Origin of the sequence: Mesorhizobium sp. LSJC280B00, from assembly GCF_000502835.1 — a bacterium.
Taxonomy (GTDB): domain Bacteria; phylum Pseudomonadota; class Alphaproteobacteria; order Rhizobiales; family Rhizobiaceae; genus Mesorhizobium.
The window spans coordinates 54156-109402 of sequence record NZ_AYVL01000014.1; the positions used below are offsets into that span (position 1 = coordinate 54156).

Here is a 55247-nt window from a genome sequence, read left to right on the forward strand (position 1 = left end):
GGAGAGTTCGCCGTCGTCGCTCTCTGTCAGAAAGGCTGTCACCAGCAGGCCTGCATAGAGGACGGCGACCAGCACGACGATGGCGCCACCAGGAACGGGACCCAGGGCAGCACTGGCGACGGCCTCACGCATCGACCCGACGAAGCCGATGCGGACGCCTTCGGCCAGAAGACTGGGGGTCGACAGTTTGAGGATCCAGGCCAGCAGCAGAATCAGCAGCATGTAAATGTAATTGCGACGCAGGCGGCGCGCCAAAGCCACGCGTTGCGAAATCAGGAATTTCGGCGCGCGCAGGCTCTCGCCGACGATCAACAGCCAATCGGACGCGAAGTCCGGCTGCGGCGAGAATATCTGCGCGAAATAGTGCCGTTCGAACTGGCGCACGCGAGCCCGATAGAAGTCGAAGAAGCGATATCGGCGGGCCTCTATCCACAGCAGCAGCAGAACAAGCAGCATGGCAAACAGCAACACGCCATGGTGAGCGCTGGCTGTCGAAAGCGAAACGGACAGCATGGCTGCGACAACGGTTATCGCCCAGTTGCTCGTCCGGTCCAGGCGGTCACGCCACCCAGCCATGCGCGCAATCTCGGCGCGATGAAAGTGGGACATCGTGGTCACGAGTTCGCCGGACGACAGTGTCCTTCCGATGGGTTCCGGCGCCGGCAACACTTCTGCCATGACAATGCCTCCACCCGCCACGCGAAAACGGCCGGATGGAGATATCGTTCCGACGCTCAATCCGCCGGGCGCAGCCAGACCTTGTTGTCGTGGAAGGCGGCGCCGCCATAGGGCGCCGGCGCATCGGCGCCGGTCAGCACGTTGATGCCCTCGCCGCGCTCATGGGCGCTGTTCGGCCAGATGCCTTCGGCGACGACGACGCCGCGCTTGATGCCGTCGAACAGTTTTGCGTGCAGCACCACTTCGCCACGCTGGTTGCCGACCTCGATACGGCCACCGTCGGCGACGCCGAGTGCTGCCGCATCATCGGGATGCACGAGCAGCTCCGGCCGGCGCTCTTTTGCCTGCGACACCGGCGTTTCGGCAAAGGTCGAATTGAGGAAATTGCGCGCCGGCGAGGTGGTCAGCCGGAACGGGTGCGCCGCGTCCGCCACCTCGATCAGGTCGACGTGATCGGGCAATTCCGGCAGGCGCGCCACCGGCCCGAACAGGCCCATGCTTTTCGGTGGCCGGTTGGGCGACGCCTGGCCCGTCCAGTCGGCGCGAAAATGGAACTTCTTGTCGGCATGGCCGAAGCCGTCGAGGAAATGCGCCGCCTCGAAATCCGGCTGCAAATCGACCCATTTCTGCTCTTTCAGGCTCGAAAAGCTGCCCAGCCCGCGCTTGCCCAGGATGATATCGATATGCTGCTGCTCGGTCATGCCGAAGCCCGGACGATCGGCGACACCGAGCCTCTTGCCGAGCTCCTCGATGACGAAATGGTTGGTGCGCGGGCCTTCCGGCGGGTCGATCAGCTTCGGCCCGAGTGTGATGTGCTGGTTGCCGCCACCCTTGTAGACGTCGTCATGCTCGAGAAACATCGTCGCCGGCAGCACCACATCGGCGAGCTTGGCGGTGTCGGTCATGAACTGCTCGTGCACGCAGGAAAACAGATCGTCGCGCAGAAAACCTTGCTTCACCAGCCGCTGCTCCGGCGCGACATTCACCGGATTGGTGTTCTGGATCAGCAGCGCCGTCACCGGCGGGCCGCCATAGAGCGCATCCTCAGCCCCGGTCAGCACCGGGCCGATGCGCGAATGATCGAGATGACGGATCGCGGGGTCGCGCATCCGCGTGCCTTCGAGCAGTTCCTGGTTGAGCTTGAAGATGCCCGAATTGGTATGGAAGGCGCCGCCTCCCTCATACTGCCAGCAGCCGGTGACCGCCGCGATCGAGGCTGCGGCATGCATGTTGACCGAACCGTTGCGCTGCCGCGAAAAACCGTAGCCGAGGCGGAAATAGGTCTTCTTCGTCGTGCCGACGAGCCGGGCGAAGGTCTCGATTTCGTCGACGGAAAGCCCGGTGATATCAGCGGCCCATTGCGGCGTCCGCGTCTTAAGATGCGCTTCCAGACCGTGCGGATCGTCGGTGTATTTTTCCAGATAGGCGCGGTCGGCCATGCCGTCACGGAACAGCACATGCATGACCGCGCAGGCCAGCGCGCCGTCGGTGCCGGGCTTCAGCACCAGGCCGAGATCGGCCTGCTTCATCGTTGCATTTTCGTAGACGTCGATGACGACGATCTTGGCGCCGCGTTCCTTGCGCGCCTTGATGGCGTGGGTCATGACGTTGACCTGCGTGACCACGGCGTTGGTGCCCCAGATCACCACGCAGTCGGACTTCGCCATTTCGCGCGGGTCGGGGCCGCGCAGCGCGCCGGCGCCCATCATCCAGCCGGTCCAGGCCAGATTGGTGCAGATCGAACCGAAGAAGCCGGAGTATTTTTTGGCGTGCCTGAGCCGCTCGATGCCGTCGCGCTGCACCAGCCCCATCGTGCCGGCATAATAATAGGGCCAGACCGTCTCCGAGCCATATTTTGCCTCGGCGGCTATGAACCTTTCGGCGACGAGGTCGAGCGCCGCCTCCCAGCTGGATTCCTTCCAGGCGCCCTCGCCCTTGCCGCCGGCTCGGATCAGCGGCTTCAGCAGTCGGTCGGGGTGATGGACGCGATCGGCGTAACGGGCGACCTTGGCGCAGATGACGCCGGCCGTATAGCTGTTGGCCTTGGCGCCATGGACACGGCCGATGCGCTTTTCATCGAGCAGTTCGACCTCGAGCGCGCAGGTCGACGGACAATCATGCGGACAGGCCGAATGGCCGATTTTGAGCTTGGCATGCTGATTCATGGGGTCAAACTAGCTGCTTTGGACAACCAGGTGTAGGGCCAGATGACGAGCCAATCTCCCCCCAAGTGGGGGAGATGTCCGGCAGGACAGAGGGGGGGCGTGAAGGATCGCAACGTCGTCGGTGTGACTCGCTCTTGATCAAACTCCAACGACCGGCGGCTCCAAATGGCTGTCAGGCTGGCGGGAACCCACGAGCGGGGAGATTACGCTCTTCCTACTCCGCCGTGCCTTCCTCGTACTCCGCCGACATCGACAGCCATTTTTCCTCATGGCCGGCCAGCTGTTGCGCAAGTTGTGAGCGCTCCTTGGCCAGCCTTGTCGCGGTCGAGGGGTCCTTTTCGTAGACGGCCGGGTTGGCGAGTTCGTCCTCGATCAGGTCGATGCGCTTGCGGAGGCGGTCCATCAGCGCTTCGGTGGCGCGGATTTCCTTGGCCAGCGGCTCGAAGGCGGCGCGGCGCGCGGCCGCATCGCGGCGGCGGTCGGCCTTCGAGGCTTTGTCCGCCTCGCGCTTGCCGCGGCGGTCGCCGGAGACGCCGGTGACCAGCGTCTTGTAATCCTCGAGATCGCCGTCATACGGATTAACCGCGCCGTCCTTGACCAGCCACAGCCGGTCGGCGGTCGCTTCGAGCAGATGGCGGTCGTGCGAGATCAGGATGACCGCGCCGGGAAAATCGTTCAGCGCATGGATCAGCGATTCACGGCTGTCGATATCAAGATGGTTGGTCGGCTCGTCGAGGATGAACAGGTTCGGCCCCTCGAAGGCCGACAGGCCCATCAGGAGCCGCGCCTTTTCGCCGCCAGACAGATCCTTGGCGGCGGTATTCATCTTTTCGGTGGTCAGGCCGAACTGGGCGACGCGGCCGCGCACCTTGGATTCCGGCGCCTCCGGCATCAGCCGGCGGACATGCTCATAGGCGTTTTCGTCGGGCCTGAGGTCGTCGAGCTGGTGCTGGGCGAAGATTGCTACCTTCAGCCCGGGCGCCACCGTCATGCTGCCGGTCTCCGGCTTCAGCCGGCTGGCCAAAAGCTTGGCGAAAGTCGACTTGCCGTTGCCGTTGGCGCCGAGCAGCGCGATGCGATCGTCGGCATCGATGCGCAGCGTCATCTTCTTCAGGATCGGCTCGCCCTCGGTGTAGCCGACGTTGACGTTGTTCAGCGCAATGATCGGCGAGGCCACCGACTTCACCGGCTCCGGAAAGGAGAACGGCCGCACCGCGTCGTTCACGATCGCGGCGATCGGCTTCATCTTCTCCAATGCCTTGATGCGCGACTGCGCCTGCCTCGCCTTCGACGCCTTGGCGCGGAAGCGCTCGACGAAGGATTCCATGTGCTTGCGCGCGGCTTCCTGCTTGACGCGGCCCTTCTCCTGCAATTCGCGCTGCTCGGTGTATTGACGCTCGAACTGGTCGTAGCCGCCGCGCCAGAAGGTCAGCTTCTTCTGGTCGAGATGGACGATCGAGTTGACGGCGCGGTTGAGCAGGTCGCGATCGTGCGAAATCAGCAGCACGGTGTGCGGGTATTTCGATACGTAGTTTTCCAGCCACAGCGTGCCTTCGAGATCGAGATAATTGGTCGGCTCGTCGAGCAGCAGCAGATCGGGCTCGGCAAACAACACGGCGGCCAGCGCGACGCGCATGCGCCAGCCGCCGGAGAAGGACGAGGCCGGGCGCCGTTGTGCGGCGTCGTCGAAGCCGAGGCCGGCGAGAATGGTGGCCGCGCGTGACTCGGCCGAGTGCGCATCGATATCGGCCAGCCGCATGTGGATGTCGGCGATGCGGTGCGGATCGGTCGCCGTCTTTTCCTCTTCGAGCAGCGCACTCCGTTCAAGATCGGCCTTGAGCACGATCTCGATCAGCGGCTCCTCGGTGCCCGGCGCTTCCTGCGCCACCTGACCGATGCGCGTGTTCTTGGGCAGGCTGATCGAGCCGGTTTCGGAGGCGAGATCGCCGGTGATCGCCTTGAACAAGGTCGTCTTGCCGGTGCCGTTGCGGCCGACAAGGCCAGCCTTGCTGCCGGCCGGCAAGGTCAGTGAGGCATGGTCGAGAAGCAGGCGTCCGGCCATGCGGAGCGAAAGGTCGTTGATGATCAGCATGGCCGGGCTTTTGCACGGGACAACCATGCTTCGCAAGGGCTTGAGCCCCGGTTCGCCGCATAAGGCGCGAAAACCGGCAAGCAAGTCAGCCCGCCGCGCCGCGACTTCCCGCAAAACGCAAAAAGAACCCGCTATCCTGAGGGGGGACAAGGAGAGCGGGCTCTTTCGTGAACGGCGGCCTTGGGAGCGTCCGATCGACATCCAAACACGCAGGAGCCCGGTTTGTTCCTTGGGAAGAACGAACTATGTGATGAACAAATGCTGCTGTGGCCGGCAGGTTTGTCCACAGGGGCGTGCCGTCTGTACGCTATCGACCATGACGCTGCGGAAAGACTCGGCTATCCTTGGATGTGCGGCGGGCCTGATCTCCGCCTGGCCGGCGCCATCAGCTTCCTCCCAAGCGGCGCCGGCCACCTTCCTTGACCGGCGCCGACGCCATTTGAGGCGGTCATTGTTTCGGCGGCGTGCCGGGCTGATCGCCGCCGGTCGTCGACTTCGGCACCGGATTCTTGTCGACCTGCGGGTTCTGATCGACCGTGTCGCCAGGGGCCTTGGTCGGCTGGATATTGTTGTCGCAACCCGCAACAGTCAGAGCTGCCATAAGCAGCAGGATTGAGCGCTTTTTCATCGCAGTCTCCTCTCGCCCGACAACGAGGCGTCGGCGATTTGGTTGCGCGGCCGGTGTCGTTCCCGCATTCGCCAAGGGGCCTGGGAACAAAATGCCGCGTCTCCGGTTGCTGCACAATCAATGGAGGAAGGCATGATCCGTCTGCTCATCGCCGGGGCAATCGTCTATGTTGCCTATCGCGTCGCCAAGAAAGTGATCGACGAGGTGCCCGACGATTTTGATCCGCTGCTGTTGCCACCGCCACAGGACGATCGCGAGGCGCTGCGGCGGCAATCGGCAAGGATGGGCGTCGAGCCCGAGCGTTAGTCGACAGGCCTGCCCGCAAGGCTTCTTCGCTCACGAGCCCTATTCCGGCTCCGCAAACGTTGCGAACAAAGCAGAAACGATGCTTGATGGGCGATGAACCTCGCCGCCCGTGATTCGTCCTTCCAGCCGGCCTATCTGGCGAAGCTCAACGCCGAGCAGAGGCTTGCCGTCGAACATGGCGACGGCAAGATCGCCGGGCCGTTGCTGGTGATTGCCGGCGCCGGCTCCGGCAAGACCAACACGCTGGCGCACCGGGTCGCGCATCTGATCGTCAGGGGTGCCGACCCGCGCCGCATCCTTTTGATGACATTTTCACGCCGTGCCGCAGCGGAAATGGCCAAGCGGGTCGAGCGCATCGCCGGCGAGGTGCTGGGGCGCGATGCCTCGGTGATTACCGATGCGCTGAGCTGGGCCGGCACGTTCCACGGCATCGGCGCCAGGCTGCTGCGCGATTATGCGCTGGAGATCGGTCTCGATCCGGCCTTCACCATCCACGATCGCGAGGATTCCGCCGACCTGATGAACCTCGCCCGCCACGAGCTTGGGTTTTCGAAGACCGAAGCCCGCTTCCCGACCAAGGGCACCTGCCTTGCGATCTATTCGCGCGCCGTCAACGCACAGGCGCCGCTCGGCGAGGTGCTGGGTTCGGTGTTCCCGTGGTGCGCCGGCTGGGCCGAACAGCTGAAGCAATTGTTCGCCCGATATGTCGAGGCCAAGCAGGGGCAGAACGTGCTCGATTACGACGACCTGCTGCTCTACTGGGCGCAGATGGCCGGCGAGCCGGAAATCGCCGCGCATCTGGGTGCACGTTTCGACCATGTGCTGGTCGATGAATACCAGGACACCAACCGGCTGCAGGCCTCGATCCTGACGGCGCTCAAGCCCGACGGATCGGGGCTGACGGTGGTCGGCGACGACGCGCAGTCGATCTATTCGTTCCGCGCCGCGGAAGTGCGCAATATCCTGGATTTTCCGAAGCAGTTCGCGCAGCCGGCGGAAGTCGTCATGCTGGAGCGCAACTACCGCTCGACCGAGACCATCCTGGCGGCCGCCAATGCGGTGATCGGCGAAGCTTCGGAGCGTTTCACCAAAAATCTCTGGACCGAGCGCAAATCGGCGGAAAAGCCGAAGCTGGTGAGCGTGCGCGACGAGACCGAGCAGGCGAGCTATGTCTGCCAGGCGATACTCACCGAACGCGAAGCCGGCACCGTTCTCAAAGCACAGGCGGTGCTGTTTCGCGCCTCCCACCATAGCGGCCCGCTGGAGATCGAGCTGACGCGCCGCAACATCCCCTTCGTCAAGTTCGGCGGGCTGAAATTTCTCGATGCAGCTCACGTCAAGGACTTGCTGGCCGTGCTGCGCTTTGCCGAAAACCCGCGCGACCGCGTCGCCGGCTTTCGCGTGCTGCAACTTCTGCCGGGCATCGGCCCTTCGGCCGCCAATGCGATCGTCGAGACCATGGCAAATTCGCTCGACGAGACGATGGGGCTTGCCCGCTATCGGCCGCCGCAGCGGGCCGCCGACGACTGGCCGGGCTTTGTCGCGCTCTATAGCGGCCTGCGCGCCGGCGCGCAAAAATGGCCGGCCGACATCGAACAGGTCAGGCTCTGGTACGAGCCGCATCTGGAACGTATCCACGAGGATGCAACGACGCGCCGGGCCGATCTCCTGCAGCTCGAGCAGATCGCTTCCGGCTATGCGTCGCGCGAGCGCTTCCTCACCGAGCTGACACTCGATCCGCCGGACGCGACCAGCGACGAGGCCGGCCCGCCGCACCGCGACGAGGATTATCTGATCCTGTCGACGATCCATTCGGCCAAGGGCCAGGAGTGGAAGAACGTCTTCGTGCTCAACACCGTCGACGGCTGCATCCCGATCGATCTCGGCGTCGGCAGCAAGGAGGACGTCGACGAGGAGCGGCGGCTGCTCTACGTGGCGATGACGCGGGCCAAGGACAGCCTGCACCTGGTCATGCCGCATCGCTTTTTCGTCCACGGGCAGGCGGCGCGCGGCGACCGCCATGTCTATGCCTCGCGCACGCGCTTCATCCCGCGCTCTATCCTCGGCGCCTTCGAGCAGGTGGCATGGGCCAGCGTCCAGGCCAGAGACGATCCGCGCCGCCAGCCGCAGGTGCGTGTCGACCTCGGCGCCCGCATGCGCGGCATGTGGAAATAGGCATCCGCCTCGACGTCGGCGCTGCTCGCCCGGCGACCGCTCCCGGAGCCGGCGAAAAAACAATCCCGGCAACATGGAACCTCGCGCCGTGATCCGCGTTTCTGCCCGACCCCCAGACCGGAGAACGGCGTCCGCCGTGACCTCCGCCCATTCGAGAGGCCAGTATGCACGACAGGACGTTTTCCACCCCGGTCGCCCTAACTGTTGGCGCCGGCTACAAGCGTACGATCGCTTCGTTCTCCGAGATGCACGAATTCCTGACCGAGTTCCCGCCTTCGCGCCGCCGGCTGAGCTATGGCGCCGCGGTAAAGGCCTGCGAGGCGGCACGTGCCGGCGATATCTCGGCCGAAGCGGCACGCGACGCCCTGATCACCTTCGCCGTGACGGCAGGCATCCTCTGGCCGGCCGCCCAGCCGGCAGTCTCGGTCAAGCCGGTCGCCCGGGGCCTCGGCGGCTACGCCGCCTGACAAGACTCTTCGTCATCATGGCCGGCCGGATTCCGGTCATCAGTGCTGGCCCGGCGGATCCTAAATCAGCTGCCTTCTGATGCTCATCCGGGTGACCGCGGTCACAAGAATGGCGCCGATCATGAAATAGATGGTCGCGACAATGTCGCCCTGGTGGAAATAATAACCGGAGTTGAGAAGCGCCAGGACCACGGCGAAAAACGCCACAAGGCGCAAGGGTTCATTGGGCATGCGTGCCAATTCTCGCTGTTGCTGCTGAATGCTGCTGAAGCGGCCGCCCTCACGACCGTGCGCTCCATAAAATGTTTTGGCGCGTTTTGCAATCTCGGCAGATCGTCCTCTATCCACCGTCCGCTTCACCAGCCGCCCCAGGTTCAGGCGAAAGCCCTGCCCTCCTCGCTGCGCTGGAACATCGTCAGGTCCAGTCCGAGGCTTGGCTTGCCCAGAATGGTCAGGATCGCATGCGCCTGGCCGCGGTGGTGGGTCTGGTGGTTGAAGAAGTGGTCGAGCGCCGGCGCCCGCCGCTGCGAGACGGTGCGCATATCCGAGACGGTCATGTAGGAGAAGCGGCCCGACAGCGCCTTGTCGCTCAGGCCGTCGACCCAGTCGATGATCCGTTTGTCCTCGGCCTCGCGCGCCAGCCGCAAGCCTGGCAAGGCGCGGTGCAGGATCGTGTCGAGCCTTGCCGGCGCGTCGCCCTCGCCGGTGAAGCGTTTCATCCAGATACGGTCGGCTGCCAGGAGGTGGTTGAGCGTTCCCATCATCGAACCGAAGAAGACGCCGATATTGCGGTCGAACTCTTCCTCATCGAGATCGGCGGCGGCATCGTAGATGCGGCCGTTGGCCCATTGATTGTAGGCCGCAAACATCCTGAAATGCTGTTTCATTCTTCTCTCGACCTGCGAGACCCTGTTTCGCGCGGGTCTGTTTCGGCCATAGTTAGACTGCAAGGACGCTGCCGCCAATGACCATTCTGCTCTACGACCTTGTCGGACGCGACGCCGCCCGCCCGTTCAGCCCACATTGCTGGAAGGCGGCGATGGCGCTGGCTCACAAAGGGCTCGACATCACCAGCGTGCCAACCCGTTTCCTCGAAGTGCCGAAGGTGGAAGGCGGCGTCGCGAAGCTCATTCCGGTGATCCGCGACGGCGAGACGGTGGTCGCCGATTCCTTCGCTATCGCGCTCTATCTCGAGGAGGCCTATCCCGAGCGGCCGACATTGTTTTCCGGCGACGGCGGCAAGGCGACGGCGCGCTTCATCGAACGCTGGTCGCAGCTGACCATCCATCCCTACGTCACCACCGCTGCGATACTGGACCTGCACGCCATGCAGGACGAGGCAAACGCCGCCTATTTCCGGCAGAACCGCGAGCAGCGCTTCGGCAAGCGCCTGGAGGCGGTTTACGCCACCCGCGACGCCGGGCTCGCCGGCTTCCGCGCCTCGCTGGAGCCGCTCCGCTCGATGCTTGGCTATCAGCCCTTCATCGGGGGCCCATCGCCGCTATTTGCCGATTACATCGTTTTCGGCGCGCTGCAATGGGCGCGCATCGCCACGCCCTACCGGCTGCTCGACGACACCGATGTCGTGGCGCAATGGTTCGAACGATGCCTCGATCTGCATGGCGGCTTCGGCCGCACGGTCGCGGCGGCAGCGATCTCCCGCCTTGAGGCAGGGCAATCGCATTTGGATTCTTAACGAAGATGGACCCCCACCCTAACCCTTACCCTAACCCTCCCCACAAGGGGGAGGGAACGCTGCCGCACGCCCTTACTTCCCCTTTTTGCGCCGAAAGGCAGGCAATTTGCCGAGGTCAGTGCCAACGGAAGTCTCCCTCCCCCTTGTGGGGAGGGGTTAGGGGTGGGGGTACATCGTAGGGCGAAAGCCTCGGCTTTCCACCTGCGATAGCCTGCCCCTTGAGGGGTGAAATCGGCAGTTTTCATCGGAGGCGCCACATTTTGTTCTTGCTTTGTGCCGGCAGCTATGCTACTAAACTCGATATGGTGATGATTCGCACCGACGCCCCGCCCGGCCTGCCGAGCCGGGTTTTGTTTTGCCGATCGAGGTCCACGGCGTTGCCGGCAGGGACATCGTCCGGCCTTAGCTGAAAGTTGCCAGCCGGCGAAATGCGACAATGCGGGTAGACGAATTGTCGCTCGAAGCGCCTCATCAGCGCCTGGATCGAAGCAAACAAGACGAACATCCGGCGAACCGGGCAATCACAACAAAGGCAGCGCGCCATGACCGCAAACCCAGATTTCCCGGCCGATTTTCGCGCTGCGCTCGCCAACCTCTTCCTGTGGCGGCGCGACGTCAGGCGATTCAAGCCGACGCCGCTCCCCGATGGAGCGCTGGAGCGGCTGCTCGAGCTTGCCAGCGCCGCACCGTCCGTCGGGCTGAGCCAGCCCTGGCGCTTCGTCGTCGCCGAGAGCGAAGCATGCCGCGCCGCCGTCAGGGCCTGCTTCGAGCGCTGCAACGCGGAGGCACTCCAAAGCTTTTGCGGTGAACGCGCCGCCCTGTATTCGCGCCTGAAGCTTGCCGGCCTGAATGAGGCGCCCTGCCAGCTTGCGGTTTTCGCCGACCGCGCAACCGAGCAAGGGCATGGGCTTGGCCGCCTGACCATGCCAGCCACCATAGACTATTCCGCTGTCATGGCGGTCCACACGATGTGGCTGGCGGCGCGCGCCGAAGGAATAGGCATGGGCTGGGTCTCGATCCTCGATCCGGCTGAGATGGCGACGATCCTGGACGTGGCGCCGGAGTGGACGCTGATCGGTTATTTCTGCGTCGGCTATCCCTCGGAGGAACACAGCGTGCCGGAACTGGAACGGGAAGGCTGGGAGGTCCGGCGCGCTTCGATCGTGATAAGGCGGTAGTACAACGGCGGCGCTGCCATCCTCTTTGCGCTCCTCCCTTGCAGGGCAGAATGGATATTCTGGATGATTTCGCCGATCGTCAGCATCGCCAACAAGAGACCGTGGCAAGGCCAGTCGCGACGGCCTTGATCTGAGGAAGGGCATTGAATGTTTCGCTGCGACGTGCAGGCCGAGATCTGGGTCTATCCGGGCAAGGGCGGCTGGCATTTCGTGACGCTGCCGCCGGAGCCTGGAGCATGGATCAAGACGGCGATGACGGGGCTGGCACGGCCCTGGGGCTCGCTCGGCGTGGAAGCCGTCATCGGCCAGACCAGATGGCGGACATCGCTGTTTCCCGACAAGAAATCCGGCAGCCTGCTCTTGCCGATCAAGACCGCGGTGCGGGTCCGCGAAGGCCTCGGGGCTGGCGACACGGCCAACCTGACGATCGAGATGCAGTTATGACGACGTTGGGTCAGGCTGACGACGACGCGCTATAGGGCGGCCAGTCGGTCGGATCCAAAGTGGGTACCGGTTGTCGGAAAATCCGATGCTCAGCAAAAAGATGAGCGGCGGCATGGTTCGACTTGAAAGTCCGCCGCCCCAGCGCAGAAATGCGCGCCGGGCCGGCCTCCCCTTGGCAAGGCGGCGGGCGGCTTGTATAGAGCCCGCCACCTTCAATTCCACTCTCCATCACAAGGACGATCCCATGGCGCTCGAACGCACCTTTTCCATGATCAAGCCGGACGCGACCCGTCGCAATCTCACCGGCGCTATCACCAAGATACTGGAAGATGCCGGCCTGCGCGTCGTCGCTTCGCGCCGGGTGTGGATGAGCCGCCGTGAGGCGGAAGGTTTCTATGCCGTCCACAAGGAGCGTCCGTTCTTCGGCGAGCTGGTCGAATCCATGTCGTCGGGCCCGACAGTCGTGCAGGTACTGGAAGGCGAGAACGCCATTGCCAAGAACCGCGAAGTGATGGGCGCCACCAATCCGGCAAGCGCCGCCGAAGGCACCATCCGCAAGCTGCACGCGCTGTCGATCGGCGAGAATTCCGTGCATGGTTCCGATGCGCCGGAAACCGCCGCGCAGGAGATCAAATACTGGTTCTCGGACACCGAGATCGTCGGCTGAGCCGGCATCTCGAACCCCATCAAAGAGGCCGGCGCAACGCCGGCCTTTTTTGCTAAAGCGCGTCGCGTTCGACCGGCCTCTTGCGACGCGCTTTAGGTTTCTTGTCTTGATGCATGTCGTTATCGCAAAACCGCTGCACACTTTTGCGCGACATGCAGTAGCGGACATTTTCAGCTTCAGGCTCCTCGACGGGTCACGGGTGCGTTAAGCTCGGAGGGGCGGATCAAACGCGGTCCCGACAATGGAGCCGACCAGGCCATGACCAGCACCATTCCCGGTTTCTTCCAAGGCACCGAAATGCCAACCAGCGGCTGGTGGGAAGCGCTGTGGCCCGAGCCTGCCAGTGTCCTGGCGGCAGTCGGCATGAAGCCCGGCACGGACGTGGTCGATCTCTGCTGCGGCGACGGCTGGTTCACGCTGCCAATCGCCAGGGTCGCCCGTCATGTAATCGCCATCGACATCGATGCCGATCTGCTCGAAGTCGCCAGGCGGCGGCTGGCCGAAGGAGGCGCGGGCAATTGCGAGTTTTTGGCGGGCGACGCCTATGAACTTGCCAGGCTGGTGCCTCAAACCGTCGACTTCGTCTTTATCGCCAACGCTTTCCACGGCGTTCCGGATCGGCCGCGGCTTGCCCGCGCCGTGCGCGCGACGCTTGGCCCTGCCGGTCGTTTTGCCATCGTCAACTGGCACCAGCAGCCGCGCGAGCAGACCAGGGTCCTGGGCGAGCCGCGCGGGCCAAAGACCGAGCTGAGGCTGTCACCCGAACAGACCACCGCGTCGGTGGAAGCGAGCGGGTTCAAGCTCGCCGAGCTGGTTGATGTGCCGCCCTATCACTATGGCGCGGTATTCAAACTCGCGACGAATTGAGAAATATCGCATGAGATGCGGCATCGTCGCCCGATACATGTCGCCCGCCGCCCCCTAGCGGCGGGTTCTGCCAGTCTATTTCGCCTCGCGTTCCTTCACGTTCGCATGTTCGTTCGCCGCTTCCGTGTCGGTGGACGGGGTCTTGGTCTCTTCACCTGAAAACGGGCTGCCCTGCCCCGGTGCGAGATCGCCGCTATGGCCGGCCTTGTTGGTCTGGAACGGTTGGCTGTCCGCTTTGAGACCGTGGTCAAGAGCATTGACGAGATGGTCGTCCGCCTTGGCAAGGCCGGTAAAGGCAAGGAGCGATGCACCGGTGGCGGCAAGGATAAGCGTGTGCGTTTTCATGTCTGGACTCCTTTGAGTTAAGGCCAGAACGAGCCGCAGCCATTCTGGCGGCCTCAACGAAGGGACAAACGTCCCTTTTGCCTTACCCGCCATTTATGAAGAACTAACGCGCCCCCTGCCCGGCCTATTCCCGCTGAAACACAACGTGATCGGCATGCAGCTGCCGCAGAGAGTAATCGGCTTGGGTGATGCGCTAGCTCGCGGCGTTGAAGCGCAGAATGTCGCGGCCGCCGCTGTCAATGATGACAAGCTTGCCGGCGTCGACGTGGTAGGATGCCGCTTTGGCCAGCGCCTCGAACAGCGCCTTTTCCTCGGCCATGACCTGAGGCGCGCAGGCCTTGAAGGTCGAGCCGATGTCGCTGATGGCGATCGTCGAGCCGTCTACCTTGGCAGTGGCGAAATAGACGTTGCAAGGGCCGCTGCCGCCGGCCTTGCCGGCTTCGCTGATCCGGAATGTCGCCCGCGGCTCGGCAATCACGCCGACACCGTCGATATATTCGACCAGCCAGCTTTGGCCGAACACCGAGGCTGCCGCCGGCGCATCGCTCGGCGCCGCCATTTTCAGCATGATGGTCTGTGGCGCGTCGCTGAGCGGGTCGACCTGATGGCGCGTATCGGTGACGAATAGCAGCCGGTCGTCGACAGTGATGCGCGCCTGCAGCGCGTAGGTCATATCAGGCCGGATCACCCGCGGATCGAAGCTGATCTCGAACTTGATCGGCACCTGGCCGGCCGGCACCACCTTGCGCTCGCCGATGATTGCGGCCGGGGCGTCGGCCAGCGACACGTCGGCAAGCTGCACGGAAAGCACGGCATTGGGCGGCAGCGCGATGCGCTCGCGATACATCACCTCGCCCTTGAGGGTCTTTTCGGCAGCGGCGGAATGATCCGGAACGGCCAGGATGCCGACGGCCAGCGGCACGAGCCCGAAGATGAAGAACTCGGCAATCCTGTCCAGCATGATCCTGCTCCCCTTCCGGCCAAGGGTCTCGCAGGATTGCGGTCAATGAATGGCCGGCAGGGTATGGGATGGCTGTCGCAGGGATTTATTTGGACGGCGGCTGCTTCCAGCGGCCCGCCGCCTTGTCGTCGGCGTCCTTGGCGTCGACCCAGCCGCCTTCGGAACCGTCGCTATGGTGTTCCTTTTTCCAGAACGGCGCCCGTGATTTCAAATAGTCCATCAGGAAATTCGCGGCCTCGAACGCCGCCTGCCGGTGGGCGGAAGCCGCCACTACCAGCACGATGTTTTCGCCGGGCGCGATCTTGCCGTGGCGATGGATGACGGTGAGCCCCTGCAGCGGCCAGCGCTCGATTGCCTCGCCGGCGATGCGGGAAATCTCGGCTTCCGCCATGCCGGGATAATGTTCGAGCTCGAGCGCGGAGAGCCTGCCTTGCTCGTCGCGGCAGAGGCCGGAGAAGGTCACCACAGCGCCGATGTCGTTGCGACCCCTGGTCAGCCTGGCGATCTCGGCGGCGACGTCGAAATCCTCCGCCTGGATGCGCACGACCGGCACCACCGCGGACATGGTTCAGCCACCGGTCATCGGCGGGAACAGCGCGATCTCGCGCGCGCCGGCAATCTTCTCGCGGTGCTCGACATGTTCCTGGTTGATGGCGACGCGGATCACGTCAGGATATTGCAGCGCGTTCTCGTACTCCTCGCCGCGCGATTTCAGCCAGCGCAACAGGTCGGCGACCGTTTCGATGCCGGCCGGCAGTTCGACCTCTTCCTCCGGTCTGCCGATCCGCTCGCGCACCCAGGCGAAATAGATGAGCTTGGTCGACATGTCACTCGTCCATGATGTGCTTGAGGCCGGCGCGGAAATAGTCGTAGCCAGTGTAGAGCGTCACCAGGGCGGCGATCCACAGCAGCACCAGCCCGGTCTGGGTGGTCAGCGGGAAGATCTTGTCGCCGGCAGGTCCCGCCAGCAGGAAGGCGATGGCGATCATCTGGATGGTGGTCTTCCATTTGGCGAGCTGCGTCACCGGCACCGAGACCTTCAAGGCCGCCAGATATTCGCGCAGGCCCGAGACCAGGATCTCGCGGCACAGGATGATGATCGCCGCCCATAGCGACCAGCCGGCGATGCCGGCATGGCGGTCGGTGTCGGCGGCAAGCAGCAGCAGGCAAGTGGCGACCAGCAGCTTGTCGGCGATCGGGTCGAGCATCTTGCCGATGTTGGAGGTCTGCTGCCAGGCGCGCGCCAGATAGCCGTCGAAGTAATCGGTGATCGAGGCGAGCAGGAAAATGACGAGCGCCGACCAGCGCGCGAAGTCGCTCGATTTCAGATGCCCTTCCAGGAAGAAGCACAGCACCACCAGCGGCACCGCCAGGATGCGGGCATAAGTGAGCATGTTGGGCAGGTTGAATGCGCGCTGAGCCATGTTTTGGGAACTCTTTCTGCCTGCTTAGTCAAATCAGAAGCGAATGTGGGGGGTCAACAGGCCAGAATCGATTAGCCAGCCGAAATGTCGGCAATACGTCTTAGCTCTCGTGAAAATGATTGTAGACCAATTTCGCCACCTGCTCGGAAATGCCATCGACCTTGACCAGGTCCTCGACGGCGGCGCGGCTGACGGCCTTGGCCGTGCCGAAATGCATCAGCAGCGCGCGCTTGCGGCCGGGTCCGATGCCGCTGATCTCGTCGAGCGGGCTCTTGACCATCTCCTTCTTGCGGCGGGCGCGGTGCGAACCGATGGCGAAGCGATGGACCTCGTCGCGCAGCCGCTGGACGAAATAGAGCACCGGATCGCGAACGGGCAGCGAGAATGGGGCCCTGCCCTTGACGAAGAAGCGTTCGCGGCCGGCATCGCGGTCCTGACCCTTGGCGATGCCGATGGCCACCACCCGGTCCTCGATGCCGAGGTCGGCCAGGATCTTGCGCACCGCCGTCATCTGGCCCTGGCCGCCGTCGATGAGGATGACGTCGGGCCAGGCGGGGAAGCCGCCCGCGTCCTCGATATCGTCGCCCGGTTCGGTAGGGCTCGCCTCGCCCGCGCTCTCGGTTTGCGGGGCGTCGCCATGTTCCTTCAACAGCCGCGAAAAGCGCCGCTGCATCACCTCGCGCATCATGCCGAAATCGTCGCCCGGCGTGATCTCGGTCGAACGGATGTTGAACTTTCGATACTGGTTCTTCACAAAACCTTCCGGCCCGGCGACGACCATGGCGCCGACGGCGTTGGTGCCCATGATGTGCGAGTTGTCATAGACCTCGATGCGCACCGGCGGTTTTTCCAGGCCGAAGGTCTCGACAAAGCCAGTGAGCAGCCGCGCCTGGGTCGAGGTTTCGGCGAGCCGCCGGCCGAGCGCCTCGCGCGCGTTCTGCAGCGCGTTGTCGGTCAGGTCCTTCTTCTCGCCGCGCTGCGGCACGGAGATCGACACCTTGCGGCCGGCGCGGGTGGAGAGGGCCTCCGCCAGCAATTCCTGGTCCTCGACGCCATGCGACAACAGGATGGTGCGCGGCGTCGGCTTGTCGTCGTAGAACTGCGCCAGGAACGATCCCAGCACCTCGCCGGCTTCGAGCGCCGGATCGGCCTTGGGAAAATAGGCGCGGTTGCCCCAGTTCTGGCCGGTGCGGAAGAAGAACACCTGGATGCAGACCTGGCCGCCCTCCTGATGGATGGCGAAGACATCGGCCTCGTCGACGGTCTGCGGATTGATGCCTTGATGGCTCTGCACATGCGACAGCGCCGCCAGCCGATCGCGATATATGGCGGCGCGTTCGAAATCGAGGTTCTCCGAAGCCTGCTGCATGGCGGCGGAGATCTCCGTCTTCACCTTCTGGCTGCGGCCGGAGAGAAAATCCTTCGCCTCGGCGACAAGCCTTGCATAGTCGCCGTGCGAGATTTCGCCGGTGCACGGGCCGGCGCAGCGCTTGATCTGGAACAAAAGGCAAGGCCGGGTGCGGTTCTCGTAGAAGGAGTCGGTGCAGCTCCTGAGCAGGAAGGCGCGCTGCAGCGAGTTGATGGTACGGCCAACTGCGCCGGCCGAGGCGAAGGGGCCGAAATAGTCGCCCTTGCGCGAGCGCGCGCCGCGGTGCTTGTAAATACCGGGCGAGACATGGTCGCCGGTCAACAGGATATAGGGGAACGACTTGTCGTCGCGCATGAGCACGTTGAAGCGTGGCCGCAAGCGCTTGATGAGGTTGGCTTCAAGCAGCAGCGCTTCGATCTCGGTGCGGGTGACGACGAACTCCATGGTCGATGTCTCTCGCACCATGCGGCCGATACGGCTGGTGTGGAACCGGCCTTGCGCGTAGCTGGTGACCCGCTTCTTCAGGCTGCGTGCCTTGCCGACATAGAGCACGTCGCCGGCGGCATTCATCATGCGGTAGACGCCGGGCGCATTGGGCAGCCGCTTTACCAGCGTCTGGATCACCTCGGCGCCGACCATGCCGTCGGCGTCGCCGGCATGCGGGGTCCAGTCGATGGCGGTGAAAGTAACGTCCGGACCGCTGGCTGCAGGCTCGACGACCTCCTCGGCCGCCTCGTCCTCGAGGTCGATTTCGGGCGGCAGGTCGTCGGCGCCACCGCGCGTTTTTTGTTTCTGGTCCATGGGGCTCATTCCGTCATGCCTGTCACATCGGGCGTCTGCCATGCAAGATGCTGGCCGCCGTCAAGCGCGATCATCTGGCCGGTGACCGAGCGTGCCGCCCAGAGATAACGGATAGTGGCACCGAATTCCGGCAATTCCGGGCCGCGTTTCAGGATCAGCCCGGCAATCTGGGCATCGAAATCGCTGTCGTGCTGGCGCGTGTTCTTCAAGGTCGGGCCAGGACCAATGGCGTTGACACGGATGCGGGGACCCAGCGCCTGCGCCATCATCTCGGTCGCCGCCCACAAGGTCGACTTCGACAGCGCATAGGAGAAATAACGCGGCGTCGGTCGCCAGACGCGCTGATCGATCATGTTGACGATCAGCCCCTCACTGTTCTGCGGCAAGGCCCGGGCGAAAGTCTGTGCCAACAGCGCCGGCGCCTTGACATGCATGGCGAAATGGCGATCCCAGGCCGGCCAGTCGAAATCCTCAACGCTGTCGTGCTCGAACAGCGAGGCGTTGTTGACCAGCAGCGACACCGGCCCGAGTGCCGCCGCAGCGCGGCCGACAAGGTTGCTGACCGCGCCCATGTCGGTCAGGTCGGCAGCAACCACTGCGGCCCGGCCATGTCGACCAAAATGACCACTGGTGATCTGGGCCGCCAGTTCCTCCGCCTCGGCCAGCGAGCGATTGCAATGAATGGCTACGGCAAAACCATGCGCGGCAAGATCTTCGACGATCGCCCTGCCGATCCGCTTCGCCCCGCCCGTCACCAGTGCCGTCGCGGCGACCTTGCTCATCTGTCAATCCTTAATCCGATGCCGATTCCGACCTGCCGGGATCGCGCCGGCAAATTATGGCCCGCCAAGCGTTAAATCCCATTTCCACCTGGGGCAGGATTGTGGCAAAGTGGCCGGTGGGCGTTTTGGCTCGACCGGAATTCGGGCCAGCCCGCCCGCAATATAGGGCGCTGGAGCCCTTACACCAAGCCGTGTGCAGTGCAGCACGGCGAACCTGCTGACATTCGCTGTTGCGAAGATGCAACGTCAAGGTTCTGCCTCATTCGTGCCAGGTAATGACCCAAGTTCAGGTTCGCTTCAGCCGCATTTCGACACGACATTTGGAACCGTTGAACGCCGGATCCGTTTCACCCCCCGGACGGGTTGAGGGCGCTCATGAAAAAACAAGCCTGTGTCCTGTGGCTTAAGGAGTAAAGAACAATGCAAGCCAATTTTAAATTTGCGCGACCGCTCGCGGTGGCGTTTGGGCTGTTCGCCCTCGGCGGAACCGCCTATGCCGCGGACGTGGTTCAGGAAGAGCCGCCGGCACCTGCCCCGATCGCAGAACTTCCGGTCGCATCCTGGGCCGGTCCCTATGCCGGTGTGAGCGTCGGCTACGGCTTCGCTGGCCATGCCAAAGCCAAAGACATTGGCGTCGACGTCGACACCAAGGGTTTTGTCGGCGGCGTCTTCGGCGGCTATAACTGGCAGCAGGAGAACTTCGTCTACGGTGCCGAAGCCGATATCGGCTACAACGGCGTCAAGGGCGACGATGCCGGCATCGAGGCCAAGGGTGGCTTCGAGGGCTCGCTGCGTGCCCGCCTCGGCTACGCTGTCACCCCGGACATCCTGCTCTACGGCACCGCCGGTGGCGCGCTGAAGAACCAGAAGATTGAAGCTGCCGGCGTAAGCGACACCAACACGCAGTTTGGCTGGACAGCCGGCGTCGGTACCGACATCAAGATCACCGACAATGTGTTCGGCCGTGTCGAGTATCGTTACACGGACTTCGGCAGGAAGGACTTCGACGGTATCGGCAAGGTCAAGTCGACCGACAATCGCGTCACCTTCGGCGTCGGTATGAAGTTCTAAGTCGTCCAAGCCACGACACGAAAAAGCCGGGCCTCGCGCCCGGCTTTTTTTGTTGGCATCGGTTGAGACCGCTTGCCCTCAAGCCGGGATGGCGGGCTTCAGCTCCGGGAATTTCTCGTCGAAGCGTGCCGCCCAGCGCGTCAGCCGGCCGCGGCCCTTTTCCCATTTTCCAGCGAAGCGCAGCGAGAGATAGCCGAGGCAGGCGCGCAATGCGATCTGGCCGAGGGTGATTTTCTTCGGCAGCTTCGGCGGGTTCGCGTTGAGCAGATCGAGCGCGTCCGAAATCTTCGTCCACTGGCGCTCGAGCCAAGGCTGGTAGACCATCTCTTCCGGCCGTGTGCGCCGCTCATAGACCATCGACAGCGCGCAGTCGCAGATGCCGTCGGCCAATGCCTCCAGCACCTCCGCCTCGAGGCGCTTGTCGGGATTGCGCGGAAACAATGCGTTCTTCGACATCCGGTTGAGATGCTGGGTGATGGCGCGGCTGTCGTGGACCGAGCGGCCGTCATCGAGCACCAGCACCGGGATCTTGCCGAGCGGATTGGCGCCGATCAGTTCGGCCGGCCTTTCCTCGGTCTTTATCGGCACGAGATCGACCGCAATGCCGGCATGAAGTGCTGCCATGCGCACCTTGGAACTGTAGGGGGAAGTAGACGCGTAGAGCAGTCTGGGCATTGTCGATTCCTGTTTGCCGGCTACAGCTCCATATGCCCCGTTGGACGCGCAAAAGGACGCGGTAGCATTGTGACTTCGCGCATGACCCTCACCGAAAATCGATTCCGACAGGGCTCGTGCGAGGGCACTGTTGACCGATCATGCAGGGTTCATCAACGGCCAGAGGCGGAAAACCGCGCCGCCAGCGTGCAGCCATAGTCTCGACGTCAATCGCGATGTGATAAGCCGCAGTGCGGCAGACGCGAGCGGGTCGGACAATCCAAATCCGATTAGCTACCAACTCGGCCTTGCACCGAAGGTTGGTTTTGGCAGCCACGAAAATCCCACCGGACTTCGCCGCATGGCGAAGTCCTGGGAGCTGCGAAAAGACGTCTTCCACCCGCCTCTTTCTGGTCCTGCCCGACTGTCAACCAGCAAGCGAGCCGCCTGTCCGGCATCCCGCCCTGGCTGTCTTGAGTACTGTCCCCGGCGACAGCAGGACCGCGACTACTTCTTGGCTTTCGCCTTTGCGGGCGCTGCCTTCGGCTTGGCCGCGGGCGCTGCTTTCTTCACTGCTGCAGAAGATTTCGCAGCGGCGGCCTTTGCCGGTGCTGCCTTCTTCGCAGCGGGCTTCGCCGCGGCCTTTGCAGCCGGCTTCTTGGCCGGTGCCGCCTTCTTTGCCGGTGCAGCCTTGGCCTTGGCCGGTGCTGCTTTTGCCTTGGCAGGTGCTGCTTTCTTCACGGCTGGTTTTGCCGCGGCCTTGGCGGCCGGCTTTTTGGCCGGCGCTGCTTTTGCCTTAGGCGCAGCGGCCTTCGCTTTGGCCGCGGGTGCTGCTTTCTTCACAGCAGTTGCGGCCTTTGCCGCGGCTGCTTTTGCCGGTGCTTTCTTTGCCGGTGACTTTGCCGGTGCCTTGGATGCCGGCGCTTTGGATGACTGCTTAGCCATATCATGCCCCTTCCGTTGTGCCGACGGCCGTTATTGACCCGGCGCGCATTGCATATCTGACTCGCGGCTTGCTAGCCAGCGAAGCATTAGAATGATTTTTGTAGCTTAAGTTTCGGTTACGGCGAGCGCGCGACCATTTTACCCGCGCAAAATTCGGCTGCGAATCTTTGTGTCCCGCAGCGAAGTTCTGCGACAGAAATTCTGGTCGCTCTATCTCGACCGGTCTTCTCGTCAAGCTCATGACCTTTTCGACCAGCTTTGCGCTTCAACGTCCGACGCTCGGCGCGAACATTGTCAAGAGCGAAGGCGGTCGCCCGCCTCGTCTTGTCCGAAACGATAAACTACAGGTAAGTAGGAAGCAACGCGACGAGCTCGCCGCTGCACTATCTTGCACGACGCGATGAAAGTAAGCAGATAGCTCGCATTTCTGAAAGACAGGATATCGCTCGATAGATCCGGTCGAGCCGACCTCGTGATCGAATGCGCTCGGCCGTTCAGGCGCCGAGCGGCTCGCGCTGCATCTGCAGCCGGCGCGAAGGCTCGGCCCTGTGGAGATGGACGGCGAAGGTATCCCATGGCGGCATGACCGAAATCTGCGCCAGGATGCGCCCCGCTTCACCGCGATGATAGCCGCCGTGCAGTACGACGTGGGTCAGCATTTCCTGTCGCGACATCAATGCCTTATCCCCATCGGTGAACACGAATGCGACGGGCTCGGACAGCTGCCGCGACGAAACGGTTTCGAGATAATCGAGATACCAGCGATCGGTCGCTGCGACCGCGGCGCGAAGTTCGTCGAACGCCGGCGTGTCCTCGGTGGTGTCGGCGGAGTAGCCATGGCTTGCGTCAACCAGGTGCGCCGAGAATATCCGCGACACCACATGGCCGTGATCGACAAGCCGTATCGCGGCCTGCCGTTCCTTGCCGTGAACATGCGGGTCGAGACTCGCGAGCTTTTCCAGCAGTTCGTCATTGGCCCAGGCCTGATAGGCAAACAGGCTGCGAAGCAGAGCGAGCGCATTCATGGTCGGTGTCCTTTTCCGGAAATGCGAGTATGTTGTTTATATTTTCAGGAGAATGGGCGAACGTGTCTACTCGCATTGCAAAACCGCATCCGCGCATGCGCAAACAGCCACGCCAGGCGCGTTCCAGGGCAACCGTCGAGGCGATCATCGAGGCGGCGGCTCATGTTCTGAGCGGGCTGGGGTGGGCCGGCTTCACCACCAACAAGGTTGCCGAGACAGCAGGTGTAAGCATCGGCACGCTCTACCAGTATTTTCCCGACAAGCTTTCCCTGCTCGCTGCCGTCCGGCGCCGTCACTTCGATCATGTGCTGTCGGTCATTCGCGATTCGGCGGAAGACCAAAAGCCGCTCAGGAAATTCGCGCAGGAGCTGGTGCGCGGCATGATCGCCGCGCACAGCATTCACCCGACACTACATCAGGTGCTGCTCGACGAGGCGCCGGGCGATCGCGGCTCCAGGGCCGCCCATGCTTCGTTCCAGGCGCAATACCTCAATCACTATGCGACTGCTGTCGCCACTTATCGCAAGCCAAGGAAAGGCGCCGACATGGAGACCGTGGCGCGCGTGCTGTCGTCAGCAATCGAAGGTGTGATCCACAACGCGGCACGCCGGAACATGCTCGCCGCGCCGGAGCTGCAAAAGCAACTCGTCGAACTGATCTGCGCCTACCTATCGGGAGCAGGCCGCATCGGTCGATAGCGCATGGCACGGCGGAAGTCGGGATTTTTTGTTTCGTTCAAACCCGGCTTACGAGGTGCGGCAAGGACGATGCCAACAATGCCGCACCTGATGCGGCCAAGAGTGTGAGGACGATCCTTCGAAAAGTCGCCTCGCTAACGCCGATGTAGAGTCTCGCGCCAAGGAGTGTCGGTATCAACATCGCCGGCGCGACGACGGCGAACATCGGCAGCATTTCGAGCTTGATCTTTCCGGCCGCAAGATAGGCGGCCATCGTCATGGAGAGGGTCACAAGGTTAAAATTCTGGATGACAATACGCTGCCTGTCCTTTTCCCATTGGCGCAGCACGCACCACAGCGTTGGAACCGGGCCGGTGAAGCCGCCAAGTCCACCCATGATGCCGCCGACCAGACCTATTGCGCCGTCTGCAACAGGACCCCCGACCGTGATGGGAGGGAGGCGACGGGCAAAGAGCATCAAGGGACACCAAACGACCAGCAGCGCGCCGAAGACCAGCTTGAACAACTGCACATCCAGCAAGGGCAGGATGGCGACACCGACCGGAATCCCTATGGTCCCGCCGATCAGGAAGGGCAGCAGAAGCCTGAGATCAAAACCCCGGCGGACGGTGACGGCAGCGATGATCTGACCGGTGAGCGCCCCAAAGACCGCCATGGCAGCAGCAAGCTGGGGCTCCACGGTCCAAACCCAAAACGACATGGCAACCAGACTGAAAGCGAACCCGGACAGCCCCTGGACGAAGCCTGCAAAGACCGCGCCGAGAGCAACAGTATAAACAAGCGAATCCATGTGGTGCTGTTTCCCCGCAAACTCGTGACAGCAGATCGCGCTTCCCGCGAATGCTGCGCCGCATGGAAACGGTGACGGTCGATCAGGTGGCCGGTGCTAAAAAGTCGGAATCAGCGAGTGCGCGATCAGCGCAGGACGCGGCAGCGGCCGTTGTAGACCATCCAGCGGTCGAAGCCCGAGACGCAGAATTCGACATTGTCGCCGATCGAGGCAAAACCCTGGCCTTCCTCGATCAGGTACCAGATGGTGCGGGCGCCGCCGTCGGAGAGGCTGACGGTGGCGCCGCAATAACGGCGGCCGATCGGCCAGGTGTCGTCGGCCGGCAGATAGCGATGCTGGTGGATGCGCTGGAAGTCGACGATCTGCACATCCGGCAGATGCGGCACGTGATGCACCTGATAGGAGAAGCGGTCGGTGATCTTGTTCAGCACCCAGGCCTCGCCGCAGACGCCGCTATCCTCGTCGGTATAGATTGCAAGGTCGGCCGCCTGGACTGCCTGGGTGACGCCAAGAGGTGCGGCCAGCGGCGTGCAAAAGGCGAGCAGTGCGGCAAGGGCGGATTGGGCGAAGCGAGTCATGGCAGCCTCTCAAGGTCGACTGCGCGCACTGTGCGGATTCGCTGACGCGCGGTCAAGCGGTTGTAGCGACCGTGGTTGTGGTGACGATGGTTGCGCTGACGGAACGGCAGGGCCGCGCCTCAAACTACTCTCCCGCCAGCCAGTCCAGCGTCCAATGCGACGGCTGCTCAAGTGCAAGCAGCCGGTGCAGCGCCGGCAGCAGCGTCCGTAACTCGCCTTCCAGCGTGAAGGGCGGATTGACCACCACCATGCCGCAGCCGTCGAGGCTCGGCTCGACGGCGTCCGGCCTGATCTCAAAACCGATGTCGAGCAGCTTCGAAATGCCCGTCTGCTTCAGCGCCTTGCGGAAGGCGGCGACCGCCCTGCGGTCCTTGAGCGGATACCACAGCGCGTAAATCCCTCCTGGCCAGCGCCGATGGGCTATTTGCAGCCCGTCGACCAAGCGACCGAACTCGCCCCCTTCCTCGAAAGGCGGATCGATGAGCACGAGGCCGCGCTTTTCCTTTGGCGGCAGATGCGCGCCGAGCGCCAGCCAGCCGTCGAGCTCGATCACCCGGGTCTGGAAGTCACCGTCGAACAGCGCCTTCAGCCTGACGACATCCTTAGGGTGCAGTTCGACTGCCGACAGCCGGTCCTGCTTGCGCATCAGGTGCCGGGCGATCAGCGGCGAACCCGGGTATTTTTTCACGCCGCCGTCCGGATTGAGCGAATTTACGGCTTCAAGATACGGTGACAGCAGTGCCGCCGCCGGAGCATCGAGGGCCGCATCGACGAGCCGGCCGATGCCGCCTTGCCATTCGCCGGTCTTTTGCGCTTCGGTCGAGGACAGATCGTAGCGGCCGATCCCGGCATGGGTGTCGATGACCCGAAACGCCTTGTCCTTCTGCTTCAGATATTCGATCAGCCGACTGAGCACGACATGCTTGACGACATCGGCGAAGTTCCCGGCATGGTAGGCGTGGCGATAGTTCAATTGGAGCCCCTGCCCCAGCGCGGCGGTGGCGGCTGCGAGTTTGGATTTTCCGGCCGGCGGCCGCCGAAACGGAATGCCAGCACCAGCCCGACCAGGCCGGCCGCCATCAGGGAAAAACCGACCGGGCGCGCCCGGCGGTCGACCTCGCCGGCACCCGAGCGCAGGACGAGATCGACGGCCCGCATCGGAATGCCTTCGGCGTCGCCCGGACCGACGGTGAAGATGTAGGAACCAGGGGTAACGGTCGGGATCAGGCCGGCCTCGTCGCGAAAGATCCTGTCCGGCAGTTGCGGGCTGACCTGGCGCGGATTGTCGGAGTGATTGAACTGCAGCGTCGAGGCGAGCACCGTCCTGCCGCCGGTGGCGGCAGTGAGGGTCAACACAGTGCGCTGCTGCGAGACGATGCGCTCGGCTCTCGCCGTAAGGTCGACCAGCACGCGTAGCGGCCCGTCGCGTGCGCTCAGGGGCACGGTCACCGGCTTGAACCGGCCCTGGTCGTAAACCCGCCAGGTGCCGATCTCACGGCCGGAGAAATTGGTCATCGCCCAGGGATAGACGACGCCGATGCCGGTACCGATGAGCAGTATCAGGGCGAACAGGGAGCGCATAACGTCAAGACCCGGTGTTCGGCGCGCTGGCGCAGTCGCGGGCGTTCTCCATTTCGTCCAGGAGCATGTCAAGGCCGAGATCAAACGTCCGGTCGAATTCGGCGGTGCCGAAATAACGCCCGGCCGCAGCTATTTTTGGAAAATCCTGCGCCAGTTGCTCGTCGCTGACGATGGTCACGGCCGAAGGCCCCTTTGCATAGCCGGCAGTCTCGTCGAGGATGGCACCCATCAGATAATAGCCGGTGGTGCGGAACAGCCGCGCGCCCAGTTCCGGTCCGAAGCCGCCGGCCTCGAACACGCCAAGGATGCCGTTCAGCCAAGTGAGACAGGTAGGCGAATTCATCCGGTAGGTTACAAGGAACGTGGCAAAGGCCGGGTGCTCACGCGCGACGCGGCGGAAATCCTGCACGGCAATGCGTAACCTTTGTCGCCAAGGGAGGTCCGCGTCGGGCATTTCGAGGGAGCCGATCAGCCGATCCACCAAGGCTTCGAAGAGATGCGCCACCGAAGGAAAGTGGTGATAGATGCTCATCGCCTCGCAGCCGAGTTCTGCCGCCAGCTTGCGCATCGAAAACCCGGCGAGGCCCTCGCTCTCGATAACCTTCAAAGCCGCATCCTCGATCATCTCGCGAGACAGCCGGCCGCGCAGTCGCTTTTTTTTGATCGATGTGTCCATGGTGCCGCTTGACAACTTACGCTGTAAGGTTAATTTTGACATTACCTTACACCGTAAGGCAAACAAACGCCAGAGGCGCCGCGCCTGCCTGCTCGCCGCCACCTGTGTGCTGACCCTGGCTGCAGCTCCTTCTTATGCCGATGAGTATGACGCGACCGTCAAGGACATCCAGTCGACCATGGGCGGGGTGCCCGGTTTCGTAAAGCAGTTCCCGAAAGCCGGTCTGCCCGGTGCATGGGCCGAGGTCAAGGCCATCCAGCTCAGCGACAAGACGGCGCTGCCGCCGAAGGTCAAGTCGCTGATCTCGCTGGCGGTGGCGGCGCAAATCCCGTGCAACTACTGTATCTGGTCGGACACGCAGGACGCCAAGCGCGCCGGCGCCACCGACGAGGAGATCCAGGAGGCGGTCGCCGTTTCAGCGCTAACCCGCCATTGGAGCACCATCTTCAACGGCATGCAGGTCGATTTCGATACGTTCAGGAAGGAGATGGGCGGGCAGTAATGCTTTCGTTATTAGAGCGGGACGCGTTCAGACTGAATTAGCCTTCCCGCTCCGACTGTTTGTGTGATCCGCCAGCACCTCATTGATGACCCGCCACGATTTTTCCGCCTCGCGCTGGTTGCCGTCATGTCCCGAAGCGACGATCAGCGCCTTCCACAACGCCCAGCCCCGTGCGCGCGCCCAGCTGTGCTCGTCAAGGGCAATGGCGTCGCGGAACGCCTGACGGCTCTCGCCGTAAAATTCCGTCCACGCGATCACCAGATCACAGGCAGGATCGCCGATAGCCGAACTACCGAAATCGACGACCGCGTAGAGCTTGCCATCTTCGACGAGCAGATTGCCCGAGGCGACGTCGCCATGGACCCAGACCGGCGGCCCTTGCCATCGCGAGGCAAGGGCCGTCGCCCACACGGCCTCGGCGGCGGCCTTGTCGATGCGGCCGCCGAGCGCCGAGAGCGCGGCTCGGGTCTCGGCGTCGTAGACCGAAAGCCGGCCACCGCGGTGGAAATTATGCTGCCCTGCCGGTGGCCCATCGGCAGCGTCGATCCGGTAGAGCGCAACCAGAAAGCCGGCCAGCGAACGGGCGAACTCGGTAAGATCGGCAATCAGTCCACCAGCCGCCGGTCTGCCGCCAAGCCAGCGATAGACGGACCAAGGCCATGGATAGCCTTCCCCGGGCGCGCCTTTGGCCAGCGGCACGGGTATCGGCAGAGGCAGGTGAGGCGCCAGGCGGGGCAGCCAGCGATGCTCCTTCTCGACCTGGGCGACATAGGCGGCAGCGCTCGGCAGCCGCACCGACATGCTGTCGCCCAGCCGGTACGTGCGGTTGTCCCAGCCGCCAGGCTCGACCGTCTCTACCGGCAGGTCCGCCCATTTGGGGAACTGCGCGGCAATCAGCCGGCGAACAAGTGCGGCATCTATCGGCATGCCTGGCGTTCGTTCATCGGGCGGCATCGAGCTTGCTCCGGTCTTCTGAATAGCCGGCGGTCCATCTTTTTGTCATCGCACTCTTGCGGCGCCAGTGATTCCCTTGCCGGCAAATTCTCTAAGCCTTGCGTTCCCAGCGCCGGTCAGGCGTTTGCTGCCAGTAGGTCACGGTGTGGCCGGCCTCCTTCATTGTCTTCCAATGCGTGCGTGCCGCCTCTAGCTGGGCTGCATCGTGGCCGTCGAACAGGAACACGGCGCGCTGGTAGCCGCCAAGCTCCGGCGGCACCGCCCCATCGACCAGGAAGCGTATCTGCGCCTGGTTCGGATTGTCGGGGCCGACGGTCAGAACCACCGGCTGCTCGGCGGGATGGGCTTCGCGATCCGTCGCGTGGGCCAGGAACGAATCGTCCCGGAAAGTCCACAGATGCTGGTCCAGCGCGTCGCGCCGTTCCTCGGTGCCGGTCTGCACCACGGCGCGCCAACCGCGATCGACACTGCGCTCCAGGAGGCCGGGCAGCGCATCCTCCAGCGTCGATTCGGTCAGGTGATAAAACAGAATCTCGGCCATGCGTTCAGTCTACATTGTCGGAGTCCCGCCCCAGCCGCTCATTGCTCGTAATGATCGCGCACCAGCCGGTCGAGCAGCCTGACGCCGAAGCCGGAAGCCCATGACTGGTTGATCTCGTTGGAAGGCGCGCCCATCGCGGTGCCGGCGATGTCGAGATGCGCCCAGGGCGTGTCCTTGACGAAGCGCTGCAGGAACTGCGCGGCGATGATGGCGCCGCCATGGCGGCCGCCGATGTTCTTCATGTCAGCATTCTTGGAATCGATCAGCTTGTCGTATTCGGCGCCGAGCGGCATGCGCCACACCCGCTCCTGCGTCGCCTGTCCGGCCGCCGTCAGCCGGTCCGCCAACTCGTCATTGTTGGAGAACAGGCCGGCATAATACTGGCCGAGCGCGACCATGATGGCGCCGGTCAGCGTCGCCAGATTGATCATGAATTTCGGCTGGAAGCGGTCGTTGCAGTACCAGAGCGCATCGGCCAGCACCAGGCGGCCCTCGGCGTCGGTATTGAGCACTTCGATAGTCTGGCCCGACATCGAGGTGACAATGTCGCCCGGTCGCTGAGCGTGGCCGTCGACGGCGTTTTCAACCAGCCCGACAATGCCGACGACATTGACCTTCGCCTTGCGCGCGGCCAGCGCGTGCATCAGCCCGGTGACGGCAGCAGCGCCGCCCATGTCGCCCTTCATGTCCTCCATGCCCGACGCCGGCTTGATCGAATTGCCGCCGGTGTCGAAGGTGACACCCTTGCCGACGAAGGCGACCGGGCTTTCCTTGGCCTTGCCGCCGTCCCACCGCATGACCGCGATGCGGGCGCCACGCGGCGAACCCTGCGCTACGCCCAGCAGCGAACCCATGCCGAGCTTCTTCATCTCCTTCTCGGCCAGGATCTCGACCGTGACGCCGAGCGCCTCCAGTTCGGCGATGCGGGCGGCGAATTCCACCGGTCCCAAAACATTGGCCGGTTCATTGACCAAATCGCGCGCCAGCAAGACGCCGTCGATCACCGCCGCTTCATCGGCGAAGGCCTTCTTTGCAGCTGCCGGATCGGCGGTGTGAATAGTCACCTTGACCGGCTTTTTTGGCTCGCGCTTGTCGTCACCATTGTTCTTTTTGGTCTTGTACTTGTCGAAGGAATAGCTGCGCAGCAGGATGCCCGCTGCAAGCTGAACGGCTTGCCTGCCGCTGACGGCCGCACCGGGAAGATCGAGCACGACGGCCACTTCGGTTGCCTTGCGAAAGGACGCGGCAATCGTGCCGCCAAGCTTCAGCCAGGCGTAATCATCGAGATTGGAGCCCTTGCCGGCACCGACCGCCACGAGCCGCTCGAGCGATGTCCCTTCCGGTGCCAGCACTTCGACCAGGCTGGCGAATTTGCCGGTGAAGTCGGCGACCGGAAAAGCCCGCTCGAGGGTCTTTGCCGGATCGCAAGCCCTGGCGGCATCGCTGAGGCCGCCCTCGTCGGCCACCAGAACGAAAACGCTTCCTTTTTTGGGCGCGGCGAATTTGGCAAAGGCGATCGAGGGTCTCGAATTCATCATGTCCTGCTTTCGGGGAAGTGAGTTGGATTATTGCGAGAAACGTTCGTCAGTGAGCGGCGGGTTGAAACAGCTCGATGACATTGCCCGATGGGTCTTCGAGCAGCGTCTGGGAACCGCCGACGCCCGTTATGATATCGTTGCGAAAGACAAGTCCAGCACTCTTGAGGCGCGCAACCTCTTCTTTCAGGTCCGGCACCACCAACAGGATGCGATTCCAACCTCCCGGCACCGGCTGCCGGCCATCCGGCATCGCCCGTGCACCCGAACTGCCGGGTCCGCTTAGAAGGAGCCGTAAAGCGCCGCGTGTGACGGAAGCAAAAGCCGGTCGCGCGTCCTGTTCAACAGCGAAGCCCAGATGTCCACAGTAGAAGTCGATCGAGGCGGCGACATCATCGACCATGTAGCGAATGCTGACTGGCGTCATGATCATTGACCTTTCGGTTCGAGCACGCTCAACAAGGCGTGTCTATTGCGGGCGGAACAATCGGCATAGTCCGGCTCATCATCGCTGCTTGACAATCCGCGCCGCTATCGCCCTGGCCTGAATGCGGGCGTTGGCGAAACAACCGCGAATGCTCGGCCGCATGCCGGTAAACCACAGACCGGGCAATTTCGGATCGGCATCGCCGCCGTTGAAAAGCGGAACGCCCTTGCCGTCGAGAACGCCGAGCTTGCCGAACATCTGGTCCAGACCGGTGCGATAGCCGGTCGCCGCAATGACGATATCGGGCGTGATCAACCTGCCGTCATTCAATACGATGCCGTCTGGGGTAAATTCCCGCAATGGTGGCACCACCACGATCGTGCCTGCCTTTATGGCGCGAACCGCGCCGTCATCGGCTGCGATCGCGGTGTAGTCGGCGCTCAGACGGCTCGCACCGCCTATGGGAGCCGGCGGAAGCCCAAATTTCGTCAGGTCGCCGAAAACCAGGCGCTGGGTTGTCGCCATCACCGCATCGGCCAGCCGCACCGGCAAGCTCGCCATCAACGGTGAAAGCCTGTGGACGGCGACCTTGCCGATGCGTTTCGGCAGCAGCGACGGGCCGTTGCGGGCCGACAGCCAGATGCTTTGGGCATCTGCATTCGCAAGATGGTTGAGTGCGTCGAACCCCGAATTGCCGGCTCCGACGACCAGCACCTTTTTGCCGACGTAGTCCTTCGCCTCGCCAAAATCGGCCGAATGGATAATCCGGCCTGCAAAATCCTTCATGCCTTTCCACGCGGGAATAAACGGCTGCCGGTCGCGCCCGGTGGCGACGACGACATGGCGCGCCAGACGACGTCCGGAGTTCGTCCGCACGGTCCAGTGATCGCCGTCGAACGTGATCTCTTCAACGGCAACGCCGAATGCGACCGGCAGACCATGCGCCTGGCTGAAATCGTTCAGATGGCGAATGACGGCCGATTTATGCGGAAAAGCCGGGGTGCCTGCGGGATAGCCGATGCCGGGCAGCGTCGAGAGATCGCGATGCGTATTGAGGTGCAGCCGCTGGTGCCGCCGATGCCAGGGTTCGGCAAGCCGGCTCTCCTTTTCCAGGACGAGCGTCGGTACGCCGGCCTTCATCAAGGCGTGGGCGGCGGCAAGGCCGGCCGCGCCGGCCCCGACCACGATCGCGCCGTCAAAGACGGTTTCCCGACCGGTTTGACTGCGCAATTTTTCCGCTTCCATGCTGGGGCTCAACAGATCCTGACCCGTCTTATCACGCCGCGGCGGTCGCGACCGGCGCGACATTTGGTCGTTTTGCCGCATTTGACAAGACTTTGGCCGAAATCGCTCCCATATGCGATATCGAACCATCCACGATTCGTCGCGGCACGGCCCCGCTTCCCGCCGCAACCTGTTGTTAACCAACAATGTTCGCTCTTTCTTATCCATTGCCGCCGACACTCCGGCCCAGCGGATTTTGCGATCCGGGACTGAACCCGGATCGAACCGCCAAACTGAGCCAGTTGTGCAGCCGGCGCCGGACGACTACCTTGTTCCAAGGCATGATGCCGTTCGAAATCGCCGAGAAAAGCCTTCATGAAGGTCGTTGAACGCTACATCATGCGCCGTGCTTTCGCGGTATTCGCGCTGGCGCTCGTCTGGACGCTGGCGATCGTCTGGACGACTCAGGTGCTCGCCCGCATCGACCTCGTCACCGATAGCGGTCAGTCGGCCCTCACCTTCTTCGAAGTCGCAGCGCTGATCATCCCGACGATCGTTCCGATCGTCGTGCCGTTCGCCCTGGTGGTCGCGGTCGCCCAGATCCTCAGCGTGATGAATTCGGATTCGGAGCTGGCCGTCATCAATGCCGCCGGCGCTTCACGCTGGACCATCGTCAGGCCGATCATGCTTCTGGCACTTGCAGCCAGCGTTTTTTCCTTCGCCGTCGACAATGGCGTCGACCCTTACGCACGCCAGAAGAACCGCGAGTTGATTGCGTCGTCGCGTGCCGATCTGTTGTCGTTGATCATCCAGGAAGGCACCTTCCGCAAGATCGATGACGGCCTGTTCCTGCAGGTTGGCGAACGGCTTCCCGACAACCGTCTCGGCGGCATCTTCGTCGCCGATTCGCGCGAAGAAGGCGTCAATCTCATCTACTACGCCAAGACCGGCAGCATCATCGAACGCGGCGACGAGAAGGTGCTGATGATGAATGACGGCGTCATCCATCGCAAAACCATGACCGGCGACCTCTCGGTGATCCGGTTCACCTCTTACGCCTTCGACTTGTCCGCTTTCATGTCGGCATCATCTGACATCCTGCTTTTGCCGAAGGACCGGACGACCCAGTATCTGCTCAATCCCAGTCCGAACGACAAGATGTACCAGCAAAAGCCGAACAGGTACCTGGCCGAGCTCAACCAGCGTTTTTCCGAGTGGTCCTATTCGCTCGTCTTCGCGCTGATCGCGCTCGCCGTCGCCGGAGACGCACGCTCGCATCGCGAGGCACGTGTGCACCCGCTGATCACGGCAATCGCGATCGCACTGTTCGTGCGCTGGCTCGGGTTCTTTGCCGCCGGCAAGGCCGACAAGGTGCCGCAATATGCCTATATGGTCTACGGCGTCCCGATCGTGGCATCGGCGATCGCCATCTGGTTCATCGTGTCCAACCGGACCATGGAACTGCCGGTTGCCTGGGCCGATTGGATAACCAATCTTGCCGGCCGCTTCAGTGACGGCTGGGGCGCCATCAAGCTCCGTTTTGCCAGGCGTGGCGCATCCGGACAGGGGGCCGGCTGATGGGCTGGACTCTGGGTCGGTACTTCTTCTTTCGCTATGTGACGATCACCATCTGGTTCTTCATCGGCCTCTTGGCGCTGGTGTTCCTGATCGATTTCACCGAGCTTTCCGGCCGCACGACCGGCGTGCCGGGCTTCACCTACGCAACTGCGTTCGCCATTTCGGGGCTCAGGATGCCGATGATCATGCTGCAGACGGTGCCGTTCGTCGGCCTGTTCTCGGCGATGGCGACGTTGGTGTCGCTCAACCGCAAATATGAACTGGTCATTGCCCGTTCCGCCGGGGTTTCCGCATGGCAATTCCTGCTGCCGTGCTGCATCGGGGCGCTGCTGTTTGGAGCCTTGTCGGTCGGCGTCATCAATCCGGTAGCCGCGCACGCCTATTCCTGGTCCGAGGAGATCGAGACCCAGCTCCGTTCGGGCAAGTCGAACAGCGTCTCGGCCGATGCTGCGCCCTGGATCAGGCAGAAAACCAACGCCGGCGACACCATCATCGGCGCGCGCGCCATTCTCAATCAAGGCCTGGAGATGGCCGACGCGGTCTTCTTCAGCTTCAGCCCGCAAGGCGACATCATCGAGCGCAAGGATGCGGCGCGCGCCTTTTTGCGGGACGGCTACTGGGAACTGCAGGACGTCAAGGTGTTCCGGGACGGTACCATCCAGTCGTTACCCAGCGATCGGCTGCCGACCAATCTCAAGCCGGAATTCGTGCAAGAGCGGTTGGCGCGCCCTGAGACCATTCCCTTCTACGATCTGCCCGGCAAGATCGAAGTGGCCCGCTCCTTCGGCCTCAAGGCAAATGCCTTCGCCATGCAGTTCAATTCCCTGATTGCGCTGCCCTTCCTGCTTGTCGCGATGACGCTGATTGCGGCAACGGTATCAATGCGATTTGCGAGGATGGGGCAGTCGGCAACGATGATTCTGGGTGGCATCGTGGCCGGGTTTCTGCTTTATGTCGTTTCGGTGCTGGTCAAGGCATTCGGCGTAGCGGGATTCGTACCCACGGCCGTAGCGGCTTGGGTCCCGGTTGTCGTGGCTATGTTCTTCGGGGTGACATTCCTGCTATACAAGGAAGACGGCTAGTGAGGGAGGCGGTTTTGCGCAGCCATAGGCACGCCGGTTTGGCACGCCTCTCTGCGGCGAGCGCCTTGGCATGCCTGCTTGCCAGCGCCGCCCCGGTTGCTCCGGCTTTTGCCCAGGACGTCAGTGAGCTGGCAACGAAGGTTCCGAGCGGCACGCAGATGCTGCTGGCAGCCGATACGCTGGTCTACGACAACGACAAGCAGACCGTGACGGCCGTCGGCGGCGTCCAGATCGACTACGGCGGCAACCGTCTCGTCGCCCAGCGGGTCGAATACAACCGCAACACCAAACGCCTCGTCGCCAGCGGCAATGTCGAACTCGTCAATAGCGACGGCACCAAAATCTATTCGCAGCATGCCGACATCACTGACGATTTCGCCGACGGCTTCGTCAACGCGCTGCGGGTCGAGACCATAGACAAGGCGTATTTCGCCGCCGAAAGCGCGGAGCGCATGGGCGGCGTGCTGACGACGTTCCACAATGGCGTCTACACCGCCTGCGAGCCGTGCGAGGACAAGCCCGACAAAGCGCCGACCTGGCGTATCAAGGCCAGGAAGATCATCTGGAACGGCGAGAAGAAGACGGTTCGCTTCGAGAACTCGAATTTCGAGTTCTTCGGCTTTCCGCTGGCCTATCTGCCGGCTTTCGAGATCGCCGACCCAACGGTCAAGCGCAAGAGCGGCTTCCTAATCCCCGGCGTCGCCTACAAGAGCGATCTCGGCGTCGGTGTCAAAGTCCCTTATTATTTCGCGCTCTCGCCGACCTACGATCTCACTGTCACTGGCAGCGGCTATACCAAGCAAGGTTTCCTCGGTGAGGCCGAGTGGAGGCAGCGCTTCAACAACGGTCAGTACAGCCTGAAGATTGCGGGCATCCGGCAGGAGAATCCCGACGCCTTCATCGACGACAATGGCCACAACGTGAATTCGGGTACCGAAGGCGACCCGAACAGGTTCCGCGGCATGATGGGCACCCAGGGCCAGTTCGCCATCAACCCGCGCTGGGACTTCGGCTGGGACATCCTGCTGCAGAGCGACAAGAATTTCGCGCGCACCTACGACATCGATGGCTTCAACGATAGCGTGCACCGCTCCGAGGTGTACCTGACGGGGCTCAACGATCGCAATTACTTCGACGTGCGCGCCATGCACTTCGAGGTTCAGGAAGACACGCTCGCCAGCGATCCGACTGCACGCGCCGCCAAGCAGCCCTGGGTGCTGCCCTCGCTCGACTACGCCTATATCCCCGACATGCCGGTGGCCGGCGGGCAGCTGTCGTTCGACGTCAACGCGCGGGTCATTGACCGCGACAGGCTCGATACGGCTCTTGCAAATTCGGGCATCCCTTCGTCCGTCAACAACGTCCGCGGCATCGACGGTCAATCCGGCCGCCTTACCGCGGAAGCCGAATGGAAGCGCACCTTCACCACCGATGGCGGGCTTCTGCTGACACCGCTCCTGGCGCTGCGCGGCGACGCCGGCTACGTCAACGCCTCCTCGGCCTCGCTCGACGCCATCAACCAGATGGCGACCAATCTCGGCGTCGAGGACGATATGCGTTCATCGCTTGCCCGCTACATGGCGACCGCCGGCCTTGAGATGCGCTGGCCGGTGCTGTTTTCGATGACCAGTTCCAGCCATGTCTTCGAACCGATGGCGCAGGTATTCATGCGTCCGAACGAGCAATATGTCGGCGGGCTGGCGGTCCCCAACGAGGACGCCCAGAGCTTCGTCTTCGACGCCACGACGCTGTTCGAGCGCGACAAATTCTCGGGCTATGACCGCATGGAAGGCGGCACACGCGCCAATGTCGGGCTGCGCTATTCCGGCGCATATGACAATGGCTGGGGCACCAATGCGGTGTTCGGCCAATCCTACCAGCTCGGCGGCCAGAACTCGTTCGGCACGCCGGACCTGGTCAATGTCGGCGCCTATTCGGGTCTTGAAACTGCAACCTCCGACTATGTCGGCCTTGTCGGCTTCAACAGCCCCAGCGGGTTTTCCGGCTCGGTCAGCGGCCGTTTCGACGAGCAAAGCTTCGAGATCCGCCGCGCTGAGGTAAAGGCCGCCTTTTCAGGCCTGCCGGTATCGCTGAGCGCCAAATACGCCTTCATCCAGGCGCAGCCGCTCTATGGCTTCTCGACCGATCGCCATGAGGTTACGCTCGGCGCCTCGACACATCTTGCCGAGAATTGGCGCGTCTTTGGCACCGGCACATATGATCTGGAGCAGAGCGTTCTGGTCAAGGACGGGGTCGGCTTTGCCTATAGTGATTCGTGCTTTACCTATTTGATGACGTTTTCGGAAAGACGTGACCTGAACACCAAGGAAGTATCGCAGAACGTCGGCTTCAACCTGTCGTTCCGCACGCTCGGCGATTTCGGCTCGTCGCAACGCTCCATCGACACCATTCAATAACGGGCAGCGGTCGGCAACGGGGCGGCTGGCGGACGACATTGTTTCGCCGCATAGAGCAGGCACGAATTTTGACGGCCTGAACTGGGATAGGTTCGGCTGAATCGGGATGGAATTGGGATGCTTTCGATGAGGAAATACCTCTTTTCGGCAGGGTTCGCGCTGCTGGTGGCGTTCTCGACCACCGCGGTGACGCGGCCAGTTTTCGCCACCGAGATCAAATACGTCGTCAACAATATACCGATCACCACCGGCGACATCCAGCATCGGGCCGCTTTCCTGCGCCTGCAGCACAGAAAGGGCGATGCCGGCCAGGAAATGATCGACCAGACGCTGCGTCTGGCCGAAGCCCGGCGGCTCGGCATCCGCATCAGCGACGCGCAGGTCGATGCCGCTTATCAGCGTTTCGCCACCAGCAACAAGATGCCGCTCAAGCAGCTTGACGGCGCGATGGCGCAATCCGGCGTCACCAAGGAGCATTTCAAGGAGTTTATCCGGGCACAGATGGCCTGGAACCAGGCGCTGACCGCGCGTTCCCGTTCCGGAGACGGTGGCGGCGCAATGAGCGAGCAGGACCTCGTCAAGCGCATGCTCGAAAAAGGCGGCAGCAAACCGAGCGCCACAGAGTACATGCTGCAGCAGGTCATCTTCGTGGTGCCGGCCGCCGAGCGAACCGCGACGCTGGCCAAGCGCAAACGCGAAGCCGATGCCATGCGCGCCCGCTTCAACGGCTGCAACACCACCCGCGAATTCGCCAAGGGCCTGATCGATGTCACCGTTCGCGATCTCGGCCGGGTGCTGGCGCCCCAATTGCCGGCGGACTGGGCCGAGCAGATAAAGGCTACAAAGGTCGGCGGCGCCACCACGACGCGCGAAACCGACCGCGGTGTCGAATTCATCGGCATCTGCTCGTCGCGCGAAGTGTCAGACGACAAAGCCGCGCAGATGGTGTTCCAGAGTGAAGGTTCGAACGACAAGAACGCCGACGAACTCTCGAAGAAATATGTCGAGGAGTTGCGGAAGAAAGCCCGCATAATCGAGCGCTGAAGTCGAAGCGCCGTGGCTGACGCAGAGCTTCCGCTGGCGTTGAGCGTCGGCGATCCGTCCGGCGTGGGGCCGGACATCGCCATCGCTGCTTGGCAGGCCCGCGATAGCGCTGGCGTTCCGTCTTTTTATCTCCTTGCCGATCCGGCACTGATTGCCGCGCGGGCGCACAGGCTCGGCACCGATATCGCGATTGCCGAGACGACGCCGGCGTTAGCGCCGGGGGTGTTTTCGCGCGCGCTGCCGGTGGTGGCGCTTGCTGCCCGTTTCGTCGACAGTCCCGGCCGCCCGGATCCAGCCAACGCCGCCGGCATCATCGAGGCGATCGACCGCGCCGTTGCCGACTGCCTGGCTGGCCGCGCTGCCGCGGTCGTCACCTGCCCCATCGCCAAGAAGCCGCTCTACGACGCCGGCTTTCGCTTTCCCGGCCACACCGAATATCTGGCGCATCTGGCATCGCTTCACACCGGCACCGAAGTGACGCCTGTGATGCTGCTTGCCGGACCGGACCTGCGCACCGTGCCGGTCACCATCCACATCGCGCTGGCCGAGGTGCCGAAAGAGCTGACGACGGACCTTATCGTCGCCACCGGCCGCATCACCGCCGCCGACCTTGCGAACCGCTTCGGAATTGCCAAGCCGCGGCTCGCCGTTGCCGGCCTCAACCCGCATGCCGGCGAAGGCGGCACCATGGGCACCGAAGACGAGCGGATCGTGCGCCCGGCAGTCGACCGGCTGAGGCAGGAAGGGATCGACGCCTTCGGGCCATTGCCGGCCGACACGCTGTTTCATGCTCGCGCCCGCGCCGGCTACGACGTGGCGCTCTGTATGTATCACGACCAGGCGCTGATCCCGGCCAAGGCGCTGGCGTTTGACGAGGCGGTCAACGTCACGCTCGGCCTGCCCTTCGTCCGCACCTCGCCCGACCACGGCACCGCCTTCGACATCGCCGGCAAGGGCATCGCCCGTGCCGGCAGCCTGATTGCAGCGCTGAAACTCGCTCGCGTTCTTGCCGATACCGGGAAAAGGCCGTAGGCCCTGAGCCCAATCAGCCAAATTCGATGGCCTTAACCCGATGAGCCCGCCTGATGAGCCCAGCCCGATGAGCATAGACGGCCTGCCGCCACTGCGCGAGGTGATCGAGCGCCATGGGCTGCAGGCGAAAAAGGCGCTGGGCCAGAATTTTCTGCTCGACCTTAACCTGACAAGCAAGATTGCGCGAACCGCCGGCGACCTGAGCGACGTTACGGTTATCGAGGTCGGTCCCGGTCCGGGCGGGCTGACTCGTGCCCTGCTCCTCAACGGCGCCCGGCGGGTCGTCGCGATCGAGCGCGACGAGCGCTGCCTGGCGGCCTTGGCCGAGATCGCGAACCACTATCCGGGTCGGCTCGAGATCGTAGCCGGCGATGCGCTGAAAGCTGATTTTGCAGCGCTTGCAAAAGGAGTGCCGGGAAGCGGCGGGTCGGCGAAAATCGTTGCCAACCTGCCCTACAATATCGGCACCGAATTGCTGATCCGCTGGCTGACCGTCACCGAGTGGCCGCCGTTCTACACATCGATGACGCTGATGTTCCAGCGCGAGGTCGCCGAACGCATTGCAGCCAGCCCCGGCAGCGAGGCCTATGGTCGGCTCGGCGTGCTGGCCGGCTGGCGGACGGAGGCGAGGATTGCCTTCGACGTACCGCCGCAGGCGTTCACGCCGCCACCCAAGGTGACGTCCTCGGTGGTGCATCTTGTGCCGCGTGCCAACCCCTTGCCGGCAGAGGTGAAACGGCTCAGCCGCGTCACCGAAGCGGCATTCGGCCAGCGCCGGAAAATGCTGCGGCAGAGCGTGAAAAGCCTCGGCGGCGAGGCACTGCTCACCCGCGCCGGCATCGATCCGACCAGGCGTGCGGAGACGCTCAGCGTCGAGGAATTCGTTCGCCTGACCAACGCGGTGTGATGCCGGGAAGCGTCCGCGTGGAATTTCCGCTCTCATGGCATAGATAGCCGGACAAACCCTGCCCGGAGACAAACAGTGGCCGCCTATGTCATTTCCGACGTCACGATCCGTGACGCAGAGGCTATCGAAGCCTATCGCGCCAGCGCGGCTGCCTCCATCGCCCAGCATGGCGGGCGCTATCTGGTACGCGGCGGCGAGGTGGAAAGGTTGGAAGGCGACTGGTCTCCCGGGCCGCTGATCATCGTGGAATTCCCCGACATGGACACGGCGCGGCGTTGGTACCGCTCCGCCGAATATGCCGCGGCATTGGAACTGCGCGACGCCGCGCTCAGCCGCAATCTGATCCTGGTCGCGGGGACAGCGCCTTGATCAATCCGTCTTTTCGTCGAGCAGCCCCGAGACGAAATCGAACAGGCCCGGCCGGCGATCGCGTCTGAGCCGTTCGGCCGTGACGATGCCCCGCACCTCGGCGAAAGCGCGGTCGAGATCGTCGTTGACTATGACGAAATCATATTCCTTCCAGTGCTCGATCTCGTTGCGGGCGTTCTTGAGCCGCGTCTCGATCACCGCTTCCTGGTCCTCGGCGCGACGCTTCAGCCGCGCCTTCAATTCCTTCATCGATGGCGGCAGGATGAATATCGAGACGATGTCGGCGCGCATCTTCTCCTTGAGTTGCTGAGCGCCTTGCCAGTCGATGTCGAACAGCATGTCGCGGCCTTCGGCCAGCGCCTGTTCAGCCGGCTCGCGCGGCGTCGCGTAGCAATTGCCGTGCACCTCCGCCCATTCGAGCAGCGCATCGGAATCGCGCAGCCGCTCGAACTCGCGCATGGTACGGAAGTGGTAATGGACGCCCTCGATCTCGCTGCCGCGGCGTGGCCGCGTGGTGACCGAGACCGACAATTCCAGGCTGGAATCGCTCTCCAGCAGATTGCGCGCAATCGTCGACTTGCCGGCGCCTGACGGCGACGACAAGACCAGCATCAGCCCGCGGCGCCGAATGCGGGAACCCACATCCCTAGCGGTCATGGGGCTTGGCAGTCATGTGGCTTGGCATCGGGATCATTCCAGATTCTGGACCTGTTCGCGAAACTGGTCGACGACCGCCTTCAGTTCCAGCCCGATGGCGGTGACCGCGGCAGCATTCGACTTGGAACACAGCGTATTCGATTCGCGGTTGAATTCCTGTGCCAGGAAATCGAGCTTGCGGCCGATGGCGCCACCGCCGGCGAGCAGTGCCCGCCCCGACGCCACGTGTGTCTTCAGCCGGTCGATTTCCTCGCGTATGTCGGCCTTGGTGGCCAGGAACGCCGCTTCCATATGCAGCCGGCTGGCGTCCAGGTTGGCAGACGCGTCCATCAACAGGCGGATCTGCTCGGCGAGCCTTTCGCGGATCGTGGCCGGTTCGCGTGATGGATCGGCCTCGGCCCGCAGCGTCAGCGCCTCGATGGCATCGATATGGCCGGACAGCAGGGAACGAAGTGCCGCACCTTCGCCCTGGCGCGCCTGCTGCAGCCCGTTCAGTGCTGCTTCCAGCGCCGACAGTATTGCGGTATCGAGCGCACTGCGCGCCTCTTCGGTTTCGATGGTTTCGGGAATGTCGAGGACGCCGCGCAGCGCAAGCAGGCCGTCGGCCGCCGCAGGGGCTACTCCGAACTGCTCCTGCAGCCGCTTGGCCAAGCCCGCCAGATCCTTCAGGAAAGCCTCGTTGACCACGGGTTGCGCTTGAGCGCCGGCGGCGCGGCCAATGGTCAGCGTCATCTGGAAATTGCCGCGCGCAAAACGCTTTTGCACCGTCTGCCGGACGGCCGGCTCCAGCCGGTCGAAACCTTGCGGCAGCCGCAGCCTGACCTCGACGCTTTTGCCGTTGACGGACTTGGCTTCCCAGGCAATCGAAGTGCCGTCGTGTTCGGCGACACTGCGCGCAAAACCGGTCATGCTCTGCAAGTTCATGTAGCCGTGCGTCCCTTTGCCGAATGCCCCTCAAGCCGGAGCGATTTTCTCCGGACAGGATCATGTGAATTTCAATGCCATAGCAGCCCTTGCACATCCACCCGGACATGCACAGGGCCAACCTGATGGCGTCCGGCCCTACTGGGCGGCGGTGGCGCCCGCATCGTCAACGATGGCTCCCGCCGGCGTGTCGGCTCCGGTATTGGTTGCCCCGGCCTTGGCGGCGTCCTGCGCCTGCTTTTTCAGCAGTGCCCGGTAGCGAGCGACATTCTCGTTATGCTCATCGAGCGTCGAGGCAAAGACGTGCCCGCCGGTGCCGTCGGCGACGAAGTAGAGATCGCTGGTCTTCGACGGATTAGCGACTGCCTCCAGCGCCGCACGGCCGGGATTGGCGATCGGCGTCGGCGGTAAGCCGTTGATCAGATAGGTGTTGTAGGGCGTCGGCTTCTGGATGTCCGACTGATAGATCGGGCGGTCGATGGGTTTGCCCTTGCCGCCGAACAGGCCGTAGATGATGGTCGGGTCCGACTGCAGCCGCATACCCTTGGCCAGCCGGTTGAGGAAGACGGCGGCTACGCGCGAGCGTTCATCGCCCTTGCCGGTCTCCTTCTCGACGATAGAGGCTAGGGTGACAAAATCCTCAACGTTGGCGATCGGCAAATCCGGCGCTCGGCGCTGCCAGACCTCGTCGACCAGCTTCTTCTGGTCGGCCAGAAGCTTGTCGACCATCTGCTGGCGTGTTGCTCCGCGGGTGAAACGCAGCGTGTCGGTGGCGAGGCTGCCCTCAGGTGGAGTGGTCGACGGCATATCGCCGGTCAGCGCGTCCTGCTCGGCAATCCGTTGCAGCGCCTGCGCGACCGTCAGCCCCTCGGGGATAGTCAGCGAATACATCACCGACTTGCCGCTCTTCAGCAGTTCCATGATATCGTGCATCGACGCCTGCGGCTTGATCTCGTATTCGCCGGCCTTCAGGGCGGAATCATTGCCGAAGGCGCGCACGCCAAGGCGGAAAATGCGGGCGTCGCTGATCAGCCCTCGCCGCTCAAGCTGGTCGGCGATCTCCTGGACGCCGCTATTCGGCTTGACCAGGAAAGTGTCGCCATTGGCCGACGGGCCGGGCTCGTTGAACTCCTGCTTGCCGAAATACAGCGCAACGCCTGCCGCCAGCACCATCAGCATCACCGAAGAGATGACGAAGTTCATGAACACGACGAACTGGCTGCGCGAGGCACGCGAGCGCTTCGGCGGCGGCGTGCCGGCCTCGGGCCGCAACGCCTCGCTGGCCGTCTTCGGCACGATCGGGCCGGGCGTTGCTGCCCGTTGCCCGAATTCCCCGTTATCGGCCGGATTTGTGTTCATAGCGCCCTACCATTTGATCTTGCGACGAATCCCCTCGGGCAGAGTAGGGGCGAATATGGCAAAATTGACGGCAGACGGAAACCGGCAGAGCGGTCAGCCATTGTAGCGCTGGAAGACGAGCGAGGCGTTGGTGCCACCGAAGCCGAAGGAGTTGGACAGCGCCACGTCGATCTGCCGGGCCCGCGGCTTGTGCGGCACCAGGTCGATCGCCGTTTCGCGCTCCGGATTGTCAAGATTGATGGTCGGCGGCGCGATGTTGTCGCGAATGGCGAGGATCGAAAAGATCGCCTCGGCAGCGCCAGCCGCGCCCAGCAGGTGGCCAATCGACGATTTGGTCGACGACATCGATATCTTCGAGGCGGCGTTGCCGACCAGCCGCTCGACGGCGCCGAGTTCGATCGTATCGGCCATGGTCGAGGTGCCGTGCGCGTTGATGTAGTCGACATCGGCCGGCGTCAGCTTCGCCCGGTTCAGCGCCGCGGTCATGCAACGGAAAGCGCCGTCGCCGTCTTCGGCAGGCGCGGTGATGTGATAGGCGTCACCGGTCAGACCGTAGCCGGTGACCTCGGCATAGATCTTGGCGCCGCGGGCCTTGGCGTGTTCGAGCTCCTCGAGCACGACAACGCCGGCGCCCTCGCCCATGACGAAGCCGTCGCGATCGCGATCATAGGGGCGTGAGGCCGTTTGTGGCGCGTCGTTGCGCTCGGTGGAGAGCGCGCGGCAAGCGGCGAACCCGGCGATCGACAGTCTCGTCACCGGCGCTTCGGCGCCGCCTGCGACCATAACGTCGGCATCGCCCCAGATGATCAGCCGGGCGGCATCGCCGATGGCGTGCGCACCGGTCGAGCAAGCGGTGACGACGGCATGGTTGGGGCCTTTCAGCCCATGCCGGATCGAGACCTGACCGGAGACGAGGTTGATGATCTGGCCAGGGATGAAGAATGGGCTGATGCGGCGCGGACCGCGTTCCTTGAGGATCATCGCATTCTCGGCGATGCCTTCGATGCCGCCGATGCCCGAACCGATCAGCACGCCGGTGGCGCACTGTTCCTCATGCGTCTTCGGCTGCCAGCCGGAATCCTTGAGTGCCTCGTCGGCGGCCGCGATCCCGTACAGGATGAAGTCGCCGATCTTGCGCAGTTCCTTCGGCTCGAGAACGGCTTCAGGATTGAAAGTGCCATTGGAGCCGTCACCGCGCGGAATGACGTGGGCTACCTTGCAAGCAAGGTCTTCCACCTCGAATTCGGTGATGCGCTTGGCTGCGCTGCGGCCGGTCAGAAGCTCCTTCCAGCTGTGCTCGAAGCCCATGCCGAACGGCGAAAGCAGCCCAAGGCCCGTGACGACGACACGCCTCATCGCAGGTCCTCCCCGGTGATGACTGCAAATAGCGTCAGGCGGAGGCCTTGTCGATGTATTTCACCGCATCGCCAACAGTCAGGATGGTCTCGGCGGCGTCGTCCGGGATTTCGACACCGAACTCTTCTTCGAACGCCATGACAAGTTCGACCGTGTCGAGGCTGTCCGCGCCCAGATCATCGATGAAGCTCGCCTGCTCCGTCACCTTGTCGGCATCGACGCCAAGGTGCTCGATGACAATCTTCTTGACGCGCTCTGCGGTGTCACTCATTTGGGCATCCTCGTCTTTTGGTTGTCTGTCTTCGTTAGCGGGCAGAATGCCGCTAATCAAGCTGAAAGATGGTCCTGCCGGAAACGCAGCGGAACAGGACCGGTTTTTGCCCGAACCGCCGGGTTGCGGGCGGCATTACACGAAAAATCCCGTGCATCCAAGACGGAATGAAGCGTTTTCCCAAGTGTTAGATCATTGCCATGCCGCCATTCACATGAATGGTCTGGCCGGTGACGTAGGCTGCCTCGTTAGAAGCTAGGTAGGCGACGGCAGAGGCGACTTCGGCGCCCGTGCCCATGCGCCGGGTCGGGATCGCCGCCATGATCGCCTCTTTCTGCTTGTCGTTGAGCTTGGCGGTCATCGCCGATTCGATGAAGCCTGGGGCGACGCAGTTGACGGTGATATTGCGGGTAGCGATCTCCTGCGCCAGCGATTTGGAAAAGCCGATCATACCGGCTTTGGAGGCGCAGTAATTGGTCTGGCCGGGATTGCCGGTGACGCCGACCACCGAAGTGATGTTGATGATACGGCCATGGCGGCGGCGCATCATCGGATGGGTAAGCTCGCGGGTCAGCCGGAACACGGCGGTCAAGTTGACCTCGATCACGCTATCCCAGTCGGCGTCAGCCATGCGCACGAACAACCCGTCCTTGGTAATGCCGGCATTGTTGACGAGGATGTCGACGCCTTCGAGGTCGGCCTCCGCCTTCTGGCCGAGCGCCTTGACGTCGTCGCGGTTGGAAAGATTGGCCGGGAAAAGCTTGACCCGGTCGCCCAGTTCGGCGGCCAGCGCCTCCAGTTTCTCGATACGTGTGCCATGCAGGCCGACGATGGCGCCCTGGCCGTGCAGCACGCGGGCGATCGCCTCGCCGATACCTCCCGATGCGCCGGTGACGAGCGCCTTGCGGCCGGTCAATTCGAACATTCTTGCCTCCTGATCTGAGCGAACACCCTTCGCATGGAGCGGGGTCAAATCGCCAGTTGATTATGCAAGCGCCGCCAGCGCCGCCTCGACATCCGCCGCGGATCCGATGGCAGTGGTGGCAATATCGCGGTTGATGCGGCGGGCCAGCCCCGACAGCACCTTGCCGGCGCCCACTTCGTAAAGCGTCGCAACGCCGTTGCTGCCGAACCACTCCACCGTTTCGCGCCAGCGCACGCGCCCGATCACCTGTTCGACGAGTCGGCGGGCGATCTCGTCGGGATCGCTCGTCGGGGTCACCGTAACATTGGAGACCAGCGGCACGACCGGCGCACTCTTCGTCACGGCGGCCAGCGCCTCCCGCATGATCTCGGCCGCAGGCTTCATCAATGTCGAATGGAAGGGCGCCGAGACCTGCAGCATCAGCGCCCGCTTGGCGCCCTTCTCCGTGCATAGCCTCGCCGCCAGTTCGACCACTGGCCTGGCGCCGGAGATCACCAGCTGGCCGCCGCCATTGTCATTGGCGATCTGGCAAACCAAGGCTTGTGCGGGATCTTTGGCGGCGCCCTGGGCGGCCTCTGCGCAAGCGGCTTCGACGTCGGCCTGTTCCAGCCCGATGATCGCCGCCATGGCGCCCTCGCCGGCCGGCACAGCCGCCTGCATGGCGTTGCCGCGGATGCGCAACAGCCGGGCGGCGTCGGCGACCGAAACGAAACCTGCGGCCGCAAGTGCCGAATATTCGCCGAGCGAGTGGCCGGCGACATAGGTGACCTTGCCGTTCAGGGAGAAGCCGCGCGCCTCCAGCGCCCGGATTGCGGCAAGCGACACCGCCATCAGCGCCGGCTGGGCGTTGGCGGTCAGCGTCAGCGTCTCTTCCGGGCCTTCCCAGATCAGCTTCGATAAGTTTTCGCCGAGCGCGTCGTCAACTTCCTCGAAGATCCGCCGCGATTCCACAAAGGTATCGGCGAGGTCCTTGCCCATGCCGACAGCCTGGCTCCCCTGCCCCGGAAAGGTGAATGCGATGGCCATCGGCGGCTCCCAGCTGCTGGTTCACGTTGCCTGTGACGCAAGGCGTGCGGCCAAGTCAAGTCCAACCTTGATCGCGTAATATCGGCCGAGTGCCTGTTTCGGCAGGCTTTTTGGCGATCACTCATGATGAAAACCGCTCACGATTTGTTTGCTGGCTCTTCTTATTTCCGCCGCAGGCGCTAAGCTTTGCGTGACAGTTCGATGACAATCGAGTGACGCTTTTGTTGCGGGCCGGGGAACTATTGAAGTGGCAAAGACCAAGCAGAGCGCAGCCGAGGCGGCGCCCCAGTTTCTTGAAGGCGATCCGTCGACCGGCTATCTGCCGGCGCGCAAATGGCCTGTCATCCGCTATGGCCTTATCAGCTTGCTGGCTGCGGCCATCCTTGTGTTTGCCATCGAACTGATCGTGCGCGGCAACTTTGCCGGCACCATTGATTTCTTTCTGCAGCCTTTCAAACCCGGCTGGACCACGATCATCATTTTTGCGCTGATCCTCATCGGCCTCGACGCCGTGCTCGGCCGCAGTCACCAGAGCCTGATGATCGTCGCGCCGCTGACATTGTCGCTGGCGTTCGTCGGCCACCAGAAGTCGCTGTATCTCGGCGATCCGCTCTATCCGACCGATTTCCTCTATTCCCGGCAGATCGTGGCATTGATGCCGCTTCTGGTACGCGATCGCCCGGGAACCGCCATTGCCCTGGCGATCGGCATCGTCGGCGGGCTGTCGCTGCTCGTCTATGGCTGGCGGCTATGGCGCCGCCGCGTTCCGGCACTCAGCCACAAGGGCCGCCTTGCCCGGCTGACGCTGACGGTGCCGCTGATCGCCTTCTTCGTCTCCATCATGGACTATGCCACTTTCTCGTGGACACGCGACCGGCTGCAGATCATCCCGATCATGTGGGACCAGAAGGAAAACTATGCCTCGAACGGTTTTGCGCTCGCCTTCGCGCTGAACGTCCCGATGGCGCATGTCTCGGCGCCGCCCGGCTATTCCGGCAAGGCGATCGAAGCGATCGGCAAACCGCAGGTGACGGCTTCGGTACCCGCCGAGAAGCCCGACATCATCGTCGTCATGAGCGAATCCTTCTGGGATCCGACCAAGCTACCCGGCGTCACCATCACGCCCGACCCTATCCCCAATGTGCGGGCACTGCGCACGGGTTACATGTTCTCGCCCGAGTTCGGCGGCATGACGGCCAACATCGAGTTCGAGGCCCTGACCGGCTTTTCCAACGCCTTCCTGCCGGCGGGCAGCATTCCCTACCAGCAATATGTGCGGACACCGACTCCCTCGCTGGCGACCTTCCTGAAAAGTCAAGGCTACCGGGCGCGCGCTATCCATCCCGGCACTAACTGGTTCTGGAACCGGGGGGCCGTCTATGCCGATTTCGGCTTCAACGACTTCAAGTCCGAGGAGACGTTGCCGCCCATGCAGAAGCGCGGACCGCTCGCGTCGGACGCTGCGATGACCGACGAGATTATCCACGAAGCCGATACCAGCGCCGAGCCGGTCTTCTTTTTCGCCGTCAGCCTGCAGAACCACGGGCCGTATGAGCCGTATCGCTATAACAATCCGACCCACAAGGTGCAGGCGCCGATCAGCCAATGGGCGCGTGAATCGCTGTTGAGCTATGCCGAAGGCTCTTCCGACGCGGACCGCGGCCTCGAGCGGCTGATCGAATGGGCGAAGAAACGCGAGCGGCCGACCGTCATCGCGTTCTTCGGCGACCATCTGCCGCCGCTTGGGCCGGTCTACGTCGAGACCGGCTTCCTGAAGGACAATGTTGCGCCGCGCAAGGAGGCGGCCGACCAGATGCTGCTGCACCACCAGACGCCGCTGATCGTCTGGTCGAATCGCAGCGGCCCGGCCGAGGATCTGGGCGCCGTCAGCCCGTCCTTCCTGCCCTACCATATCCTGAAGACAGCCGGCATCAGCCATCCCTATTACACCGGCTTCCTCGGACAGTTGCGAGAGCGCTACCGCGTTATCGACCGCAATTTGCTTTTGGCACCGGGGGGCGACGCCACCCCCGATTGGTCGCGTCAGAAAGAGATCGATCCGGCAATCCGCGACTTCCGTCTGCTGCAATACGACATGATGTTCGGCAAGCGCCATGCGGCGCCCGATTTCTTCCCCGAAACCACAGGCAAAGTGGCTGCACACACGAGTTGAGCAGCGGCGGCGGGAGAGCGGCCGACGTCGTTCAGTTCGTCAAGTGCAGCTGCGAAATCGAGCTTCCGATTTTCAGGAAGACGCTTTCGAGCTGACTGACGTCGTTGGTCGGGTAATAATCCGACGGCGACGATGCGCAGGCCTCGTAAAGCTTGCGGTTGGCTGCGGTGTCGGCCTGCAGCAGCACTGTGAATATCTGCACGTCCTGCTTCTTCAATGTGTTGCATACATTGGTTGTCCAATCGTCGACATTGCGCGCAGCCGCGGTCTGGTCGCTGGATCCAAACCGACCCGAGGCCAGGAATCCGTAGGAGCCATAGTCCGACTTCTGTGGCGTATCCTTCGCGCCATAGACAACATTCTCGCCGTCGGTGAGCAGCAGCACCGTTTTGGTCGTGCCTGACGCCCTGAACGGCGCGCCGTCGCTGTAAGGCGGTTCCGGCGAGAGCACCCGCATCCCCCATGACAAGCCTTCCGAAACATTGGTCCCCGAGCCGTTCCATTCGATCATCTCACCGACGGCCTTCCGCAATTTGTCGAAATCATCGGTCAGCGGCACTATCGGCGTCGGACAGGCCCGGTTTGGGCCGATAGTCAGTGGGCCTCTCTTGTCGTTGATCAGCTTCATCGTCGAAACACTGTACTTCGCCATGTCGCTGGTGAGGCCGGGAAGCACGGTGACAACGGTATCGTCGAGATAGGAATTGTTGTAGCCGGTCGCTGAATTGCCGTAGGAGCTGGTTGGATTTTTAGCGTTACCTGGATCGTCCGGCGCGAAATAGGGTACGAACAGGGTGTCCGGTTTGTTTTGGTCGGGCGAAATGTCGGAAACATTGTTGGTTCCGGGCCGCGCTTCGACGCAGCCTCTCCATTCGACGCCCAATTGCTTGAACAGGTCCATATGGTTGACGCGCTTGCCGCCGACCAAGGGGAAATTGGCGCCATTGTTCGGCGATTTGCCGGCCATGTCGATCCAGGCCGGATCGTAGTCCTCGCCCTTGACGTTGACCGCGGTGACGAACGGCACCACCGCTACACGTACGCTGCGCGTCGGCGACTTCGCCGTTTCGAGCATGTCGATCAGGGCCGTCGCCGCCGTCCGCAATGCGCCGATGCGATCGTTGCTGGCCATCGACCCGGTATTGTCGAGCACCAGCACGACTTCGAGCTGATTGGTCGATTCGACGGCGCCGGCATCGACGGTGATGCGCTTGTCGTTGCCGAACAGGAAGGCGAAGTTCAAATTGACGTCGGCCATGGCGACAGCCTTTGTCTGGATGTAATTGAGGCCCCTTTCCACGGTAAGCGTCGCTTCGGCGTTCCTCAACTCGCTGTGGCCGGCGACATTGGTCTGGAAGTAGCGGTCGAAGACGTCCTTGCGCGAAGCCTCGATGTCGCCGAGATGCGAAGATGCAAGGTTCGCGGCATCGAGCGCGTTCTGCAAGCTGACCTTGGCCCTCATCAAGGTGGACACGTCCACGGCAAAGGCGACGGCGGTCAGAACCGCAGGCAGCCCGAACGCCAGCATCAGGGCAAAGTTGCCGCTCTTCGAACGGCAGAATTTGTCGAAAAGCATTTTTGTCCCCAAAACCGCCTTGCTGCCGACCTCGCACAGACTGTTTGCTTTTGCATCCGCATGATGAACGACGGGTTGCCGCCACGCCCGCCGGTGCTGGAACTTCGCATGGTGGTTAAGGTCCGGTTTCAGGAAATCCGTACGCCTTGCCGTCGAGGCCCGTGGCGCTCTGGGACGGTAGGGCCGTTTGCCCTGTCGTTTGGCCTTGCTTTGCGGTCAAATTCCTGTATAGACGCCCGCAATCTGCCGGTCCTTGCTGGGGGCTGAACGGAGGGCCGGAGGTTTTTCGAAACCTTCGCGTGAAGCCAGAAGCGCTTCCGCCTCCCGTGTCTCCGCTCTCGACCGTCTCGTCATGCTCCTTTCTTCCCCGCCTTCGCAAGGATTGCGGGTCAGAGAAGTTGCAGAGGCTTTTGCCGCCGGGAACCGGGAGAGAAACGAAGAAAGGCACGAACACTATGGCTCTATACGAACATGTGTTTCTTGCCCGGCAGGACCTCTCGCAGCAGCAGGTCGATGCGCTTGTCGAACAGTACAAGGGCGTCATCACCGCGAATGGCGGGTCCGTCGGCCGGGTCGAGAACTGGGGACTGAAGTCCCTCACCTACCGGGTCAACAAGAACCGGAAGGCATATTATACACTCATGGACATCACCTGCCCGCCGGCCGCGCTCAATGAAATGGAGCGCCAGATGGGCCTGTCCGAGGACGTGCTGCGTTTCCTGACCATCAAGGTCGATTCGCATGAGGAAGGTCCGTCGGCAATGATGCAGAAGCGCGAAGAGCGCTCGGAACGCGGCGGCTTCGGCGACCGCGACCGTGGCGATCGTGGCCCGCGCTCATTCGGCGACCGCGATCGCGGTGACCGTGGTGATCGTCCGCCGCGCAGCTTCGGCGATGGCGGTGCCGATCGTGGCCCGCGCCGTCCGCGCGAAGGCTTTGAAGGAGCCGCAGAATAATGGTCGACATCAACCAGATCCCAACCCGGCGCCCCTTCCACCGTCGCCGCAAGACTTGCCCGTTCTCCGGCGCCAACGCGCCGAAGATCGACTACAAGGACGTGCGGCTTCTGCAGCGCTACATCTCCGAGCGCGGCAAGATCGTGCCATCGCGTATCACCGCCGTCAGCCAGAAGAAGCAGCGCGAACTCGCCAAGGCGATCAAGCGCGCCCGCTTCCTCGGCCTGCTGCCCTACGTGGTCCGCTAACACTTCAGGCGGGCGGTTCGCCGCCCGCTTTTTCACCGGCCACGACGGGCGTAGCCGGATCGAACACCAAATCCCGGGTTGGATTTCGACAAGAGATCCTAACTGCCGCGACAGGCAGGACAGCGACACAGGCGGCGACGCCCCAGCTTCCTGACCTGTTCCAGACAACTCGGCGCCGATCCTGAGGATAGCGCCCAAGCGAAGGAACAAAACCATGGAAGTCATTCTTCTCGAACGCGTTTCCCGCCTCGGCCAGATGGGCGATACCGTCAAGGTCAAGGACGGGTTCGCCCGCAATTTCCTGCTGCCGCAAGGCAAGGCGCTGCGCGCCAACGAAGCTAACAAGAAGAAGTTCGAGGGACAGCGGGCCCAGCTCGAAGCCCGCAACCTGGAGCGCAAGTCCGAAGCCGCGCAGATTGCAGAAAAGCTCGACGGCAAGAGCTTCATCGCCGTGCGCTCGGCCGGCGAAACCGGTCAGCTTTATGGTTCGGTCTCGACGCGCGACATCGCCGAGCTGGTGACGGCGGAAGGTTTTTCGGTCAACCGCAACCAGATCCTGCTCAACCAGCCAATCAAGACCATCGGCGTCACCAATGTGGCGATCGCACTGCACCCGGAAGTCGAGGTTACCATCACGCTCAACATTGCCCGCACGGCCGACGAAGCCGAGCGCCAGGCCAAGGGCGAAACACTGACCACCGCCGAAGCCATCTACGGCGAGGACATCAACGATAATGCGCGGCCGGAAAACTTCTTCGATCCGAATGCCGAGTTCGAAGGCGGCGAAGACAACAGCTGATCGTGATTCGTCGGCATTCGCCGGCTAATCGCTATTCTGGACCAATGCCCGGGCCTCGTACCCGGGCATTTTTATGCCAAATGGAACTTTTCGAACCCCTATATCTTGATGCAGAATAGGACAGCATGTCTGGCCGAGAGGGGACAATTGGTCATGAATATTCTGCTGAAACGCGTTCTCGACCGCCTGGTCCGCATAGGCAATCTCAAGGTGACAGGGCCGCAAGGCTCGATGGTGACTTTCGGTGACGGCAGCGGCGAGCCGGTGCACATGCACATCAAGACAAGGCATGCCGAGCGCGCAATAACCTTCGATCCGATGCTGGCGGTGCCGGAAGCCTACATGGACGGTGAACTCGACATTCTCGAGGGCGGCGTGCTGGGGGTGATGCGGATTGCTTTCCAGAACATGGGCAGCGGCGGTATCGATGCCACCTGGTCGAAGGCGATCGAAGGTCTGCGCCACGCCTTCCGGCGCCTGCAGCAGATCAACACGGCGTCGCGGGCGCGCCGCAACGTGCAGCGCCATTACGATCTGTCGGGCGATCTCTACCGCCTCTTCCTCGATGAGGACATGCAGTATTCCTGCGCGCATTTCGAGCAGCCGGACATGACGCTCGACGAGGCACAAGCGGCCAAGAAGCGCCATATCGCCGCCAAGCTCAGGCTGAAGGCCGGCCAGACGGTTCTTGATATCGGCTCCGGCTGGGGTGGGCTTGGGCTCTATCTAGCCAAGGCGTTCGACGTCGACGTGCAAGGCGTGACGCTGTCGACCGAGCAGCACGGCGTCGCCACCGACCGCGCCCATGCGCAAGGCCTGCAAAACCGGGTGCATTTCGACATCAAGGACTATCGCGAGCTCAATGAACGTTTCGACCGCATCGTCTCCGTCGGCATGTTCGAGCATGTCGGGGTCAATCATTTCCGCACCTTCTTCGACAAGTCGGCGACGCTGCTGAAGCCGGACGGCGTCATGCTGCTGCACACGATCGGCCGCTCCGGCGTGCCGTGGGCAACCAGCGCCTTCATCCGCAAGTACATCTTCCCGGGCGGCTACATCCCGTCACTCTCCGAAGTGATGCCGGCCATCGAGAAATCGGGGCTCGTCGTCACCGATATCGAGGTCCTGCGGCTGCATTATGCGGAGACGCTAAAGCATTGGGGCGAGCGCTTCGCCGCCAACCGCGACAAGGCCAAGGCGATTTATGACGAGCGCTTCTGCCGCATGTGGGAGTTCTATCTTGCCGCCTCGGAAGCCGCTTTCCGCTGGCAGGATCTGGTGATTTTCCAAATCCAGATTGCCAAGAAGAACGACACGCTGCCGATGACGCGCGACTACATGGCCAGTTGCGAGAAGGCGCTGGAGATGCGCGATCTTGGACGTCGTGAAAAGGCTTCTGCGGCCAAGCCCACTCGCCGCCGCAAGGTGGCGGATCCGGAGTAGACTGCCTGCGATTGCACCATTGCCGCTTGCCATTGCCGGCCGGCACGCTGAAAAGGGTCCCGTCAACGCGGGACCTTTTTTCATGACCTACCTCCTCTACGTCGCCGCCGCACTTGCCGAGATCGCCGGCTGCTTTTCGTTCTGGGCGTGGTGGCGGCTGGACAAGTCGCCGCTGTGGTTGGCGCCCGGTCTCGTCTCGCTCGTGCTATTCGCGTGGCTGCTGGCGCTGGTCGACACCAGCGCGGCGGGCCGGGCCTATGCCGCCTATGGCGGCATCTACATTGCCGCCTCGCTGGCCTGGCTGTGGCTGGCGGAAGGCGTGCACCCCGACCGCTGCGATCTTGCCGGTGCCGCGATCTGCATCGTTGGCGCCTCGGTCATTCTGCTCGTACCTCGGACTGCCTAAGCGATGGAACTGCCCATCCCGCTTAGACAAGGCGTCGAGCGCCTTCTCGAACAGGTGCCGTTGCCGATGCTTAAGCAAGCGGCAAAGACGCTGTCGGACCGCTACCGCGCCGAGTTGCGCGACGGCCGCCTGCACATGGCCGAGGAGATGGCGGTGAAGGCCTATCTGGCAACGCGGCTGCCGGCGACCTATGCCGCCATCCGCGCCAGCCTCGATGCGGTCAGCGAGGCACGGCCGGATTTTTTCCCAAAAACCCTGCTCGATGTCGGCGCCGGCCCTGGTACGGTGCTTTGGGCCACAATCGATCTCTGGCCGGATCTCGAACAGGCGGTGCTGCTCGAGGCCGGTGCCGCGGTGCGACGCGTCGGCGAAGCGCTTGCCGCCGAGGCGGTCACTGCCAGGACCGCCTGGCGGACCGGCGATGTCACTATCGACCTGGCCGAGCTGGAGCCG

At 63.1% G+C, this 55247-nt stretch carries 59 protein-coding genes (2 of these 59 cut by a window edge); 26 read left to right on the forward strand and 33 right to left on the reverse strand.

The genetic code is table 11. The features are described from left to right. The 4 genes from X773_RS58570 to X773_RS58585 all read right to left on the reverse strand — a co-directional run. Positions 1–678: the 5' portion of a DUF2270 domain-containing protein gene (locus X773_RS58570; RefSeq protein ID WP_023677656.1), read on the reverse strand. It extends 21 nt beyond the left edge of the window; the window shows 678 of its 699 coding nt (coding positions 1–678); the start codon lies at positions 676–678; its stop codon lies off the left edge, out of view. Between the two features lie 56 nt (positions 679–734). Further along, positions 735–2843: a molybdopterin oxidoreductase family protein gene (locus X773_RS58575; protein ID WP_023677657.1), complete on the reverse strand. Its 2109-nt coding sequence runs from the start codon at positions 2841–2843 to the stop codon at positions 735–737. A 214-nt stretch (positions 2844–3057) separates the two neighbouring features. Further along, the gene (locus X773_RS58580) at positions 3058–4935 is read right to left on the reverse strand and encodes an ABC-F family ATP-binding cassette domain-containing protein (protein WP_023677658.1); all 1878 of its coding nucleotides are present in this window, start codon (positions 4933–4935) and stop codon (positions 3058–3060) included. 448 nt (positions 4936–5383) lie between these two features. Then, a complete protein-coding gene (locus tag X773_RS58585) occupies positions 5384–5563 on the reverse strand; it encodes a hypothetical protein (protein ID WP_023677659.1) in 180 nt (59 codons plus the stop codon). A gap of 132 nt (positions 5564–5695) precedes the next feature. Here X773_RS58585 and X773_RS77380 point away from each other — a divergent pair, with 132 nt between their 5' ends. The 3 genes from X773_RS77380 (at position 5696) to X773_RS58600 (ending at position 8511) form a co-directional block, all read left to right on the forward strand. Then, positions 5696–5869 (forward strand): hypothetical protein, encoded by a 174-nt coding sequence (locus X773_RS77380; RefSeq protein WP_023677660.1) that lies wholly within the window; start codon positions 5696–5698, stop codon positions 5867–5869. A gap of 93 nt (positions 5870–5962) precedes the next feature. Then, positions 5963–8044 carry an ATP-dependent helicase gene (locus X773_RS58595; RefSeq protein WP_023677661.1) on the forward strand — a complete coding sequence of 694 codons (2082 nt, stop codon included), beginning with the start codon at positions 5963–5965 and terminating at the stop codon, positions 8042–8044. Between the two features lie 164 nt (positions 8045–8208). Then, the gene (locus X773_RS58600) at positions 8209–8511 is read left to right on the forward strand and encodes a DUF982 domain-containing protein (RefSeq protein WP_023677662.1); all 303 of its coding nucleotides are present in this window, start codon (positions 8209–8211) and stop codon (positions 8509–8511) included. A 60-nt stretch (positions 8512–8571) separates the two neighbouring features. Here the strand turns inward: X773_RS58600 and X773_RS76460 are convergent, their stop codons facing one another. Beyond that, a complete protein-coding gene (locus tag X773_RS76460; RefSeq protein ID WP_156937369.1) occupies positions 8572–8871 on the reverse strand; it encodes a hypothetical protein in 300 nt (99 codons plus the stop codon). A 14-nt stretch (positions 8872–8885) separates the two neighbouring features. Beyond that, positions 8886–9398: a DinB family protein gene (locus tag X773_RS58605; RefSeq protein ID WP_023677664.1), complete on the reverse strand. Its 513-nt coding sequence runs from the start codon at positions 9396–9398 to the stop codon at positions 8886–8888. A 77-nt stretch (positions 9399–9475) separates the two neighbouring features. Here X773_RS58605 and X773_RS58610 point away from each other — a divergent pair, with 77 nt between their 5' ends. From X773_RS58610 to X773_RS58635, 5 genes are all read left to right on the forward strand, one after another. Further along, entirely contained in the window at positions 9476–10207 is a 732-nt protein-coding gene (locus tag X773_RS58610; protein WP_023677665.1) for a glutathione S-transferase family protein, read from the forward strand. Positions 10208–10749: 542 nt separating this feature from the next. Further along, entirely contained in the window at positions 10750–11385 is a 636-nt protein-coding gene (bluB, locus tag X773_RS58620; protein ID WP_023677667.1) for a 5,6-dimethylbenzimidazole synthase, read from the forward strand. Between the two features lie 147 nt (positions 11386–11532). Further along, the gene (locus tag X773_RS58625) at positions 11533–11829 is read left to right on the forward strand and encodes a DUF1905 domain-containing protein (protein WP_023677668.1); all 297 of its coding nucleotides are present in this window, start codon (positions 11533–11535) and stop codon (positions 11827–11829) included. Between the two features lie 244 nt (positions 11830–12073). Further along, positions 12074–12496 carry a nucleoside-diphosphate kinase gene (gene ndk, locus X773_RS58630; RefSeq protein ID WP_023677669.1) on the forward strand — a complete coding sequence of 141 codons (423 nt, stop codon included), beginning with the start codon at positions 12074–12076 and terminating at the stop codon, positions 12494–12496. Positions 12497–12754: 258 nt separating this feature from the next. Beyond that, positions 12755–13363 (forward strand): class I SAM-dependent methyltransferase, encoded by a 609-nt coding sequence (locus X773_RS58635; protein WP_031212008.1) that lies wholly within the window; start codon positions 12755–12757, stop codon positions 13361–13363. A gap of 75 nt (positions 13364–13438) precedes the next feature. Here X773_RS58635 and X773_RS58640 read toward each other — a convergent pair whose 3' ends face one another. The 7 genes from X773_RS58640 to X773_RS58670 all read right to left on the reverse strand — a co-directional run bounded on the left by X773_RS58640 (position 13439) and on the right by X773_RS58670 (position 19045). After that, positions 13439–13708: a hypothetical protein gene (locus X773_RS58640; RefSeq protein WP_023677671.1), complete on the reverse strand. Its 270-nt coding sequence runs from the start codon at positions 13706–13708 to the stop codon at positions 13439–13441. A gap of 193 nt (positions 13709–13901) precedes the next feature. After that, a complete protein-coding gene (locus X773_RS58645) occupies positions 13902–14669 on the reverse strand; it encodes a YbaY family lipoprotein (RefSeq protein ID WP_023677672.1) in 768 nt (255 codons plus the stop codon). An 85-nt stretch (positions 14670–14754) separates the two neighbouring features. After that, positions 14755–15234 (reverse strand): molybdenum cofactor biosynthesis protein MoaE, encoded by a 480-nt coding sequence (locus X773_RS58650; RefSeq protein WP_023677673.1) that lies wholly within the window; start codon positions 15232–15234, stop codon positions 14755–14757. 3 nt (positions 15235–15237) lie between these two features. Continuing rightward, a complete protein-coding gene (gene moaD / locus X773_RS58655; protein WP_023677674.1) occupies positions 15238–15495 on the reverse strand; it encodes a molybdopterin converting factor subunit 1 in 258 nt (85 codons plus the stop codon). Between the two features lies 1 nt (position 15496). Further along, positions 15497–16093 (reverse strand): CDP-diacylglycerol--glycerol-3-phosphate 3-phosphatidyltransferase, encoded by a 597-nt coding sequence (pgsA, locus tag X773_RS58660; RefSeq protein ID WP_023677675.1) that lies wholly within the window; start codon positions 16091–16093, stop codon positions 15497–15499. A 100-nt stretch (positions 16094–16193) separates the two neighbouring features. Then, entirely contained in the window at positions 16194–18272 is a 2079-nt protein-coding gene (uvrC, locus tag X773_RS58665) for an excinuclease ABC subunit UvrC (protein WP_023677676.1), read from the reverse strand. Further along, positions 18269–19045, reverse strand: a complete 777-nt coding sequence (locus tag X773_RS58670) for an SDR family oxidoreductase (RefSeq protein ID WP_023677677.1) — start codon at positions 19043–19045, stop codon at positions 18269–18271. The genes uvrC and X773_RS58670 overlap by 4 nt, the downstream gene beginning before the upstream one ends. Positions 19046–19465: 420 nt before the next feature. Here X773_RS58670 and X773_RS58675 point away from each other — a divergent pair, with 420 nt between their 5' ends. Beyond that, entirely contained in the window at positions 19466–20116 is a 651-nt protein-coding gene (locus X773_RS58675) for an outer membrane protein (protein ID WP_023677678.1), read from the forward strand. Between the two features lie 78 nt (positions 20117–20194). Here the strand turns inward: X773_RS58675 and X773_RS58680 are convergent, their stop codons facing one another. Then, positions 20195–20791: a glutathione S-transferase family protein gene (locus X773_RS58680; RefSeq protein ID WP_023677679.1), complete on the reverse strand. Its 597-nt coding sequence runs from the start codon at positions 20789–20791 to the stop codon at positions 20195–20197. A 130-nt stretch (positions 20792–20921) separates the two neighbouring features. Between X773_RS58680 and X773_RS77385 the strand changes: the two genes are divergently transcribed. Beyond that, positions 20922–21752 carry a hypothetical protein gene (locus tag X773_RS77385; RefSeq protein ID WP_198023570.1) on the forward strand — a complete coding sequence of 277 codons (831 nt, stop codon included), beginning with the start codon at positions 20922–20924 and terminating at the stop codon, positions 21750–21752. Between the two features lie 457 nt (positions 21753–22209). Here the strand turns inward: X773_RS77385 and X773_RS58690 are convergent, their stop codons facing one another. Continuing rightward, on the reverse strand, positions 22210–22740 hold the full coding sequence (locus tag X773_RS58690; RefSeq protein WP_031212010.1) for a DinB family protein: 531 nt from the start codon (positions 22738–22740) through the stop codon (positions 22210–22212). A 95-nt stretch (positions 22741–22835) separates the two neighbouring features. Here X773_RS58690 and X773_RS58695 point away from each other — a divergent pair, with 95 nt between their 5' ends. Continuing rightward, complete coding sequence (locus tag X773_RS58695) at positions 22836–23438, forward strand: TetR/AcrR family transcriptional regulator (RefSeq protein WP_023677682.1); 603 nt, start codon at positions 22836–22838, stop codon at positions 23436–23438. Between the two features lie 37 nt (positions 23439–23475). On the opposite strand, the gene X773_RS58700 is transcribed toward X773_RS58695, so the two are convergent. The 5 genes from X773_RS58700 to X773_RS58720 all read right to left on the reverse strand — a co-directional run bounded on the left by X773_RS58700 (position 23476) and on the right by X773_RS58720 (position 27165). Continuing rightward, a complete protein-coding gene (locus X773_RS58700) occupies positions 23476–24228 on the reverse strand; it encodes a sulfite exporter TauE/SafE family protein (protein ID WP_023677683.1) in 753 nt (250 codons plus the stop codon). Positions 24229–24353: 125 nt separating this feature from the next. Next, a complete protein-coding gene (locus X773_RS58705) occupies positions 24354–24806 on the reverse strand; it encodes a hypothetical protein (protein WP_023677684.1) in 453 nt (150 codons plus the stop codon). A 124-nt stretch (positions 24807–24930) separates the two neighbouring features. Next, positions 24931–25779 carry a 23S rRNA (adenine(2030)-N(6))-methyltransferase RlmJ gene (locus X773_RS58710; protein ID WP_023677685.1) on the reverse strand — a complete coding sequence of 283 codons (849 nt, stop codon included), beginning with the start codon at positions 25777–25779 and terminating at the stop codon, positions 24931–24933. Then, positions 25776–26387: a hypothetical protein gene (locus X773_RS58715; RefSeq protein ID WP_023677686.1), complete on the reverse strand. Its 612-nt coding sequence runs from the start codon at positions 26385–26387 to the stop codon at positions 25776–25778. The genes X773_RS58710 and X773_RS58715 overlap by 4 nt, the downstream gene beginning before the upstream one ends. A gap of 4 nt (positions 26388–26391) precedes the next feature. Then, entirely contained in the window at positions 26392–27165 is a 774-nt protein-coding gene (locus X773_RS58720) for a TetR/AcrR family transcriptional regulator C-terminal domain-containing protein (protein ID WP_245274736.1), read from the reverse strand. Between the two features lie 4 nt (positions 27166–27169). Between X773_RS58720 and X773_RS58725 the strand changes: the two genes are divergently transcribed. After that, on the forward strand, positions 27170–27565 hold the full coding sequence (locus X773_RS58725) for a carboxymuconolactone decarboxylase family protein (RefSeq protein WP_245274737.1): 396 nt from the start codon (positions 27170–27172) through the stop codon (positions 27563–27565). Between the two features lie 27 nt (positions 27566–27592). Here X773_RS58725 and X773_RS58730 read toward each other — a convergent pair whose 3' ends face one another. The 5 genes from X773_RS58730 to X773_RS58750 all read right to left on the reverse strand — a co-directional run bounded on the left by X773_RS58730 (position 27593) and on the right by X773_RS58750 (position 32267). Further along, the gene (locus X773_RS58730) at positions 27593–28492 is read right to left on the reverse strand and encodes an aminoglycoside phosphotransferase family protein (RefSeq protein ID WP_023677689.1); all 900 of its coding nucleotides are present in this window, start codon (positions 28490–28492) and stop codon (positions 27593–27595) included. A gap of 118 nt (positions 28493–28610) precedes the next feature. Further along, positions 28611–29060, reverse strand: coding sequence for a DNA polymerase III subunit chi (locus X773_RS58735; RefSeq protein ID WP_023677690.1), 450 nt, complete (start codon positions 29058–29060; stop codon positions 28611–28613). 38 nt (positions 29061–29098) lie between these two features. Next, positions 29099–30595: a leucyl aminopeptidase gene (locus X773_RS58740; RefSeq protein WP_023677691.1), complete on the reverse strand. Its 1497-nt coding sequence runs from the start codon at positions 30593–30595 to the stop codon at positions 29099–29101. A 49-nt stretch (positions 30596–30644) separates the two neighbouring features. Beyond that, a complete protein-coding gene (locus X773_RS58745) occupies positions 30645–31028 on the reverse strand; it encodes a VOC family protein (protein WP_031212013.1) in 384 nt (127 codons plus the stop codon). A gap of 72 nt (positions 31029–31100) precedes the next feature. Beyond that, complete coding sequence (locus tag X773_RS58750; protein ID WP_023677693.1) at positions 31101–32267, reverse strand: NAD(P)/FAD-dependent oxidoreductase; 1167 nt, start codon at positions 32265–32267, stop codon at positions 31101–31103. A gap of 354 nt (positions 32268–32621) precedes the next feature. On the opposite strand from X773_RS58750, the gene lptF reads away from it, so the two are divergent. The 7 genes from lptF (at position 32622) to X773_RS58785 (ending at position 40675) form a co-directional block, all read left to right on the forward strand. Next, complete coding sequence (lptF, locus tag X773_RS58755) at positions 32622–33824, forward strand: LPS export ABC transporter permease LptF (protein ID WP_023677694.1); 1203 nt, start codon at positions 32622–32624, stop codon at positions 33822–33824. Further along, positions 33821–34906, forward strand: coding sequence for an LPS export ABC transporter permease LptG (gene lptG / locus X773_RS58760; protein WP_023677695.1), 1086 nt, complete (start codon positions 33821–33823; stop codon positions 34904–34906). Before lptF ends, lptG begins: the two co-directional genes overlap by 4 nt. Next, a complete protein-coding gene (locus X773_RS58765) occupies positions 34906–37323 on the forward strand; it encodes an LPS-assembly protein LptD (protein WP_023677696.1) in 2418 nt (805 codons plus the stop codon). The genes lptG and X773_RS58765 overlap by 1 nt, the downstream gene beginning before the upstream one ends. A gap of 117 nt (positions 37324–37440) precedes the next feature. Next, the gene (locus X773_RS58770; protein WP_023677697.1) at positions 37441–38367 is read left to right on the forward strand and encodes a peptidylprolyl isomerase; all 927 of its coding nucleotides are present in this window, start codon (positions 37441–37443) and stop codon (positions 38365–38367) included. A 12-nt stretch (positions 38368–38379) separates the two neighbouring features. Then, positions 38380–39399, forward strand: coding sequence for a 4-hydroxythreonine-4-phosphate dehydrogenase PdxA (gene pdxA / locus X773_RS58775; RefSeq protein WP_023677698.1), 1020 nt, complete (start codon positions 38380–38382; stop codon positions 39397–39399). Positions 39400–39466: 67 nt separating this feature from the next. Beyond that, positions 39467–40306 carry a 16S rRNA (adenine(1518)-N(6)/adenine(1519)-N(6))-dimethyltransferase RsmA gene (gene rsmA, locus X773_RS58780; protein WP_023677699.1) on the forward strand — a complete coding sequence of 280 codons (840 nt, stop codon included), beginning with the start codon at positions 39467–39469 and terminating at the stop codon, positions 40304–40306. 75 nt (positions 40307–40381) lie between these two features. Next, positions 40382–40675 carry a DUF1330 domain-containing protein gene (locus tag X773_RS58785; protein ID WP_023677700.1) on the forward strand — a complete coding sequence of 98 codons (294 nt, stop codon included), beginning with the start codon at positions 40382–40384 and terminating at the stop codon, positions 40673–40675. Here X773_RS58785 and gmk read toward each other — a convergent pair whose 3' ends face one another. From gmk to fabD, 7 genes are all read right to left on the reverse strand, one after another. After that, positions 40676–41332: a guanylate kinase gene (gene gmk, locus X773_RS58790; RefSeq protein ID WP_023677701.1), complete on the reverse strand. Its 657-nt coding sequence runs from the start codon at positions 41330–41332 to the stop codon at positions 40676–40678. 33 nt (positions 41333–41365) lie between these two features. Further along, the gene (locus X773_RS58795) at positions 41366–42256 is read right to left on the reverse strand and encodes a YicC/YloC family endoribonuclease (protein ID WP_023677702.1); all 891 of its coding nucleotides are present in this window, start codon (positions 42254–42256) and stop codon (positions 41366–41368) included. A 138-nt stretch (positions 42257–42394) separates the two neighbouring features. After that, on the reverse strand, positions 42395–43615 hold the full coding sequence (gene mltG / locus X773_RS58800; RefSeq protein ID WP_023677703.1) for an endolytic transglycosylase MltG: 1221 nt from the start codon (positions 43613–43615) through the stop codon (positions 42395–42397). Between the two features lie 93 nt (positions 43616–43708). Continuing rightward, positions 43709–44971 carry a beta-ketoacyl-ACP synthase II gene (gene fabF / locus X773_RS58805; RefSeq protein WP_023677704.1) on the reverse strand — a complete coding sequence of 421 codons (1263 nt, stop codon included), beginning with the start codon at positions 44969–44971 and terminating at the stop codon, positions 43709–43711. 34 nt (positions 44972–45005) lie between these two features. Further along, positions 45006–45242 (reverse strand): acyl carrier protein, encoded by a 237-nt coding sequence (locus X773_RS58810; protein ID WP_006203723.1) that lies wholly within the window; start codon positions 45240–45242, stop codon positions 45006–45008. Positions 45243–45429: 187 nt separating this feature from the next. Continuing rightward, positions 45430–46167: a 3-oxoacyl-[acyl-carrier-protein] reductase gene (fabG, locus tag X773_RS58815; RefSeq protein WP_023677705.1), complete on the reverse strand. Its 738-nt coding sequence runs from the start codon at positions 46165–46167 to the stop codon at positions 45430–45432. Between the two features lie 60 nt (positions 46168–46227). Then, entirely contained in the window at positions 46228–47193 is a 966-nt protein-coding gene (fabD, locus tag X773_RS58820) for an ACP S-malonyltransferase (RefSeq protein ID WP_023677706.1), read from the reverse strand. A 247-nt stretch (positions 47194–47440) separates the two neighbouring features. Here fabD and X773_RS58825 point away from each other — a divergent pair, with 247 nt between their 5' ends. Continuing rightward, positions 47441–49366: an LTA synthase family protein gene (locus X773_RS58825; RefSeq protein ID WP_023677707.1), complete on the forward strand. Its 1926-nt coding sequence runs from the start codon at positions 47441–47443 to the stop codon at positions 49364–49366. Between the two features lie 31 nt (positions 49367–49397). Here the strand turns inward: X773_RS58825 and X773_RS58830 are convergent, their stop codons facing one another. After that, positions 49398–50942 carry a pilus assembly protein gene (locus X773_RS58830; protein WP_023677708.1) on the reverse strand — a complete coding sequence of 515 codons (1545 nt, stop codon included), beginning with the start codon at positions 50940–50942 and terminating at the stop codon, positions 49398–49400. A gap of 455 nt (positions 50943–51397) precedes the next feature. On the opposite strand from X773_RS58830, the gene rpsF reads away from it, so the two are divergent. The 6 genes from rpsF to X773_RS58860 all read left to right on the forward strand — a co-directional run. Further along, positions 51398–51898 carry a 30S ribosomal protein S6 gene (gene rpsF / locus X773_RS58835; protein ID WP_023677709.1) on the forward strand — a complete coding sequence of 167 codons (501 nt, stop codon included), beginning with the start codon at positions 51398–51400 and terminating at the stop codon, positions 51896–51898. Continuing rightward, complete coding sequence (gene rpsR / locus X773_RS58840; RefSeq protein ID WP_006203718.1) at positions 51898–52146, forward strand: 30S ribosomal protein S18; 249 nt, start codon at positions 51898–51900, stop codon at positions 52144–52146. Before rpsF ends, rpsR begins: the two co-directional genes overlap by 1 nt. 214 nt (positions 52147–52360) lie before the next feature. Continuing rightward, positions 52361–52945, forward strand: a complete 585-nt coding sequence (rplI, locus tag X773_RS58845; protein WP_023677710.1) for a 50S ribosomal protein L9 — start codon at positions 52361–52363, stop codon at positions 52943–52945. A gap of 153 nt (positions 52946–53098) precedes the next feature. Then, positions 53099–54388 (forward strand): cyclopropane-fatty-acyl-phospholipid synthase family protein, encoded by a 1290-nt coding sequence (locus X773_RS58850; protein ID WP_023677711.1) that lies wholly within the window; start codon positions 53099–53101, stop codon positions 54386–54388. An 82-nt stretch (positions 54389–54470) separates the two neighbouring features. Then, positions 54471–54794, forward strand: a complete 324-nt coding sequence (locus X773_RS58855; RefSeq protein WP_023677712.1) for a YnfA family protein — start codon at positions 54471–54473, stop codon at positions 54792–54794. A 3-nt stretch (positions 54795–54797) separates the two neighbouring features. Then, positions 54798–55247, forward strand: the start of a protein-coding gene (locus tag X773_RS58860) for a small ribosomal subunit Rsm22 family protein (RefSeq protein ID WP_023677713.1). 519 nt of this gene lie beyond the right edge of the window; 450 of the gene's 969 nt are visible here — the first part of the coding sequence; its start codon is at positions 54798–54800; its stop codon lies beyond the right edge, outside the window.

Excerpts from the sequence above, each read along its gene's own strand:
- X773_RS58745 (WP_031212013.1), bottom strand. The coding sequence starts at position 31,028 with ATGATCATGACGCCAGTCAGCATTCGCTACATGGTCGATGATGTCGCC.
- rpsR (WP_006203718.1), top strand. The coding sequence starts at position 51,898 with ATGGTCGACATCAACCAGATCCCAACCCGGCGCCCCTTCCACCGTCGC.
- X773_RS58605 (WP_023677664.1), bottom strand. The coding sequence starts at position 9,398 with ATGAAACAGCATTTCAGGATGTTTGCGGCCTACAATCAATGGGCCAAC.
- X773_RS58595 (WP_023677661.1), top strand. The coding sequence starts at position 5,963 with ATGAACCTCGCCGCCCGTGATTCGTCCTTCCAGCCGGCCTATCTGGCG.
- X773_RS58730 (WP_023677689.1), bottom strand. The coding sequence starts at position 28,492 with ATGCCGATAGATGCCGCACTTGTTCGCCGGCTGATTGCCGCGCAGTTC.
- X773_RS77380 (WP_023677660.1), top strand. The coding sequence starts at position 5,696 with ATGATCCGTCTGCTCATCGCCGGGGCAATCGTCTATGTTGCCTATCGC.
- X773_RS58700 (WP_023677683.1), bottom strand. The coding sequence starts at position 24,228 with ATGGATTCGCTTGTTTATACTGTTGCTCTCGGCGCGGTCTTTGCAGGC.
- X773_RS58635 (WP_031212008.1), top strand. The coding sequence starts at position 12,755 with ATGACCAGCACCATTCCCGGTTTCTTCCAAGGCACCGAAATGCCAACC.
- X773_RS58810 (WP_006203723.1), bottom strand. The coding sequence starts at position 45,242 with ATGAGTGACACCGCAGAGCGCGTCAAGAAGATTGTCATCGAGCACCTT.
- lptF (WP_023677694.1), top strand. The coding sequence starts at position 32,622 with ATGAAGGTCGTTGAACGCTACATCATGCGCCGTGCTTTCGCGGTATTC.
- X773_RS58715 (WP_023677686.1), bottom strand. The coding sequence starts at position 26,387 with ATGCGCTCCCTGTTCGCCCTGATACTGCTCATCGGTACCGGCATCGGC.
- X773_RS58675 (WP_023677678.1), top strand. The coding sequence starts at position 19,466 with ATGCAAGCCAATTTTAAATTTGCGCGACCGCTCGCGGTGGCGTTTGGG.
- X773_RS58610 (WP_023677665.1), top strand. The coding sequence starts at position 9,476 with ATGACCATTCTGCTCTACGACCTTGTCGGACGCGACGCCGCCCGCCCG.
- ndk (WP_023677669.1), top strand. The coding sequence starts at position 12,074 with ATGGCGCTCGAACGCACCTTTTCCATGATCAAGCCGGACGCGACCCGT.
- fabD (WP_023677706.1), bottom strand. The coding sequence starts at position 47,193 with ATGGCCATCGCATTCACCTTTCCGGGGCAGGGGAGCCAGGCTGTCGGC.
- X773_RS58830 (WP_023677708.1), bottom strand. The coding sequence starts at position 50,942 with ATGCTTTTCGACAAATTCTGCCGTTCGAAGAGCGGCAACTTTGCCCTG.
- X773_RS58670 (WP_023677677.1), bottom strand. The coding sequence starts at position 19,045 with ATGAGCAAGGTCGCCGCGACGGCACTGGTGACGGGCGGGGCGAAGCGG.
- X773_RS58735 (WP_023677690.1), bottom strand. The coding sequence starts at position 29,060 with ATGGCCGAGATTCTGTTTTATCACCTGACCGAATCGACGCTGGAGGAT.
- X773_RS58770 (WP_023677697.1), top strand. The coding sequence starts at position 37,441 with ATGCTTTCGATGAGGAAATACCTCTTTTCGGCAGGGTTCGCGCTGCTG.
- X773_RS58740 (WP_023677691.1), bottom strand. The coding sequence starts at position 30,595 with ATGAATTCGAGACCCTCGATCGCCTTTGCCAAATTCGCCGCGCCCAAA.
- moaD (WP_023677674.1), bottom strand. The coding sequence starts at position 15,495 with ATGTCGACCAAGCTCATCTATTTCGCCTGGGTGCGCGAGCGGATCGGC.
- X773_RS58580 (WP_023677658.1), bottom strand. The coding sequence starts at position 4,935 with ATGCTGATCATCAACGACCTTTCGCTCCGCATGGCCGGACGCCTGCTT.
- X773_RS58680 (WP_023677679.1), bottom strand. The coding sequence starts at position 20,791 with ATGCCCAGACTGCTCTACGCGTCTACTTCCCCCTACAGTTCCAAGGTG.
- X773_RS58600 (WP_023677662.1), top strand. The coding sequence starts at position 8,209 with ATGCACGACAGGACGTTTTCCACCCCGGTCGCCCTAACTGTTGGCGCC.
- X773_RS58855 (WP_023677712.1), top strand. The coding sequence starts at position 54,471 with ATGACCTACCTCCTCTACGTCGCCGCCGCACTTGCCGAGATCGCCGGC.
- X773_RS58690 (WP_031212010.1), bottom strand. The coding sequence starts at position 22,740 with ATGAATGCGCTCGCTCTGCTTCGCAGCCTGTTTGCCTATCAGGCCTGG.
- mltG (WP_023677703.1), bottom strand. The coding sequence starts at position 43,615 with ATGAACACAAATCCGGCCGATAACGGGGAATTCGGGCAACGGGCAGCA.
- X773_RS58585 (WP_023677659.1), bottom strand. The coding sequence starts at position 5,563 with ATGAAAAAGCGCTCAATCCTGCTGCTTATGGCAGCTCTGACTGTTGCG.
- X773_RS58645 (WP_023677672.1), bottom strand. The coding sequence starts at position 14,669 with ATGCTGGACAGGATTGCCGAGTTCTTCATCTTCGGGCTCGTGCCGCTG.
- uvrC (WP_023677676.1), bottom strand. The coding sequence starts at position 18,272 with ATGAGCCCCATGGACCAGAAACAAAAAACGCGCGGTGGCGCCGACGAC.
- rsmA (WP_023677699.1), top strand. The coding sequence starts at position 39,467 with ATGAGCATAGACGGCCTGCCGCCACTGCGCGAGGTGATCGAGCGCCAT.
- gmk (WP_023677701.1), bottom strand. The coding sequence starts at position 41,332 with ATGACCGCTAGGGATGTGGGTTCCCGCATTCGGCGCCGCGGGCTGATG.
- X773_RS58650 (WP_023677673.1), bottom strand. The coding sequence starts at position 15,234 with ATGTCCGCGGTGGTGCCGGTCGTGCGCATCCAGGCGGAGGATTTCGAC.
- fabF (WP_023677704.1), bottom strand. The coding sequence starts at position 44,971 with ATGAGGCGTGTCGTCGTCACGGGCCTTGGGCTGCTTTCGCCGTTCGGC.
- X773_RS58795 (WP_023677702.1), bottom strand. The coding sequence starts at position 42,256 with ATGAACTTGCAGAGCATGACCGGTTTTGCGCGCAGTGTCGCCGAACAC.
- X773_RS58705 (WP_023677684.1), bottom strand. The coding sequence starts at position 24,806 with ATGACTCGCTTCGCCCAATCCGCCCTTGCCGCACTGCTCGCCTTTTGC.
- X773_RS58575 (WP_023677657.1), bottom strand. The coding sequence starts at position 2,843 with ATGAATCAGCATGCCAAGCTCAAAATCGGCCATTCGGCCTGTCCGCAT.
- bluB (WP_023677667.1), top strand. The coding sequence starts at position 10,750 with ATGACCGCAAACCCAGATTTCCCGGCCGATTTTCGCGCTGCGCTCGCC.
- X773_RS58750 (WP_023677693.1), bottom strand. The coding sequence starts at position 32,267 with ATGGAAGCGGAAAAATTGCGCAGTCAAACCGGTCGGGAAACCGTCTTT.
- fabG (WP_023677705.1), bottom strand. The coding sequence starts at position 46,167 with ATGTTCGAATTGACCGGCCGCAAGGCGCTCGTCACCGGCGCATCGGGA.
- X773_RS58695 (WP_023677682.1), top strand. The coding sequence starts at position 22,836 with ATGCGCAAACAGCCACGCCAGGCGCGTTCCAGGGCAACCGTCGAGGCG.
- X773_RS58850 (WP_023677711.1), top strand. The coding sequence starts at position 53,099 with ATGAATATTCTGCTGAAACGCGTTCTCGACCGCCTGGTCCGCATAGGC.
- X773_RS58625 (WP_023677668.1), top strand. The coding sequence starts at position 11,533 with ATGTTTCGCTGCGACGTGCAGGCCGAGATCTGGGTCTATCCGGGCAAG.
- X773_RS58640 (WP_023677671.1), bottom strand. The coding sequence starts at position 13,708 with ATGAAAACGCACACGCTTATCCTTGCCGCCACCGGTGCATCGCTCCTT.
- rpsF (WP_023677709.1), top strand. The coding sequence starts at position 51,398 with ATGGCTCTATACGAACATGTGTTTCTTGCCCGGCAGGACCTCTCGCAG.
- rplI (WP_023677710.1), top strand. The coding sequence starts at position 52,361 with ATGGAAGTCATTCTTCTCGAACGCGTTTCCCGCCTCGGCCAGATGGGC.
- pgsA (WP_023677675.1), bottom strand. The coding sequence starts at position 16,093 with ATGGCTCAGCGCGCATTCAACCTGCCCAACATGCTCACTTATGCCCGC.